Origin of the sequence: Streptomyces sp. NPDC060031 (assembly GCF_042736805.1) — a bacterium.
Taxonomy (GTDB): Bacteria; Actinomycetota; Actinomycetes; order Streptomycetales; family Streptomycetaceae; genus Streptomyces.
Genome location: NZ_JBHWVM010000034.1, coordinates 1 through 55,152 on the forward strand (window position 1 = coordinate 1; position 55,152 = coordinate 55,152).

Sequence of the window (55,152 nt, forward strand, 5' to 3'; positions counted from 1 at the left end):
CCCTGAACGCCTTCCAGATCGCCTTCGAGGGCCGGCTCACCCCAGCCAACAACTGAACCTCAAAACCAAGATCAGCCGTTAACTGGACACACCCGTCTCCGGTCGCTCTCCTGACGGCCCGTCTGGAAGGCCGGAACATCCTGCGCCGCTTTGCGCATAGCGTGTCCTGCCTGGCGACCGCAAGGCCGCTCCCCTCAGGGGGAGCGGCCATCAGCCCTTGCCCCGCCCTGTCTACGGGGCGGGGGTGAACTCGACGTCGGTTCCGCCGCAGCCAGCCGCGAGTTCCAAGAGCCGGTCGCGTTCCAGCTCGTCGACTGCCAGGCCCCAGCGGAGCTTGGTCGCAGTCCACTCCGCGCCGTACCGGCACAGCGCATCCGCCGACGGCGGCAACCACTCCGCCGGATCCTGATCCGCCTTGCTCCGGTTCGAACGCGCCGTCACCGCGACCAGGGAGGAGAGCTGGCCTTGGTCGTTGGCGTACGCTTCGCGCCTTTGTGCGGTCCACGAACTGGCACCGGAGTCCCAGGCCTCGGCGAGCGGGACCAGGTGGTCGATGTCCAGCGCCCCGGCCGGTGACACCTCCCGCTCGTCGTAATACGACCACCACACCCCGCCGGTCAGGGTGCAGCCCGGACCGACCTCCGGCGCCTGGACCGCCTCCGCGATCAGCACCTCGGCGCGGGTATTGCAGCCGTCCGACGGATTCGCTCCCGCGTTCCAGTGCTTGAAGCTGGTGCGTTGGTAGCCGGTTCGGTCCTCCACAGCCAGCGGGAGCGCGGTCACCGCGACCCCCATGGGGAGGACCTGCGGCACGGCGCGCTGCTCGGCGGCGTGCGCAGCGGTGGCGGGCAGGGACAGGGCAAGAGCGGCAGCGGTCGCGGCCCGCATCATGATCATCATGGGACGGTTGTACCGGCCCACACACCCTCAAGAACAGGCCTACGGCGCGGGGTTCACCCGGTCGTGGAAGTAGGTTCACCGGTGAAACGCCACTGCACCCGCAGGTGAATCCCGATGAGGGCCAATGCTCGGCATGACGACTTGAAGAGCACCGATCGAACGACAGCATTGGCGGAAGGTCGGGAGCTGGGACACGGTTCTCGATGGTGATCGACGAGTATGCGCCGCTTGCGGAACGCCCGTCTGCGCGTACCAGTACCGCTCCAAACACCGCCGCCGGCCTCAGCGGCCCGAGAACAGCGACCGCCGTGGCCGACCGGAAGCCTGCCCGTGCGATGGCACACGCCGCTGCGGTCCGGTTCAGCGGGGACGAGGAGCGGTACGAGGCGGCCGGAATCATGGTCGAGGTGATCTGCCACGCGTGCGAGGCCGCCGGATTGCCGCCGTTGGAGGGGCGCCAGAACTGCCAGGACCACCTTCGGGACTTCATGAACAGTGAGATCCCCCAGCCCTGACAGGCCAGCAGAGCGGCCGTGCTGACCGGCACCGCAGGACGACCCCCTGGGACTACCGGTGCGGCACCTGCCTGGTTCCGGTCGGCTCCTCAATGTCGGTCTCGGCTGCGGTGAGGATGAGTCGTCCCTCAACTCCTGCTTCGACGACGTTGACCAGCAGCGTGCTCTCTTCGTCAAAGCGCAGCGTGAAGTGCGGATCGAGCTGCATCAGGAAGTTGACGCTCTCCCTCTCCCCGTCGGCCAAGGGAGGTTCGAGAGCCGCCTCGCACGTCCAGTCGCCTCCGGCGGCACGGACCGCGACCCGCACACGAAGCCTGCCCAGACATGTTGATCGATTTGCCCACCACTCAAGCGTCGCGGTCCCCTCGTGGCTGTCCATGGTCCAAGTATCGCGGGCGAGTAGGCGGCGATGTGTGATCGATGCAGAGCCTGAAGGCACAAGACGGCGGACCCCGCTCGCCGTACACCGCGGGCTACGCGCTGTCGACGGCGGCCGCCGCCCAGGAGACGGCGCCGGCACCCAGGTACGGGCCGCCATCTCCTCGAGGAGCGCCTGTGCCGGTCGGTGACCATGTCGGCGAGCGTGAGGACGTCGCCGACGGGCCGGCTCAGCAGGGTGACGTGCTGGCCGCGGGTGCGGTGCTCCCACAGCGGCATCAGATGTCGGTGTTCCTCGTCGGTTTCCAAGCACAGCAGGTGCCTGAGCGCCAGGTCGTCGGCCACTCGGTCATGGAGCAGGTCCACCCAGTCGCCCAGCAGGGCCATCTCGACAGCCGCCCGCCACCGGGCAGAACGCTCCAGCCCCAGCCACGGCGTTTACGGAACCGACGCTCTCACTTGATCAGCATTGAGCATTTCACATGTTCATGTTGCTGTTTTGATGGCTCATTTTGCCGCGTCTGGGGGTCTCTCGTCGACGGCGGCTTCGGTGGTCTCGCGACCGATTAGTGTCTCGATTTCGGAGGCCCCTGCCCGGCCGTCAACCAATGACAGGGGCTCTCCTCTCACCGTCTCGAACAAGGGAGCGCTATGTCCGTTATCCGAGAGTCTGCCGAGCACCTTAAGGCCCTGAGCAGCGGTTTCGACCGTAGCATGCCCACTCTGAGGGTGGCCCAGTCCTCTGGGGCTGTCGACAAATGTGTCGACGTGCAGTTGATGCCGTTTCTGGCCGTTGTTTTCACGGGCGTGATTTTGATTTTCGCCCCTTCGCAGGCCTCCGTGGTACTGGTGATTCTTCCCGTGCTGCTGGGGTACGGACGGCGTTCTAGCTGGTCCGTGCAGCGTTCACGGTCCTGGACCGCACAGAGTCCGGCCGCGGGAGCTGCGGCCTGAGGCTGGCCGCCTCGCCCCGCTCGTGACGGGCTTCTGTGACGAGTGGGACGTTTCTTCCTCCCCGTGAGGCCCAAGGCCTTGGGGAACCACGGCAAAAAAGTGGGGTGGCGCGACCATCGGTTCGCCACCCCCATATGCCCCTTAAGGAATCTTATGTCGCACAAAGTGATGTCGAAGATCCTTTGCCCGAACTGCAAGAGCAGGTTCTTCCGCCCGAAGACGAGCGGCCGGCCTCCGAAGTACTGCGGGACCGAGTGCCGTACCGCCGCCTACCGTGCGCGGCAGAAGACGGTGCTCAGCTATTCGCAGAAGCATGACGAGGATGTCGCGAGGATCGCGAAGTCGGTCTCTGCGCGGGCGTCAGCGGCCCTGCAGCACAGTCAGCTTCCACTGCCGGCCCGTCCTTTGGAACTGCTCAAGGAGGCTCTGCGCCTCGAGCGTGACGTGGCCGACCTGAAGGCGGTCGCCGTCCGGCAGGCATTCGAGTACGGGGCCCCGTGGACGGACATCGGCCACGCGCTGTCGATGTCCGTCTCGGCCGCCCGGGCCAGGTACGGCGACGAGCAGGTCGCCAAGATCCTTCACTGGCGGGCCGAGCGCGGCTCGGGCCCCGGACACCGCCCCCCGCGGCCGCGCCCCGTCCGGCCCACCTCCGCACCCGACTCCGTAAAAGGGGAGAGCACCCTGCCCAGTCCCGCCCTGCCCGGGGACCCCGCCTACCAGCTCACCACGGCCCTCTCGCATCTGCACCGAGCCTCCGGACGCACCCAGCGGTGGCTGGCCGGCGAAGCCGGCATCTCTCCGTCCCTGCTCTCGCTGATCCTGGTCGGCAAGCGGCACCCGAAGTGGAGGGACGTCAAGGCGATCGCCGAACTGTGCGGCGCCGACCCCGCCGACCTTCGGCCCCTGTGGGAGAAGGCCCAGGGCATCCCCCCGGTCGCGCTGCCCGGCCCCGAAGACTTCCTCCAGGCCGCCGCCTGCCTCAAGTCCGCGCTGCGCGGCATGTGTATCGCGGCCGGCTCCCCTACCCCCGACGAAATCTGCTTCCAGCACCTGACGCTGAACCCGCGCCGGGTCGCGCGCGCTCTGGTGAGCGAGCGACCCGAGCGGGACCTGGCCGACTGGGCGTTCGTCGCCGCCCTGACAACGGCACTGCGCGGGCAGCCCGACGACGTGCGCCCCCTGTGGCAGCGGATGATGGTCGCCTCCGCTCTCATGTCCCCGCCCGACACCGAGCCCCACCCGGAAACGGCCGTCACGCAACCCACCCCCGATACGGCCGGCACGCAGGCGCCGCGCGAGCCAAAGGCTCCCGGCTCCGGCCACCGCCCCCACCGGCCGGACACCTTGTGGGCATCACGTGCCCGTCGCAGCAGCCAGGCCACCGATGCGGTCATGCGACGCCTGGAGATCCTCGAAGTCATCCGGAGCGCCGACATGCCCGTCAGCCTGGCCGCCCTGAGCCGCGTCAGCGGCCTACCGCCCCGCCATACCTCCGAGGTCCTCACCTGGCTTCGCGAGCACGTTTTCACCATCACCGGCAGGGACGGTGGGCACGCGCCCGGACCAGTCCTGATTGCTGCTGCCGAAGGCCGTGACGTGGTCCAGGAATTCCTCGAGCACCTCAGCCTCAAGACCCACGGCGCGATCTACATCGGCGGATACGTCGACGGCGACATCCGCGTCTCTCACGAGGCCGCCCAGCCCGGCATCCCGACCGTCAACCAGTACGTCGACTTCCGCGAGTCCGCCCACGCCAGCGCGCTCGGCAAAGCCAATCTCGCGCAGCTGGGCCGCGAAGCACGCCTTGACCACCTCTCCCGCTACCGGCCCAGGAAGCTGACCGGTCACACGATCACCGACCCCGACAGCCTCTTTCGCGCATTCGACCTCTCACCCCTCCAGTACGACTTCGAGGAGTACTCCGACCAGGATGTCTGCGCGGCCAGCCCGCTGATACTGCCCGGCCGCACCGCCTCCATCGCCGTCGCGGTCCCGGCCACCGACCGCCGACACCGCCTCCACCGAGCCGCCAACGCCATCAAGGACCACAACACCACCATGGCCCTGTCCCTCACCCTCGCCCTCACCACCACCCGCCCCACCAGCACAGCCCAGTAGCCCTGCACCCCCTCAGACTCGGCATGACCCAGCCGGCGTGCGGCAACGGGACCCCGCCGGAGCCTGCCATCGGCCAGCGGCCGGGGGCGGTGGAGCGGGAGCGGGCGGCGGCCGCCGAGACCCGCGGCGCGGCCGCCAGGGGTGCGTCCAGGGGGTAGTGAGGGCCTGGTGGGTGGTCAGGGCCATGTGGCGGGCGAGCTCCGGCGGGCCGGCCTGGACCCGGACAGCGTCCGCCTGGACGACCCTGTGCTGATCGATTGGCTTGGCGGCGGGCCGGCCGTCTGGAGCCCGGACACCAGCGAGGAGTGAGCGCAGCAGTGCGGGTCGGCGGCTCTCACCGCCGGGGTCGGCTGCTGCGAGGTCGGGGTCCTGGCGTGCGGCAGCTGCGGCAGTCGGCTGGCCGCCTCAGCGCTGACGGGCTGCACTACAGGCGCCGGTAGTGGTCGAGGAGATCCTTGGCCTGGTCTCCGGTGATGCCCAGGGCCATGCCGATTTCTTCCGGCTCCATCGACCTTTGCGCGGCATAGGCCGCGTCGTGGCCGATACTCCGCGCGAGGATCTCCAGCCGGCTCGCGGCCTTCAACGCCGCGGCGGGCGATTCGCCCGCGAGGCGGTCGAGCGACTCGCTCACCTTCGTCAGCAGGTCCTCGACCTCGCGAGGGAACGCGATGGTCGACTCGTCGACGGTCTCGATGTGCCGGTCCCAGTCATCGCGGCAGTTCTCCGCGTCCAGGTACGTACGCTCGTCCTCGTGCAGGGGCGTTTCGCCGATCCGCTGCCAGTCCAGCGGGTACTCGGTGCCGGTCCACCCGCACGTACACACCGCGCGCAGCAGATGGGCTCGCGGTCCGTAGAACGGCCGCCCGCTGTATGCGGCCCAGAACTCGCTCGTGTGCCCGCTGATGAAGTTCCCGTCGAAGTGGACTGAATCCGGCCAGGAAGTCCACCCTGCCTTTGAGGCCCGAGGCCTGCTCCAGGATCGGCACCAGCAGTTCCTCGGTGGTGCCGGGATAGCTCGCGGACTCCAGGACCACTGTCGCACCGCGGCGAAGGTGCCCGCCCAGCGTCCGAGCGCAGGCCTCGATGTAGGTCAGGTCGGGCACTCCATCCCGCAGCGGAGTCGGCACGGTGATCACGGCGATGTCGAAGCCGGCCAGCGCGGCAGCGTCGGCGGTCGCGGAGTAGGCCCCGGAGTCCAGCACCGCGCGGAGCCGCGAGGGGGCCACGTCCTCCACGTAGGACTGGCCGGCAGCGAGCTGCTGGACGCGGTGCGGGTCCACGTCGTAGCCGACGACACGGTGACCTACCTCTGCGGCGCGTACGGCCAGTGGAAGCCCTACGTAGCCCTGACCAGCGACAACTACCTGCATGTCAGCTCCTGCTCGATTGCGGTGCTTGAATGGACCGTCGTTCCTGGTCTGGCAAGGAGAATCGCTGTGCCTTTGGTGTCTGTCGTGATGCCCGTGTACAACTCGGCAGCCACCCTCAGCGCAGCCGTCCGATCGGTGCTCACGCAGACCCACAGCGACCTGGAGCTGCTGGTCACCGACGACCAGTCCTCCGATGGCTCCATGGACCTGCTCCGCGAGTTCGCTGAGCAGGACGAGCGCGTCCTGCCGGAGTCGGCACCCGAGCGGGGCGGTGCGGGCCGGGCCCGCAACCTCGCGATGGAGCGGGCCCGCGGGGACTACATCGCCTTTCTCGACAGCGACGACATGTGGCTGCCGGAGAAGACCGAGAAGCAGCTCGCCTTCGCTGCGGAGGCCACTGCGCCTTTGACGTTCACCTCGTACTTCAAGATGGACGCCGACTACGACGGCGAGAGCACCGACTGGGTCCCGAACGGGCGGGTGGTCCGTGCGCGGGAGCACGTGGACTACCGCGCGATGTTGGTCCAAGACCACATCGGTGCTCTTACCGCCATGTACGACCGCAATGTCCTGGGCACGAGGCTGATGCCGGAGATGCGCAAGCGCCAGGACTACGCCCTCTGGCTGTCGATCATGCGGGACGGTGCTGACGCCCGGGGCCTGGCTGAGCCGCTTGCGGTGTACAGGGCCCACCAGGCGGGATCGCTGTCCTCCAACAAGCTGTCGCTCGTGCAATACAACTGGGCCCTGTACCGCGAGCACGAGCACCTGTCGGCCCCGCGGGCGACGCGGGCGCTGGCCGGCGCGGTGTGGCAGTCGCTGCGCAACTCGCGCATCTGATCCGTGCACGGGCCCAGGGAGCCCGATGCGCAACCGTTTCCCGGTGGCACCCGAACCGAGCCCCGCCCTGTGGCCGTGCCGCATGCTCGGGGGCTGAACCCGGGGGCGGGACCGGTGGGTCACCGGTGCCGTCGGCCGGCTACGCGGCCGCGCCGTCGCCGGCCCTCGCGCGCAGGAACAGCTGGAGGAGCAGCCGTCTATCGGCGACCGGGGCGGTCTCCTAACCGCTGTGGAGCGCCTCCCGTCCGTGCAGGAACCGGCGCTGGTTCACGATGAGGTAGTCCCCGTGCGGGAGCATGAAGGAGACCTGACCCCGGACGAGTTCCTCGGCGAGTTCCCTGGCGGCATCGGCGTGCGCCTGACCGAGGACAACACGCAGGGTGAGCCGGTGGGCGCCCGGTTCCCAAAGCGCAGACACCGCCTACGATCGCCAACACGGCATCGGCACCCGTCACCCGCTCGCCCACGTCCCGCTGTACGGCGGGCCGACATACGCAGCCGCGGCCCAGGCGTGCGCCGCTACCTCGCCCGCCGCGGATCCGTCGGTCGAAGGCGAGCGCACCGGGTAGGCGGTTGGTCTATGCGGCGCTCACAGCGACGAGCTCGCGGACTCCGCTGACGTGGGGATGCTTGGCAAAGAGGTCGTCCACGATCTGCCGGATCGCGGGACGGTCGCGGACCTCTCCGGGCGCAAGCCGGGCCGCGGCAAGGAGTTCGCCGACCGTCTGCTCGGGCTTCGATCGCTGCCACCATGCGCGGGCGAGGTCGGTGTGCATGCGACCCTTGCGCTCGATGGTCGGAAACTGGTCAGCGCGCAGATTCCGGCCAGCTTCGAGCGCGGTTCCGGCGTCACCGAGGGCCCAGTGGACGCCGACGGCGTACAGGTCGACAGCTCGCGGGGTGATGGGGAAGAGACGTCCGGCCGGGGCGACGTCAGGCAGGTCGCGGGCCGCGCGGGCTGCTTCCCTAATCATGACCAGTGCTTGGTCGCGGTCCCCTGCGACGGCGGCCGTGTAGGCAGTGCTACACAGCATCTGAGCGAAGGCGGAGGCCTGCGCGTCAGCGGTGAGGCCAGTGGCTTCCATACGGGCGACAGCGGCTTCGATGTGCCCCTGCGCTGCGGCTTCCAGGCCCTGGTGGCGGAGCACGGCGGCAAGCTCGCGGGTGGCGGCGGCCGCGGCGAGCGGGGAGCCGGATACCTCTGCATACAGGGTGGCCCTGTCCGCGGTCAGCCGTGAATGCTTGTACTGCCCCAGCTTGTTCAGGAGCTGGGAGGCGATGGTGTACGCCGACGACAAGCGCGCATAGTCGAGATCCCGGCGGGTCTCGGATGCGGCCTGGTGGGTGTCGGCGAGCAGGCCCGGCAGCATGCGAAGGAGTCCGGAGTGGGCGGCTGCGTCGAACTGGCCCCTTGCGGCCGCCAGGCGGGCATCCAGCGTGCGGGCAGGGGCGCCGCTGGACTCTGGTGTCGAGGCGAGCGCGGATTCCAGCCGGGTCATCAGGCTGATCGGGACAGCGAGCGCCGCTGCGGTGATGAGGGGACGGCGGCGCATGGGATCCTCCTCGACCGGTGTCCTGTCGCTGAGAACTGTAGTTGTTCGTGGGGAACTTAGGCCTAAGGACGCGTTGAGGAGTGGCAAAGGGACACCTACCTCGGCCGCAGCCTGCTTGAGCAGCGGCAGGTCGAGGAACCGGCCTTGCTCCAGGCGCGAGACGGTGGACTGTGAGCAGGCCAGCCGGATGCCAAGGTCGCTCTGGCGCCATCCACGGGCCTGCCGGCCCACTCGGATGAGTGAACCTGAGCGCCGGCCCTCGGCGAACTCAAGGACGCGGCGGGAGCTCCAGAGCGGGTCAGTGCTCACGGCGCCCTCCGATAAGCGTTGGGTCTGCCGCCCCCACTTTAGAGGCTGTGATCACTCGCGCACAGTGCGTATGCAGAATCTGCATACGTGATGCATGACGTGGGCAACGTGGTCCGCGGAGCGCGCCTTTGTGGTGTCGTGGTCCCCGGCACCAGATTGCGGGCAGCCACTGGACGACCGCCTCGGTGCCGGGTCCAGCACCATCACTCGACTGTGAGGGGAGCTCACCATGCCGAAGGACAAGGGCGGAAGCAGCGGAGGCGGCAGCCACGCGAAGCCGGACGCCCCTCTCTCGGGCGGGACGCCGCCGCCGGGGAACTCGGACGGCAAGGCGCCCAACCCGGGCTCCGGCTCTGGCAAGCGTAGGAAGTAGCACGAGGACATGCATCTCGATGATCGTCGGCTCGCGCTGACGGACGCCATGGACGCCCAGGGCGTGTGGCCGGCGGACTCCGAGTGGGTCCGCCAGGCCATCCTGGAGAGCGTCCCCCGGCATCAGTTCGCCCCGGATCGGCTGTGGACGTGGGACGGTCACGCATACGTGCCCGTGGACCGCAGCCGCGATCCGGAGGGCTGGGCCGACCTCGTCTACGCGGGCCCCGACGACTCCGCCATCACTCAGATCCTGGACGGCCTGCCCAGCTCCAGCCTGTCTTGCGTCGCCGTCGTCGCGGACATGCTCGACTCCCTGATCCTGGAACCCGGCCACCGGGTGCTGGAGGTCGGAACCGGGGCCGGCTGGAACGCCGCCCTTCTCGCTGCGCGCGCCGGCGCCGGGATGGTCACCAGCCTCGAGGTCGACGGCGGCCTGGCCGCAGCCGCCCGCTCCCGCCTCACAGCGGCCGGGCGCGACGTCGCCGTGCACGCAGGCGACGGCAACGCCGGCTGGCCCGCGGCTGCACCGTTCGACCGGCTGATCGCCACCTACGCCGTTGACCAGATCCCGTGGGCCTGGATCGAGCAGACCAGACCCGGCGGCCGCCTCGTCATCCCATGGGGCCGACTCGGCCACGTCGCGCTCACGGTCGCCGACGACGGAAAGTCCGCGATGGGCTGGGTCCAGGGGCTGGGCATGTTCATGCCCAGCCGCGGCGTCGACCAGGGACGCGAGCACCATGCCATCCGCGGCGACTGCCCGCCCGACCGCGCAGTCCACGTCAAACGAGACCTGCGGCCACTCGCCGACGCGCACCTGGTCTTTGCACTCAGGGTGTCCCACCCGGACATCCGGATCACCACTGCGGACATGGAGGAGGAGTTCACCGTCTGGCTGCATGACGGCGTCAGCTCCTGGGCCACCGCCACCACCGACCGGACCGGCACCACGACGGTGCATGAGGCCGGCCCCCGCCTGCTCCTGGAAGAAGTCGAAGCAGGGCAGCGCCACTGGGAGGAAGTCGGCTCCCCGGAGCTGTGGGACTTCGGAGTGACCGTCACACCTGACAGTCAGCTCATCTGGAGCGGGGACGCCGAGGCTGGTCCGTACATGTCCTGACCATGGCCCCATGTCAGTGCCGTAGGCCAAGATGGTGAAACGTCGCTGGGGTGATCCTCCCCGATTCGCGCGAGGAGGAACACCCCAGTTGACTGGCTTCAGACGGTCCGGATGAACGCGATCCACGCGCTCACCGGAATCAGCAGCCAGGGCTGGCCGGAAACGTCGTTCTGCTTGGAGTCGCGGACGTGCACCGCCCCGGCGACGGCGACCTCAACACAGTTGTTCCCAGCGCCGCGAGAGTAGGACGACTTGACTGCGTGTGCGACGCACAGGGTTGACGCGGTGAGGGCCGTCCCCCTTGGAGCTGCCCGAGTCTGGGAGTCGGGCAGCCCCAAGGGGCCTCCCCTGCGAACGGTAGTCTTGGCCCGTCCGACGGTCCGGGCTCAAGGCATCCGGGCCGCCGGACGGACGTCAGGGTCAGGCGACGCCGGCAGCGATGAGCCTGGTCAGGAAGACGGAGGCCCGGTCGTGGTCGTGTCCGAGGGTGAACGCGTGGTGGGGAAGCAGGCCGAGGAGGCCGCTCACTTGGCCGCGGGCGTCGGTGCTGCCGCTGGCGGTGACGCCGTGGGCGAGGCCGAAGATGTCGGGATAGCGGTCCTCGGTGGCGCCCTGCATGAAGTCGGCGTCGCCCAGAGACGGTGAAGTGTCGTGGAGGGTGGGCTCGGCACCGGCGGCGATCTGCGGGAACAGCAGGTCAGTGGCCAGCCCCTCCGTCGCCAGGGTCAGCCCGAACCAGGACTCGAACTGGTCAGGGAACACCTGTGCCTTGAGCTCCCGCCCGCGATCCCAGAGCGGCGTGAGGTCCCCCTTGCACAGGGCGGCGGTGACCCGTCGGTCCTGAGTGGGGTGAAGCCTCTCGCCTGCAGCAAGGCGCTCAGCGGCTTTCTCGTACAGGCCGAGGCTGCTGAGGAGCCCGAGGCCGACTGCGGCGGCGGACGGCCAGGGCAGGATCGTCACGTTCCCGAACGCATCCGCGCGGGCGAAGACCCTGTCGTTGGCCAGCAGGCGGGCGCCGCACCGGGTGGCGAGGGTCAGGGCGGTGGTGGTCTTGCCCGAGCCCTTGTCGCCGAATGCCAGCAGGGTGCGGTCGTCCATCATGACGGCGGAGGCGTGCAGTACGGTCCAGCCGTCGCGTAGGAGCTGCCCGCGTACGGCGTCGCGGGCGATGCGGGCGGTGGCCAGGGACACCTGGAGCGGGTTGGGCCCGACGACCTTGATGCGGCCGGTGGCTGGCTCGCTGAGGTAACCCAGCTGCTCCCCGGGGGAGACAGCAGTAATGGTGCCGTCGTCAGCTTTGGCCACCAGGGTGGGGGCTTTGGCGTAGGTGGCGCTGGTGTGGGGCCGACTGTGGACGTGCTCTTCCATCTGCGCGTAGGCGTCGAGGCCGACGTTGGCGAGGACGACGGTCCCCGCGCACACGGTGGAGGGGTCGATGGTGGTGGCGCTCCACCAGGGGCCGAAGTAGCGGAGCACCCAGTTGGTGACCGCTCGGTCGGCGGAGATGACGGTGACCGCTGCCGGGCCGGCAGTGATGCGGGTGGCGGTAATGCTCACCTGGGGTGGGCCTCTCTATTGGATGGTGGCAAGTTCCTGGTACGCGGAGGCGAGCTTGTTCCCGGATGCGGCAAGCCGGTCCGTCTCGGTGGGGTTCAGGGAGGGCAGGACCGGCCAGGCGAGTCCGTGTCTGAACTTCATGGGGACGCCCAGCCAGTGGCTCTGCCATGCGGTGCACAGTTCGGTGATGCCGTCGTTGTGACCCAGGGCCAGGCGCAAGGTGGTGAGGACAGCTCCGGCGGGGCCGGACCGGGTGCGCCCGACGCCGCTGCTGATGCTGCCGGGCCTGTCGGCCAGCGTCTTGCGGATTTCCCGTACGGGGATGTCGATAGCCTCGCCGTTGACGGTGGTGGTAGACGCGCAGATGACGGCGCTGTCTCCGTGTTCGCCGATGACGTGGCCGCGGATCTGATCGGCGGGCACGCCGATCAGCGCGGACAGGGCGAGCCGGTAACGGGCCGTGTCCAGGTTGGACCCGATTCCGTAGACGCGGGAGCAGCCTGAAGTCTCGGCGAAGAGGCGGGTCATCAGGTCGACCGGGTTGGTGACGATGAGCACGATGCCGGGGTAGCCGCGAAGGCGGCGGCCGAGGTCTCGGATGGCGCGGGCGTTGGCTTCGGCGCCTCCCATGCGAATGTCTTGACGATTGTCGTTGGTGAAGCGCTCCCGGATCGCGATGACGAGGGCGTCCGCGGTGATGGTCTCTTCGGGCCGGCAGGCGAGTGGAACGGTGCGGGCTCCGGTGGAGGTCCGCATGTCTGCCAGGTCGTCGGCCAAGGCCTGCGCCTGGGGAAGCGTGCGGGAGGCGAGCAGCAGCCGGTCGGCGATGCCCGAGGCGATCAGCGTATTGGACACGGTCTGGCCGATGGCTCCGGCACCGATGATCCCGATCGTGGTGATCATCACGTCACCGCCTTGGCGGCGGCCAGAGCGTTGTGCCAGACCTTACGGGCGGGCAGTCGGCTTTCAAGCTGGTCAGCCAGGGTGTCGACCATGGCGGTGACGGCCGTCGCACGGGCGATCAGGGCGTGGCCGGTCTGAGGCAGGGGAAGGCCGTGCGGCGCGGCCAGGTAGGTCGTAACGATGCTGGTGGTGTCCATCAGCCACCACGTCAGCAACTGCCGCAGGATCACGGGCTGCTGCACTCGGGCGGTCCTGGCGAGGTGGTGGTCGACGTGGCGGGCCAGCCCGTCGATGATCTGCCCAGCCCCTGCGGGGCGGGTGGCGGCACAGAGCAGCATGGTCCGGCTGATCAGCTTGGCGCGGTCGCTCTCGGGGCTGGCGATCAGAAGGCCGGGGTCGATGAACACGGGGCGTTCGGCGGGCCCAGCGGGGATGATCACGTGTTCGGGTTTGAGGTCGCCGAAGCAGACGGCTCGGCGGTGAGTCGGGGCTGCCAGGCCGGCGGCGAGCAGCCGGTGCCGGATGCGGTGGAGCGCGGGTGCGAGCTCGCGTTCGTGGCTGGCGGCGAGCTCGTCGATGTAGGCGCGGGAAGCGGAGCGACCGAACTTGCGGGCGAACGTGGCGGTGATGCTGCGGTCTGTGTCGATGACGCCAGGGTCCGTGACGTGGGGAGCACGACCGTGCAGGGGACGGAGCTCCTTGAAAGTCAGGTCAAGGAGGTCCGTCGTGCGGGCCGGGTTCGCGAGCAGGGCCTGTGACAGCGGCGTTCCGGTGACCGGGGTGGTGAACAGGACGCCGTCGTGCAGTCCTGCGAAGCGCCCGGGGCGGGGGCTCGCGAGGCGGGACAGGTAGGAGAGCTGGGCAGCTTCACGTCGTATCAGCGAGTCCGGGCGCCGCACGTACAGCTCTTGCGCGGCCTGCACCTGGGGCCAACTGCTGGCGGCGCCTCGCAACAGGGACACCAGCGACATCCCGAGGAACGAATACTTGGCATACACGTGCTGGCCATCGACCCGCATGCGTCGCACGTAGCTGGTGGGGCTGGGAACCTGCACGCCCAAGTCGATGTGCGTGTCCGGCCACAGGGCGGCGGCGGCTGCCCTGATGCGTTGATCAGCGTGATCGAATACCTGCTCTGGTGCGGGGGCCGCAGCTGTAGCCAGGGGTGCAGGTAATTCGGCGGTGTTCATCAGCGCCTCCAGGGCGATCGATCCTCGGGCCGTGTGGGATGTGGTGGGTGGGGGTGGTGGCTGGGCTACCGCGCGGCTGAAGCAGGAGCGTCCACGAGTTCGTCCTGGCCGGCGGACTGGTGCAGTTCGACGATCTGACTCCGGGGCCCGGCGAGTCCCAGCTGGTAGGCGCGGGTCACCATGTGGGCGTGACCCTTGCCGCCGAGCGCGGCCATCAGGTGGCGCAGGTTGGAGCGCACCCGTTCGATGTGCTGATGGAGCTTTTTCGACATCTGGGTGGTGGAGAGTCCGGCGATCAGCAGGGGCAGAAGTTCCCTCTGTTCGTCGGTCACTTCGACGACGCTGCCGTCGTGGGCCGGAATCTCCAGGGCGCTGGCGTCGTACGCGGCGGCCACCATCGCGGGCGCCATGGCCGGGCAGCCGAGCTTGTTCCTGGCCGCGTCCCGGTAGCTCTTCGCCGTCAGCTTGCTGATACCGAGTGTCTGGGCGGCCATCGCCAGGCTGGCTCCGCCGGCCAGCTCCTGGATGATCTGGCGCTCGCGTCGGGACAGGCGAACGGCGTTCACGGCTTCATCAGCTCTCGGGTCTGGGGCGGACGGGAGTACGCGGAGATGGCGGCCTCGGCGTATCCGTAGAACCGGCCGTACTGCACGTGGTCACCCCGGTGGGGCGGCGTGTCCCCCCACTCGACGGCATGGCCGGAGTGGGGAGACGAGGACCAGCTCAGGCGCAGGTTCGGGAAGCCGTACCGTCCGGTAAGGAGGTTGACGACGCTCATTGCGATGATCGGTTCCGCGGCGAGGAAGTAGCCGCCGAGGCGTGGCCCGCCGACGGCGATGGCGAGCAGCGGAGCGCGGAAGACGCGGATGGCCACACTGTGCTCGAGCACGGACGGGTCCGCGAGCCGGGTCCGGATGTACTCGAAGTCGTAGGCCTGGGATGCCGGGAGCACCGCAATGTTCAGCGAGGAGTGTGTGTGGCTGGCGGCGCCCCTCATTCCGCCGCCGAGGTGACGGGCCGGCGCGGTGCGATGGTCTGGCCGTCCGGCAGCAGTTCGCCGGTGTCCTCGAAGAGCAGGACACCATTGCACAGCAGACTCCAGCCCTGGGTGGGGTGATGGGCCAGGCTCCGTGCCTCGCCTCGGTTCGCGTCGTTGGCCGGTGGGCACGGCGGCTTGTGATCACACATCGGGTCCTCGTCGGGTCATGGGGGCTGCGGGTAGTGCTACATCGAGGTGTGCAAGGCCAGGTGGGTACGAGGGCCTTCGTCAAGGTGGGCGCATGTGGCCCAGCCGACGGTGTAGCTGGCGATGTTCTCGGGGCCGATTCGACCGACGCGCTGGTCGTCGAATTCGTCGCCCAGTACTTGGAGGTAGAGGCATCCACCGGGCCGGAGCCATCGGGTGCGAACCTGGTGGATCCATCGCTGGGGGTCGCGGAGGTAGAGGGTCGTCTGGCGGGCGACGACGAGGTCAATGCCGTCGACGGGCAGGTGCGGCGGGGGGCCGGTTTCGACGTCGTGTCGCATATACAACAGCCCTGGTGCTTCTCCGCGGACTCGCGCAAGCTGGAGGTTTGCGTGCGCGAGGTCCAAGCCGGTCACGTGGTAGCCGTGTGCGTGGTGGAGCTGGTGTGCGAAGCGGCCGGTACCACATCCGACCTCAACCGCCGTGCGTCCGGCTGTGCGGATCAGGACGTGGTCGTTGACGAACTGCTGCTCTGCGGGGGTGATGGGCCCGTGCTGGGCGATGAAGCGCTCGTCCCAGCCGCCGGCATGCGTGGGTGCCCAGGGAGTGGTCAGTCCCAGGTTTCGGAGCAGTGCGTTGAGGTCGGTCGTAGGCATGACTCTCCGGAAGTTCGCCAGGGGGACGCGGAATGTCAGGGGGAGGGCGCAGGCACGGGGGCGAAACGGTCGAGCAGGCCGATGCCGGCCAGCGCCATTCGGCGTAGGTGCGCCCGGATACCCAAGTCGCCCGGCACTTCCGCGTCGAGCAGGCGGCGGGCGGTTGCGACGAGGGGGGCGATTTCGTCCAATCTGGACTCGTACTCAGGGACCACTGCGAGGAGCTGCCTGAGGTGGCCGCGCATCCGCAGGCTGAGGTCCTGTATCTCGTCCTCGTCCGGCACGTAGTCCTGGCCGAGGACGACTTCGAGGTCCTCGAAGATCAACTCCAGAACCGACGGCCGGATCGGTTGTAACGCCTCAAGGACGCGCATGCGGGTTGTCTCACTGGCGTCGAAAGCCACGTCCCAGGTCATGTCGAACCCTCCGCCTGTTGGGCGTCCCATCCGACGACGCACCAAACGCAAGCGCCCTTCTCCGTGACTCCCCAAGCGTCTGCCATCGCGTCCACGAGGAAGAGGCCACGACCGTTCTCATCGAGATGGTCGGCCGCCTGAACCCGGGGAACGCCCGAACCGCCGCCCCGAACCTCCAAGCAGACGTACTCCTCGGTCAGGAAGAGCCGAACACGCACCGCCTCGCCGGCCCCGTGCACGACGGCGTTGCTGACCAGCTCGGACAGCAGAAGCGCGGTGTCGTCCGCGAGGTCGCGCAGGCCCCAGACGCCCATGCAGGCCATCACGATGCGCCGCGCCTGCCTCGGGCGCTGCCTGTCCTTCTCCGGCAGCCCGGTTCGCTGGAAGTTGACCTCCGAGCAGTCAAGGACCGGCAGCGGGTGCGGTACTCCCACGAGTCTTAGGTCGGCATCAGGTAGTGCGGCGATCGACATGGCGCAGTCCTCCGTACGGACGGGGAGCGGGCGGACGCAGCAGCGAGCAGACAGTGCTCTCTCGCAGGGCAGGCCAGTTGACCCACAGTGACGGGTGATCACGAACTGACTCACAGTCACGGTTGCCGCTCATGGAAGGATGCACCCGTTGTGCTGATGCCTGCAACCATTGCGACTGAACTCCCAATGGCTGTACTGATGTTCTGTCGACTTCACACCCCAGATCCGGGCACACTTACCCGGAGCGAGGCCGTCACACCCCGAGGAGAGGGAAGCCCCACCCGAATTTCGCCCCGCCCACCCGTAGAAAGGTCAAACTTCCCGTGCCCACACCTCCGCTTGTGCAGACCGTCCGCAGACGACGTCTCGGGAGCGCGCTCCGGGAATTCCGAGTCCAGGCCGGCATGAAGACCGATGCGGCGGCCGCCGCCACGGGCTGGGACGGCGGCAAGATCAACCGGATCGAGAACGCCAAGGCCCACCTCCCGATCAAGGACGTCGCCCCGCTACTCAAGGCCTACGGGATCACCGACGAGCCCGTGATCACGGCAATGGAGGAGCTGGCACGGGACGCCAACAAGGTCGGCTGGTGGGCCAGCTACGGCGACCTCCCCGAAACGGCATACCGCGACTTCATCGGCTTGGAGGAGGACGCCGAGTCCACCCGCGTCTACACACCAGGCCTACTCCCCGGTCTCCTGCAAGTGCCGCAGTACGCCCGCGAGATCATCACCGCTACGGCGATCACGCGCACTGCAGGCGAGGTCAACGCCTTGGTTGAGATGAGGAAGAAGCGGCAGGCGATCCTCACCGATACAACCCGCCCCAGCGGTCCGCTTGAGTTGTGGGCCGTGATCCACGAGTCGACCTTGCACTACAAGTCGGCAACTCACCCCGTCCTCATGCGGGAACAGCTGCGTCACCTGATCGACATGACGAACCTGCCGAACGTGCACATCCAGGTGATGCCGATACTCGCCAACCCGCACCCTGGGATGGTGGGGCCTTTCCACGTCGTCCGTTTCCCGCAGCCCTGGCCCACGGTGATCAACCTCGAGAACCTGCGCGGTGGGAACTTCACCGAGAAGACCGACGACGTGAAGGTCTACGAAGCGGCCTTCGGGCTCATTCAGGCCGCCGCCCTTCCCGTGGACGACTCACGGGAGAAGATCAGATCCATCATGGAGGAGACCTCGTCATGACCAGCCAGAAGACGCTCCACGCTATCGAGCTGACCGAAGCGGCATGGTTCAAGTCGTCCTTCAGTGACGGCGGCGAGCAGTGCGTTGAGGTGGCCGATCTCAGCCGGACGGTTCACGCCGGGATCGCTGTACGAGACTCGAAGAACCCGGACGGCCCGGCTCTGCTTCTGGGGCCGACCGCCTTCTCAGCGTTCATCCAGAGCACGAGGATTGTCCGCGCGCACGCCTGACCCTCAGAAGCGCCTTGGCCCGCCTCCCCCAGTTAGCCGGGGGACGCGGGCCTCACTCGTACACCCGTACCCGGACGGCCAGCGTCGCACCCACACCTCGTGGGTTCACGCGCCGCCGTCCCGGGCTCACCAGCAATATGACAGTGATGGACTTCCGGCCCCCCGTCACCGCCCGTGATGCTGATCGACCACCTGCGAGGCAGCGTCTTTCTGGAAGACCCGGAAGATATAGAGGCGTTCACGATGACCTTCGCCGCTGTAGCGGATGCCGCTCTGGACGTCGATGCCTCGCGCAAAATAATCAAGAACTACCTGAAAGGGAAGACCCCGTGGCTGCTCAGGCCAGCCCCAGCGCGGCCAACTCAGGTGAAGTGGCGTGGCGCAAGTCGTCCCATTCCGGGGGCGGAAAGTCCTGCTGCGTCGAGGTCGCCGACCTGTCGGCTACCAAGTACAGCAAGATCGGCGTCCGTGACTCGAAGCGTCCGGCTGGTCCAGCTCTTGTCCGGGCGGCCAGCGCCTACGACACGTTCGTCCTCCTCGCCATCGCCCAGGCGATGTGAGCGTGGACCGCTCCTTCCTCCCCAGCCATGACGGGGACGGGCGGTCCCCGCTGAGATACATCCGCTGCCGCGATGCTGGCCTCTTTCGCTAGCGCTTCCCGCTCCTCCGGCATCGCGTGGTAACGGCAGCTCAGTCTTCCCACCTCCATCGTGAGCTGGCACGGTGTTCCCTGGCCTGTCGGGCGGCCACAGCAGGGCCGGCGATCAGGGTGAGTTTGGCCAGCCTGGCGCCCAGTTTCACGTATGCCTGACAAGCCCGATCGTCAAGGCAGGCTGTCCTCTGTCGCCGTGCTCCGCCGCGTCGTCGGGAATCACACAGTGATGGCCTCGCAGACCGACCACCTGATTGATCAAGCAAAACCGAACGTTGACCTTCTGCGTCGGCAGCGTCGCGGTGACTCACCGATGTCCCGGTGAGTGGCGGCCCTATAGGGCTGTGACCTGCGGTGGGGAGGTCGTGGCAAGTCACCGGTGAGTTGCCGTTTCAACCGTGGCCCATCTGTGATCCCGAGGGCATTGGCGTGGGGAGCGAACCGGTGAGGACGCCGCCGTTTCGTGGGGCAAAGCAAGTCTCGTCCCACGGAAGGCGTCACCATGAGTCCCACTCCCCCACGCCGTGACCGCACGGCCCGACCTACACCCGCCTCGGCGGTTGCATCTCTTCGCCGCTCCCGTCCCGAGACTGTCCCGGTTGGCCGGCTGGTCTCCCGCGGACCCCGGTTCGCACGGGTCGGGATTTGGACCGTGCTCGCGGCCGGTCCCCTGGCCCTGGCCGTCTCTCTGACCGCTCCGGCGGCGACGGTGGCCAAAGCCGCACCCGCCACGCATGCCTCGGAGTCGGTCCGCCCTCCGGCCGATCCGGGCGGTGCGGCGGAGATGTTCGTGGAGTTGTGGTTGCGGGCCGACGCGGCCGCTCCCGACAGCGGCGTCGCGGCGGCTGTGCGGGCGCTGGCCCCTGAGGCGGAGCTCCCGAAGCGGCCTCGCTCCGAGGCTGGCGCCCCGGTGTCGACGGCCCGGGCGGTCACCGTGCGGACGTCGTGGGGGCCCGGCGGCGGGTGGACGACAGTGGTCGCGGTACTTGGCGGCGGCCGCGACCAGGCGGTGCCCACGGCGTCGGGAAACCCTGTGGTGGTCCCCTTGGTGCGGTACTTCGCAGTGTCCGGGGCCGGTGGGAAGGACGGCGACCCGGTCACGGTCAGTGGATCGCCGGCTGAGATCGCTGCGCCGGACGCGGGTGCGGTCCCCGACTCGGAGTTCACCCACCCGGTTGCCTCCTCGGGAGCGTTGGCGACCTCGCTGCGTGAGTTCGTCCGCGCCTACCTGGGTGGGCAGGGCGCGGGTCTGGAGCGGTACCTGTCTCCAGGGCTGCAAGTCTCGGCGCCCAAGCTCGCTCCGTACACCCGCGTGGACATTGAGGACGTCGCCGCGGACGTCGAGGTCGCCGCCGGTGGGGCGGTGCCGGCGGACGGGGTGAAGGCGCGGGCGCGGGTACGGGTGAGTGGGGAGGACCGGGCCGGGGTGCGGTGGCCGCTGGCCTACCGGCTGGAGGTGACCGCCCGGGCTGGGCGGTGGGAGGTCAGCACTCTGGAGGCCGGAGTCACCGCCCCGTCCGCGGGCTCGGCGTCCCCGGCCCCTGCGGCTGTCGTGGGCGGTGCCCGGTGATCCCGACGGACACGGTGATGCTGGCGGGCAAGCTCGACGTGCTGGGTAACTCCCTGCTCGGGACGCTGTCCGGCTGGGGTGACAAGGGGCTGAAGGTCGCGTTGACGGTGGTGGTGCTCGCCGCCGTCGTCCGCAATTTCTCCCTGAAGGCCGGAATCGGCGCGCTGCTCGCGATGATCGTCGCGTTGAGTCTCTACAACTCCCGCGAGTCGATCGCCGGCATGTTCTCCGACGAGATCAACAACCCCGCCCACGGCGCCGGGTCCATCACCCTCGTGGTCCCGCCGGACACTGCGGCGAGGGGACAGGTCCTGTGAGCGCGACGGCGCGGCCGCGCGTGGCGCGCGTCTATACCAGCGCGCGGCGGCACCCGTGGGTTCTGGGCAAGCTCGGCGATTGGACGATCTGGTTCGGGCCTTACACGCCGGCGCAGCTGGTCGTCCTGGGCGGTGGGGCGTTCGCGCTCATCAAGACGTACGCCTTGTGGTCGTGGGCGGGTCCGGTGCCGGTCCTGCTGTGGGTGGGCGGGGTGTGGGCCGTGCGCGGTGCGCAGATCGCCGGGCAGAACCCGTTCACCGCGTTGCTCGGCGTGCTGACGCTGTTGCTGCGGCATCCCGCCGGGCGGATCAGTGGCCGCGTTGCCCGCGACCGTCGGCCCAGCTACCTGCGGGGCCGCTTCATTGTCGAGGCCGCACCCGAGGTGGCGCCTGGTCTGCGGGCCGTCGTGGTCGAGACCGTCTCGGCCCGGCACCGCGCACCCGTCGGATCCGGTTTGTCTCGGCTGGTTGCCGATGCGGCCGGGGCCGAGGGGAGGGCAGCTTGATGCGGACTCCGTTGCGGCATGTCGCCGGTCATCTGCTGTGGTCGACATCGTCCCGGGTGTGGGCGGTATGGCGGGTGACACCTCTGCCTGGGGGCTACCTGCCCGCCGAGGTTCACCAGGAGCTGCTGGGTCGCATCGCCTCGCTTGTGCGGTCGATGCCCGGCCTGGACCCGCGCCTGTTCGTGCTCGCTTCGCGCACCGACCCCGGAGAGGTCGCCGAGCGGATGACAGCGGGGGTGGGCTGGCAGCACCTGCCCGCCTGGGCCGAGACCTGCGCGGCGACCGTCGATCTGCTGACCGGTCAGGAGATGCACGAGCGAACTCTGTGGCTCGCCGTTCCCCTCCCGGGCAAGGCCGGCGCCGCGGCAGCCTCCCTCGCCAACCTGTACGCGGAGCTGTCAGCGGCGCTGGACCTTGTGCCGGTGCCGGTTGCGGAGGCTGAGGTCCAGGCCGCCGTCGCGGAAGCCAGCCGGATTGAGACCTCACTCGGTGGCGGGCTGGGACTTCGGCCGGCGTCGCCGGCCGAGATCGTGTGGATGGTGCAGCACGCCGTCTACCGAGGTCTCGACCAGGAGCCGCTGCTCTCGGACGCTGAGCACAGCCCCTTGTACGGCAGCCGCGTTCGCGCGGGACGGCTGCACTCCCCCTCGTACGCCGATTTGGGGCAGATCCGGCTGGCCGAGGGCGGCCAGGAAACCCTCAAGGGGGCCAAGACCGCCGGGAGGCCGTGGTGGCGGTCGCCGGGGACGGCCTCGCCGGTGGGCCGCCGGTGGCTGCAGGTCGAGTCCGAGGCCGGGACCGGCTACCAGGCCCACCTGGTCCTGGCCGAGCTCCCGCCGGCGGTATCGGTCCAGCACGCCGACGTCCTGGCTCAGCTGGAGGGGTTGCCGTTCCCGGTGGACGTGGCCGTGGACCTGCAAGTGGTGCCCGCGAAGAAGGCACGCGCCCAGGTTCAGCGCAAGAAGCGCGAACTGCTCGATCAGGCCGGGCAGTACGGGGCGCAGCCCACCGGGATGCCGCACTCGCTGCCGGATGCTGCCGGGGACCTGGCCGAGCAGGACGCGCGAATGGCCCGGACCTCGGTGGAGGTCGAGGTCCAGTCGGTGACCGTGCTCAGTGTGTGGGGCCCGGACGCGGCCACGTGTGATGCGCGGGCCCGGGAGCTGTCGGCGGCCCTGTCGGGTGGCGATTACCGGGTGGAGCGGCCCTACGGCATGCAGGAAGAGCTGTTCGCCCTCGGTGTGCCGGGGGCGGTACGGGCGCCGAAGCTGGGGCAGTTCACGCAGCACCAGCTGTCGGAGGACTGGGCGGCCTGTGGTGCGTTCACGCTGTCGCGGGTGGGGGATCCGGCCGGGATGATGGTCGGCCACGACCTGGACTGCGGCACGATCCGCCCCGTCCTGTTGAATCCGGCCGACGCCCCGCAGGTCAACGCGTCCGCGTCCAGCGCCGTCGTTGGAGACCTGGGCAGTGGCAAAAGTGTCCTGGAGAAGCTCGTCACCGGCGCGGTGGTGGACCGGCGCGGGCGGGCGATCGTCATCGACCGGACCCCTATTCGGGAATGGGCCAGCTTTGGGCAGTCCGCGATGGGCGAGCACTGCCAGGTCATCGACGCCGCCCAGGCCCGGATCTCCATCGACCCGCTACGGGTGTTCGGCGGGCCGGTCGGCGCCCACTACGCGCTGTCCTACCTGACCCTGCAACTGGGTGTCGGGGCGATGAGTACCGGGGGCGCCGTGCTCCACCACGCCGTCGAAGAAGTCTCCCGCGGACCGGAGCCGTCCATGGGCAACGTCTTGGACGTCTTGGCTTCCCTCGTCGAGCACTGCAGCGGTACCGCGCGCGCGGACGCGGCCGCGACCATGGCCGATCTGCTGCGCATCGTGCGCGGAAACCCCCTCGCCGCGATGGTGTTCGACCCACGGTTGCCACCGGTCACGCTGGACGGGGACCTGGGCGCCGATCTGGTGGTCGTCACCACCACCGGGCTGACCCTCCCGCCACGAGAGGCGTTCGCCGACGTCGAGGTGCTGCGCCAGCAGCCCTTGGAGGCGCTGATCGGGCGGGCGGTGCTGTATCTGATCGCGGCGATCGCCCGCCAGGCCGCATTCACCGAGCCGGAGCGGTTCTGCCTGGTTGCTGTGGACGAGTGCTACTGGCTGACCTCATCAGCGGAGGGATCCGGGCTGGTCCACGAGATCCTCCACGACGGCCGCAAGCACGGTGCCGGCGCCTTCCTGGGCGCCCACGACGTCGAGGAACTCGGCCCGGACGCCGCGCTGATCGCCTATCGGTTCCTTGCCCGCACCACCGACAGCAGTCGCGCCGCCAAGGCCTTGCGTTTTCTCGGCCTGGATGGCGAGGACGAGGACCTGCTCCGGCTGGTCACCACCGGTCTCTCGCCGGTCGGACAGGCCGGACGGGAAGGCGAGATGCTGCTGCGCGATCCGCGTATGCAGGTCGGCCGGATCAAAGTCGTCGTCCCCCCGGTGCCGCGCCTGAAGGAATCCATCTTCACCACACCCGGCCGCACCACGCGGCCCACGATCGCCGGGGGGAACCGATGACTCGCACGAACGGTGTCCGGCTGCTGCTCGTCGCGGCCATCGCCCTGCTCCTGCTCACCTGCACCGTCGCCGCCTGGGCCCTGCCCCACACCCGCCCTTCCGCCCCGGCCATTGGGACTTCCACCTTCACAGCAGCCGCGGGTGAGCGCTGCGAGCTGATCATCGGGCCCGCTCACGACTCCTGTGCGTCGGCGCTCGCACAGGCCGTCGATACGCCGCGCTCGACGGAGCGGTCCGCGGTCTGGCCCGGCGTACTGAACCACCGCACCAGCCTGCTGCTGTTCTCCACCCTGGCCATCGCAGCCGCCATCGGGCTTGTGTCTACCGCCGGGCAGCGACTGTGATCGCCCGACCTCGCGTCGACCGCGGGACGCTACGCGCGGCTGGGTTCGTCGCGCTGCTCACAGTGGTGTTCCTGGTGGCGAATACGGCGGTGGCCGCCGCAGCGGATGGAAACGCTGCCGCTGGTGGAGGGCTGCTGGGAGTCTTGGACGTCCCCACCCGGGAGGGGGTGCCACTCAGCGGCTACCGGTTGGAGGCCTCAGTCGCCTCGCCCTCTGTGGGGCAGCGTGTCGAGGACGTCGTCAGCGGCGGTCTGTCGTTCGACGTCATCGGGGAAGTGCAGCGGCTGCTGCTCGACGGCCTGTTCACCCTGGTGCGACTGCTGGTCGGTCTGTGCTGCTGGCTGCTCCGCTTCGTTTTCGACTTCCCCCTGATCACCCTGCTCACCGATCCCGCGCAGACAATCGCCGACGCCTACCAGCGGCACGTCGTCGGCGCGCTCGGTCTCGAGGGCCTGCTACTGGGATGGGCTTTCGTCTTCGGACTGATCCTTTTCGTCCGTGGCAGAGTCGGCAAAGGCCTCGGGGAAATCGTGATGACCCTGGTCATCGCCGCGCTGGCCACCAGCGCCTTCATCCGCCCCGACTACCTGCTGGGCAAGGACGGGCCGCTCCAGCAGACCCACCAGGCCGCCATCGAGGTCGCCTCCATCACCACGTCCTCCTACTTCGACGCCCCGGGCCGCGGCGGTCGCCCCTGCGACACCGCGGTAGGCCCGGCCCATGACGCCTGCGTAAGCGAGCAGGCCGACGCCAAGACGGTCACCACCCCGATCCAGAACGCGCTGACCGACGCGCTGATCGTCAAGCCCTACATGCTCATCCAGTACGGGCGGATCCTGGACCCGAAGAACCCCGGCGACGCCGCCGCATACCAAGCGCATCTCAAGTGGGTCAAAAGCAACGCGCCTGCCCCTGCGGCGAGCCCGGCACAGGGCACAGGGGACGCTTGTGCGCTGCTCGACGACCACTCCAAAAAGTACTGCGAAGATCACTTTGCCGAGCCGTCGAAGGACTACTGTGCGCCGCTCGACCCGCAGAGCGAGGAGCGTTGCCGCGCGGCAGGGGCGGGCAAGGCAGGATTCCCCAGGCTGATCAAGGACCTGGAAGGCGCCGGCCCCGTGGGCAAAGCAGCGGCCGCATACGCTCAGGAGCCGACGTGGGATCGGGTGTGGTCGGTGCTGGCGCTGCTGGTCGCCGTCCTCGTGGTGGCTCTCATGATCGTGTCGATGACGGTGGTGATGCTCGGCGCCCAGGGCGCGGACGCGGCCACCGCTGCCGCCGGGCCCATCGCATGGGTGTGGGCGATGCTGCCCGGCCCATCGCGGATGTTGCTGTGGCGGTGGCTGGGCGTGTTCGTCGTCTCCGCCCTGGTGGCGTTCGTGGCCGCGATGGCCCTGCCGCTGTTCGGGATCGCCGTGGACGCGCTGCTCGCCGACGCCGGCCCCGACCAGATGGTGGAGCGCCTTCTGCTGGTGGACGCCCTCGCTCTGGCGTTCTTGATCATGCACCGGCGGGTCCTGGCCGCCACAGCCTCGTTCGGGCAGCGCCTGGCCAGCCGCATGCGGTTCTCAAAGATCGGCGGCAGCCACCTGCCCGGCGACAGCTCCGAGTTCGGCGCCGCTCTCGCCCTGCACGGCCCGGCCTCAGGACTCGGCACGGGTGGGCTGGGTGGTGGCTTCTCCGCCGCACACTGGGCGTTCGGCGCGCGGCTGCGCTCCCTGGGCAGTGTGGCGGCCTTGAGTGACGGATCGGGAATGGCGATGTCTCCCGGACGGCTGCTCGGCGACGCGCTGGCGGAGGGACGGCGCAGCATCGCACCGCTGGCCGTGGCACTGCGTGGAGCACACGCCGCACTCGTCGGCCCGAACCCTGCCGCCCGGCATCCCGCTGCAGCCGCCCTCCACCACGCGGCCACGGCCCGCGGGCCGGCAGGCCAGACACAGCGCCAAGGCGAGATGGTGGTGGACCAAGAGAGCGGCGAGATCCTCCACGACCCCGCCGCCGACCGGCCGCTGCTGGGATCGCGCCTCCACGCGCGGGCCTCGCGGCTGCGCGGCTACCGTGTCGCGTCCCGCACCGCCCGACTCGCCTACGGGGCGACCCTGGGCCTTCCCCGCAACGTGGGCCGCGCACGTGGTGCGGCCTCGGAGTTCACCGACGACGCCCGCACGCAACTGCGGGTGGCCGCGCACCAGGTCCGCGAGGACGGCGGCCGCTGGGCGGACGGCGGACGGACCGTCCGCGATCGGGTCGACCACGCCGGTCAAACCCTCGCCACCGCCTGGCAGGTCCATGACCCCGCAGGCGCAGTCCGTGACACCGCCATCGCGGCAGCCATCCGCACCGCCCCGCTGGACGGCAGCCGTCGGCTCCGGACCCGGACCACCGCCAGTTCCCCGGCCGCACCCCCGCGGGAAAGCCCGCCGGCCGCCGTACGGGAGGAGACGCCCTCCCGTATGCGCCGCACCCCGCGGGGCGCGGAGGCGGCCGCGGCAGCAGACCGGCCGGGTGCGGGTGTCGAGGCCCGGGAGGCAGCGAACCGGGACAACCTCCTGCAGGTCCTCCACGCCCGCCGCATCGCCGAGCGCCGCGCCGCCGAGCGCCGTGCGCGTGAGGACGGCAGCCAGTGAAACGCTGGAAGAAGCTGGGGTGCCTTGGCGTAATGCTGTTCGTGGCGGCCGCGGCCTGCACCGGACCCGTGCTGCTGACTGCCGCGGCCCTGACCCGGGCCGGTGCCGGCGCCGGGGCGATCAGCGCGGTGGCGGCCGGGATCCCGGAACGGATGTTCGCCGCCTACCGCGCCGGCGCCTCCCAGATGCGCGGCTGCGCGGGGATGCGCTGGCAGATCCTCGCCGGCATCGCGCGGGTGGAGTCCGACCACGCCTCCGGCCATCTGGTCGGCGTGAGCGGGGACATCGACCCGATCATCGTGGGCCCCCGTCTGGACGGCTCCCGCCCCGGCGGCAACACCAGCGCCATCCGGGACACCGACGGCGGCCAGTGGGACAACGACACGGAATACGAACGGGCCGTCGGCCCCTTCCAGTTCCTGCCAGCCACCTTCCGCACCTACGGCAGGGACGGAAACGCAGACGGGACCATCAGCCCGCACAACGCCGATGACGCCGCCGCCTCCGCTGCCGCCTACCTGTGCGCAGGCGGCCGCGACCTACGCGACCGCGAACAGCTGCGCGCCGCCCTGCACACCTACAACCAGTCCTGGGCCTACGTGCACGACGTGCTGTCCGGGATCGACCGTTACGACGCCCTCGGCCAGGCCCCCGCCCTCCCATCGGGGAACGCCGCCGCGGTCATCCAAGCCGCCCTCGCCCAGCAGGGACTCCCCTACTCCTGGGGCGGCGGGGGCCCCAGCGGGCCCACCACCGGGATCTGCTGCTCCCCGCGCGGCCAAGACGGCCGCACCATCACGGGCTTCGACTGCTCGGGCCTGACCCAATACGCCTACGCGAAGGCCGGGATCAACCTGCCGCGTACGGCGGCCGCCCAAGCAGGTGCGGGACGCCGCATTCCGGCGTCCGCCGGCTTCGGCGCGCTGCAGCCCGGCGACCTCGTCTTCTACGGTTACAGCCCCACCGCTGACTCGACCATCCATCACGTCGGGATCTACCTCGGCGACGGAAAGATGATCAACGCGCCCCGACCGGGCACGCAGGTCCGCGTGGACCCCCTCACCGCCATGCCCGACTACGCGGGAGGGGCCAGGCTGCTGTGACGCCCTCCCCCTCCGGCGGGGGACGGCTGCTTGCCGCCGCCCTCCTCCTCACCATCACCGGTTCATGCCTGCTGTACGCGGGACACTGCGACACAACCCCCGCGGCAGGCCCGGCCAGCCACCAGGATCAGGCATCACGCTCCTTGCGCGCCGAGGTCACCCCGGGGCCGCAGGCGGCATCCCCACCCAGTAGTCAGGCCGGGCCGGTTCCGTCACCCTCCGAGTCGGAGATCTTGCGGCAGCCCTCACCAGACAGCACCTCCACGCCGTCGGTAAGCGGTGGCATCAGCCCCGCACCCGCGTTGTCCGAACTCCCGCCGCCGGGTTCGGGACCAGCCGCTGATCCGCTTATCCAGCAGGCACTGGACCAGGCCAGCGCCCCGGATCTACCGGCCGCCGCCGAGCTACACGTTCTCGCCCTTGGCCGGACGGCCTGGCTGGCCGAGACGGCCGGCTACACGCAGGTGCGGATCCAGGCCGCGACCGCGCGCCGCGACACCCCACCCACGTCCGGCGCCAATTCGGGCGACGGCCAGCGCGAGCCGGTCCGGGCGGTGGTGCGGCTGGTGTGGGCCGGAGGCGATCCGGCCTGGACGTTCCTCGACGGCCGCACCGCGACCGTCCGCTTCATCCAGAACGGAGAAGGATCATGGAACCGCACCATGTGATGCTGGCCGGGGCGCTCCAAACGGGCGCCGACATCTTCGCCGCCGTCAGGGCCGTAGCCGACTGGGCGGTGGTGAACTCCTGGTGGCTGGTACTGGTCGCAGCCGCTGCCCTGACCGGATGGGAGGCCCTGCAAAAGCGCCTGTCAGCAGAAGCCTTGTCGCGGCGTACATATCTGGAGCTGGTGCCCAGCGCCGGGTTCGACCCGAGTCCGGAGCAGATCTGGCGTCAGGGGATGCAGCTGATCCGCGCAGCCGGCTCCGGGCCGTGGTGGACTCCGCGGCGTGCCCGTGCACTGAGGCTGCGGCTGCGCGCCGACGGCACCCGCCCCCTCACCTACCGGATCGAAGCCCCCGCGTCCGCGCACGCGCTGCTGACCCAGAACCCGTACGGGGCCCGTGTCCAGGCGAAGCCGGTCCCTCCGGTCGCCGACAAGCGTCGCGAACACACGGTGCGTGCCGTACTGACCCTGCATGGCAAGCCCGGATCCCGGCTGCGGGACGTCCCCTTGGACCCGGATCCGCTCCAGCCGCTGATCGATGCCGTCGCCGACCTGAGCGACAGCCTCGGTGATCTCGCCGAGGTCTGCCTCGACCTCTCCCCCGCCTCCCGCTGGCACCTTGCCGTACACCGCTTCCACACCATTCAGCAGGCCCGCAACCAAGCACGCCGCGAAGCGCAGCGCGAAGCACGCTGGATGAGCCAGGACTCCACCGACAGCCTGCACGTCTCCCTGGGCCGCCTTCTGGACCCGGCCCAGTGGCGCGGGACCCGCCGCGGCCAGATGCTGATGTCACCCCAGCCCCGTCGCCTCGAGCGGGACGTTGTCCTCGGCAAGCTCGCACACACGCCCGGACTGGTGCGTGTCCAGATCCTGCTGCGCTGCGCCTCCGACACCGCCGACCGCGCAGAGCAGCGGCTCGCGCGGATCAGGGCAGCCATGGACGTTTACGCAGGCGCCTCCCGCCTCGCCTCCCAGGGCTGGTCACTCGGCCCGGCACGGATCGGCCCCGACCGGTGGCCGTGGCGGGACCGGTTCGATAAGCGATGGTCCAGTGGACTGGTGCGGCCTGCGCAGGGCGGGTGGGCCCACATTGAGGAACTCGCCGGACTCCTCAAACCGCCCACCCGCATGGCACAGGTCCCGCTCATGGAGAGCGACATGCCGACCTTCGAGCGGGGCAAGGACTTGGTCCCGCAGGGCTGGTACCGGGGCTCGGACGGGCGAGAGCGGCTGCTGGCCACCCACGAGGACGACACCCTGTTCGAGGTCCAGTCCGGCAAGGCCGGCTGGGGCAAGACGATGCGCGCCGAAGTCCAGGCCGTCGCCAGCGCCCACAACGGGCGCGGCCTCGCGTTCGTCGACCCGCACGGCGACTCCTTCGCGGACGTCGACCGCTACCTCGCCCACGAAGCGATCATGGAGCGGATCGCCCTGTTCGACCTCACCGTGCGCGAGAGCAGCGACTTGTTGGGCTGCTGGAACCTTCTCGACATGACATGCGGCCAGCCGCCGCACGAGGTCACCGGCGCTGTCGTGGAAGCGTTCGCGACCGCCCTGGGGTGGGACGACGTCAGCGCGCCGCGCGCGCTCACCATCCTGACCAAAGCCGCCGAAGCGTTGGTGACCGTCAACGCGGCCGCCGTCGCCGCCGGCTTGCCCGAGCAACAGGCGACCCTGTTCCAGATCCGCTCACTGCTGACCGACCCCGAATTCCGGCACCTGGTCGTGACCGCCCTGAACGAGGAAGGCCGCCGATGGTGGACGGCCAGTTTCCCCGACCTCCCCAAGGACGCACTGCCCATCGTGCTCAACCCCCTGGAACGGCTCGGAGCCAACCCGGTCATCCGGGCGTTCCTGGGCTGCCCCGTCAGCGGGTACGACATCCGCCGCGCCATGGACGAGGGCCAGGTCTTGTGGATCTGCCCGCCGGGTACCGGCCCCACCGACCGGCTGCTCATCTCACTGATCGTCCGGGACTTCCTGCGCGCCGGCCTGTCCCGCCGCGACCTCCCCGAGAACAAGCGGCGCCCCTTCCGCTTCTACCTCGACGAGCTGATCTCCCTCGACGCCGGGGCTTCCACCGTCCTGGCCGAGATCACTGAGCAGCTGCGCAAGTTCGGATGCCGCCTGCACGGCATGACCCAGCTCCTGAACCGCCTCACCCCCACCACCCGCGCCGCACTGTTGCAAAACGCCTCCTGTCTGTCCACGACGGCCGGATCCGTCGAGGCCATCACGCAGATCACCAACCAGTGGCCCGACACCGTCACTCCCCAGGACGTGGCCGGCCTGGACCGGTGGTGGCACTACGCGTCGTTCACCGTCGCCGGCAAGCGCATCGGCCCCCTGCGCGTACGCGGCCCCGAACTCGCAGAAGTCTTCGGATTCCTCGCCCGACCCACCAAAACCGATGCGCTGCGCCGCGCCGCCCGTGCCAACGCCGGCGCCCTCCCGCTGGCAGAACGCACCACGATTGCGCTCGCCCAAGAACAGAACGTCCGCGCCTTCCTCACCAAGAAGCGCAGCAATTCCACCACCCCCGCCGACACGAAGGACCAGTACCGATGACCGCCGCGCCCCTGCTCCAGCCCGCCACCGGCGACACCCACGCACGCCGCGCCCTGGCCCTGATCTCCCAGTACCGTCTGCTCACCACCACTCAGCTCCACCAGATGCTCACCCCCCACACCCCACCCCGCAAGATCCACAACGTGCTCGCGCCACTGCGCGCGGACGGCCTGGTCACGCACACCGTCCTCGGAGGAAGGCGCGGGCTGCAAGCCCACTTCCTCACCCCCGCCGGGGCCCAAGCCGTCAGCGACTGGCCTGAGCTACGCGGCCGCACCCCCACCACCATCCCCAGCCCTACCGCCGCCTCCCTGCGCGCCGCCCACACCCTCACCGGCGTCCGCGCCCACCTCACCTTCCTGACCGACGCCCGCAACCACGGGGACGAATACGAGCCCCTGGACTGGGTCCCCGAGGTCACCCACCGCCTCCCCGACACAGGCGGCGAGGACCGCCTCATCGCGGACGCCGTCTTCCACTACACGGCCAACCACCCGCGCCTGCAGTACCGGGCCTTCGTGGAAATCGATCGAACGACCATGAGCAGTGAACGCCTGGCCCGCAAGCTCATCACCTACGCCCGCTTCCACAGCTACACCCCCCAACCAGCAGGCCGGCGCGGGACCATCGCAGACCAAAGCGCCATGCTCGCCTGGCAACGCTTCTACCCCCGCTTCCCCCGGATCCTGTTCATCCTCACCGGCGCTCCCCGCCCCACCCTCACCAAGCGCATCGAAGACCTGAGGCGGATGACCGCCGACCACGACCTCGTCACCCGCCTCGCCACCCACGTGCCCCTCGGCGCCGCCATCCTCGAAGACCTCGAAGTCCACGGACCACACGCGGACGTCTGGACACCCCTGACCGGAAGCCCCGAACCCCGCGGATGGACCCAGCTGTGAGCAACCATCCTGACCGGCACCAAAGCCCATCCGCCCCAGAAGCCGTCGACTGGCAGGAATGCCAGCACGACAACGACGGCTTGATGGCGCAGCTCTCTGACCGCGAGGCTCTCATCGGGAACGGCCTGATATTCCTACGAGGAAAACGAGTTCACGTGGGGCCACCAGGACCGGACGGAACCGAGGCTGGACGAATCGCGGCCGCGGACCGGGACCGACAGCCCGGCCATGGGACGAGTCCGCCGCGCAGGTCCCGCTCGTAAGCAAACCACCGTTTACCCAAGGGTACGGAGCATTGTGGCGTACGCGCAGCGTCGGCCCTCAGACTGCCGCCACCTTCAAGCCGGGGACCGGTGAGTGAGGTCGCTGCCCGATCGTTACCTGCTGGGCCCATACCGGTGAGCGAAGCGGCGAGGCGGAGCTGCAAGGATTACAGCAGCAAAGAATCGGCCAGAAGTGAGAATTTCGGCCATCGACACACCCTGGCGGATCACCGCCGATCTCGCTCGCCAGCTGGTAGGAAAAGCCGCCCTCACAGCGGTTTCGACACACGACTATCCGGTATTTCATACGATGTTCGATCACCTGAGCACCAAGAACCCCATAGGAACTGGGTCGTTGACGTCGTAAGGTGCGCTGTACGACTGTCAGGCAACTCCGTTGCACCAGCGATTTGGCGGCTCGGGCAAGCAACCCGCCCCACCCGACGAAGTGACCACTGGGGGTTTCTCTCCGTGACAACCGCACGACAGCAACACAAGCGATTCACCCAGCACCGCCGGGCCCTCGCAGCCGCCGCGATCGTCGCGGCCCTCACCGCCGGCTGCACGACGGACTCCGACGACGGCAAGGCATCGCCGGAGGCCACGGCGTCGGTCCCGGTGTCCACGTCGGCCTCGTCACGCGCGGCGCCGACGGACCCGAAGGAAGCGTCCAAGGCCGAGGCCAAGGCCGCCTTCGACCGTTACTGGAGCACCCTCACCGCCCTCTACGCCAGACCCGACGCCCCGGCCGCCGACCTGAACAAGGTGGCAACGGGAGATGCGCTCGTGCAGGCGGAACAGGAGCTCACCAGCCTCCGCAGCGCTGGCCAGGTCGTCAACGGACAAGTGCAGCACTCGAGTACCGCCGTCGTACTCAAGGAAGGCACGAAGCTGGAGACCGCAGTTATCACGGACTGTGTCGATGTGTCGCAGTGGAAGCCAATCGACAAGGCCACTGGTAAGGAAGTCCAGCTCTCGAAAACCCGGCTCCTGCGATACGTGAGCACCGTAACTGCCGAGAAGTGGCCCACCGGCTGGATCGTCTTAGAGGAAAAGGTGGAGCGTCGGGCATGCTGAGACGGCCCGTCAGTATCGTAGCGAGTTCTGTCCTGCTGACCGCTGGAGCCTCAGCAGCGGTTGCCGACGGCCCCGTCGGCGCCGGAGACTGTGGCCGGGTGCATTTCTGTGTCGAAGTCGATGTTCCCGGCAGCGAGCCGCCGCCAGGGTCGCATGGCGGCGGATCTTCGCATGGTTTAGACCAAAAACCGGTAGCGGCTAGGGACTGCTCCATTCGCCTGCTTGAGCCTCAGCCGCCTGTGGATAGCGCGCTGTGGGAGGGGCATTCGCCCGGCGATGGTGCTGTCTATGTGAATCCGTGTGGTGATTCCGGCGGGGGCGCGGCTACGGATGGGGTCCTCGGACGGGCCTTTTGGTCTTTGGGTACCCCCGATCCAGCAGTGAGTCCGGCCGTTCTGGCGCAGCGCGCCATTGATTCGATGCGTCTGTTGCCCCCGGCGATCGGCATTGTGCCCAAGCCTGGGGGCGTGGGGGTTGTTGGGATGCCTGTCTACATGTGGACGGCGACGGGTCCTGAGACGTACGGGCCGAACATCGCGTCGGCATCAGCAGGCGGGATCACGGTCAATGCGACAGCCAGGGTGTCGAAGATCGTGTGGGAGATGGGCGATGGAACGACCGTCACCTGCGTCAGCCCAGGTACCCCCTACCGTGCCGAGTTCGGGAGGGCTCCGTCACCCGACTGCGGCCATCAGTACCGCGTGCCGTCCAGCACGACCGCGTCCGGGAAGTACCACGTCACCGCGACGTCAACGTGGTCCATCACTTGGGCCGGCGGTGGACAGAGCGGTCAGCTCGCCGCGACTCGCGCCGGAGCTGTCGACCTCGCCGTCGGCGAGGTCCAGGTCGTCGGCCAGTAGCCCCCGTTCCCCTTCGTTTTCTCTGGAGGCATAGCTCGTGAGCACGACCACCACCCACGTACCTGCACCTGGCAGGCCTGAGGGCAGTCCGGCTTCCGCTCCCCGTGTCTTGCGTCAGCGCCGCCGCCGGCCCGGGCTGATTGCCTTGTCCGTGGCCTTGATCGCGGCGGGAGGGCTGTTCGGTGCGGTGCTGTTCACCGCGTCCGGCGAGCGGTCGGCGGTGCTGGTGGTAGCCCGTGATGTGCCAGTTGGGGCGGCGATCACCGATGCCGATATCGCGCCCGCGTCGCTGGCGCTGGATCCGGCGGTGAAGGCGGTCCCTGTCGCGAAGAAAAGCGGGCTGGTAGGCCAGCGGGCTGCCGTCGCGTTGAAGGCAGGGTCGCTGCTGTCTCCTGGACAGGTCACCAATGCGTCCCTGGTGAAGACCGGTGATCAGTTGGTGGGTGTGGCGTTGAAGCCTTCGCAGATGCCGGCGTCTCGCTTGGCGCCCGGGCAGCGGGTGTTGATCGTGTGGACGCCGGATCAAGCAGTGGCGGCCACAGCGGGTGGTAAGCCTGGGGATCCGGTCAGCGCGCCCAAAACGCTGCCTGCAACCGTTGTGGCCGTGGGGGTGCCGGCTCCGGCGACGGGCGTGCTGGTGGTGGACGTGGCGGTGCCCTCGAGCGAGGGCCCAATGTTGGCCGCGCGGGTGGCGATGGGTGGGGTGGCTCTGATCATCGCTCCGCAGGAGGCGGGCTGATGTCGGTCATCGCGTTGGCGGGTGGTCTTGGCGCTCCGGGGGTGACGACGGTGGCGATGGCGCTTTTGATGACGTGGCCGCTGGCGGAGGGTCATCGGGTGGTGCTGGCCGAGGCTGATCCGGATGGAGGGGCGATCCTGCCCGGCGCTCTCCAGGGGACGCTGGACAACTCACATGGGCTGCGCAATCTGGCTGTCGCGGCACGTCAGGGGCAGTTGGCGGAGGCGTTTTGGCGTCAGTTGGTGGACATCACCGATGCCGAGTCGCGTGACCGGTTGGTCCTGCCCGGTCTCTACGATCCCGCCCATACCTCGGCGATGGAACCTGCGTGGGCGCCGCTGGCTGCGCTGTTCGCGGGGATCGAGGCTCACGGGCATGACGTCCTGGTGGACCTCGGCCGGCGCGGCGCCTTCGGTGCGTCTGCGGTCTTGGCCCAGCGGGCCGACGTGGTGCTGCTCGTCGCACGCAACACTTTGCGTGGACTGCAGAGCACTCAGGTGCGGGTGAACGCGCTGCGGGAGCAGCTTGGTGCGGGCGCCGAGATCGGGCTCCTGTTGGTGCACGAGGGCCCGTTCTCCAAGGAGGAGGTCCGCAAGCACCTTGGCGTGCCCGTCACGGCCGTCATCCCGTGGCGGCCGAAGGACGCGAAGGTGTTGTCGGACGGGGCGGAGCAGCCGAGGAGGTTCGAATCCGGTGAGTTGATGCGTTCGGCGCGGTCGGCTGCGGTGCGGGTGCAGGAGCTGGTGGCGATCCGCCGCTCTCGCCTCGCCCCACCGTCGGCTGGTGCGGCGTCAGGATGGGCGGTAAGCGGTGCGCGCTAACCCCGTACACAGCAGCCCCCAGGTCACCGGTTCCCTGCAAGCGCGTCTGACCGCACCCCGCGCCACGGTTTCCGTGCCACCGACAGGTATGCCGCCGCGTGATCCCCGGGTCTCCGAGCCGGGTACACGTGGTCCGGCAGTGCTGCCTGTGGCACCGATCCCGGTTGGGTCGGTGGTGGACTACGCGGCGGTGCGGCTGATCAAGAAGGAGGTCGGCGAGGAGCTCACCGACCTCTTGCGGGCCAAGTCGGGCCTGTCCGGGGCAGCTCAAGAACAGCAGGGGCGGCACCTGATCAACAGGCAGGTGGCTCTTTGGTCGGATGCCGAGGCTGTCAGGCGTGGTGCCGCGACGAGCGCGGCCGAGGACGCGGCCATCGCCCAGGCCGTGTTCGATCTGCAATTCCGGGCCGGCCGCTTACAGGCTCATCTGGACAACGTGCTGGTGGAGAACATCTTCATCAATGGGTACGTGGACGTGTGGTTGGACTTCACCGACGGCCGCCGCGTGAAGGTACCTCAGGTCGCCGACTCCGATGAGGAGCTGCGTGAGCTTCTTCGTGATCTGGCGCGCCGGACGACGGGGCAGAGTGAGCGCAGTCTCTCGACTGCGGATCCTTTCCTGGCGCTGCGGTTGTCGGACGGCTCGCGGCTCCAGGCCGTCATCGACGTCACCCCGGGCACCTACGTCACGATTCGCCGTCACAGCATGCGCCATGCGGACCTGCCCGAGCTCGTCAGCCGCGGCATGCTCGACTCCACCCTCGAGCAGTTCCTGCGCGCCTGCGTGCGGGCGGAGAAGAACATCATGGTCGTCGGCGGGCAGGCGGCGGGCAAGACAACATTGCTGCGGGCGCTATTGCGGGAGGTTGACCCAGACGAGCGGTTCGCGACCTTGGAGACCGAGTACGAGCTGTTCGCCCACGAGAACGGATATCACCGGCAGGTGGTGCCGATGGAGGCGCGCGAGTCCAATGGGGAGTTCGTGGCCGGGTCGGCGGCCGGTGAGATCACGCTCATGGACCTCATGTACCGGGCGCTGCGCATGACGCTGACGCGGATTGTGGTCGGTGAGGTCCGCGGCCCGGAGATCGTCGCGATGCTTCAGGCCATGACCAACGGCGCCGGCGGCAATCTGTGCACGCTGCATGCCATCCACCCGTCGGTGGTGTTCGATCGGATCGCTGAGCTGTATCTCCTCGCCCAGGCCAACATGTCCGAATCCCTTGCCTACCGTCAGTCGGCCAACGGTCTGGACTTCATCGTGTTCGTCGCTTCCATCGACGAGACGAAGATCGGCGGGCACCGCCACCGCTTCCTGTCCCATGTCCTGGAGGTGACGGGCGTCGGGGAGGGGGGTCGGCCGGAGACGAACCAGATTTTCGGGCCGCGCCCCGAGTGGGCAGAGCCGCGCGGCGTGCCTCTCATGGTGCCGCGCTGCATCAACGACCTGCGCCGCGTCGGCTTCGACGCGAACCTTCTCGCCGCACCCGGCGGGGCATGGGGCGCGGCGCTGCCGCTGCTGGTCCAGGAGTCAAGCCTGTGAACATGCTGCTGATGTGGGTTCTGGTCGGGCTCGCCGTTGCCGGCGGCTTGGTCGGGCTGGTCTGCGGGATGGTGGGTACGCCCGCCCCGAAAGGTCCGGGGCTCATCGCACGGTTGCGGGCCGGGCGTGCGTTGGCCGGGCGGGACGCAGTCATGGCCCGCCGCACGCGTCTGGTAAGTGGCGGCGTTCTTGGGGTGCTGCTGTGGCTGGTCTCGGGGGTGTTCGTCGCCGGGGTCCTGCTGTTTCTGGCCGTGGTCGGGGTGCCGTGGCTGCTGTCTCCGACGAAGTCGGCCACTACCCGGATCGCGAAGCTCGAGTCCCTCGGTGACTGGACGCAGCGCATCGCCAACAGCCTACGGATCGGGTCCGGATTGAACGAGGCGTTGCAGGTGTCTCGCAAGGGCTGCCCTGAGGACATCACGGCGGAGGTCGGCGACTTGGTCGACCGCTTGGCGGTCGGCTGGCGACCTACGGACGCGTTGCGCCTGTTCGGGGACGCGCTGAACGATGTCACCGCGGACAAGGTGGTGGGTGCGTTGATCTTATCTGCGCAGGACGGCGGCCCGGGTCTCGCCCAGGCGTTGGAGGATCTGGCGGAATCGGTGCACGAAGAAGTCGCCCGACGGCGTGCCATCGAGGCCGACCGGGCCAAGCCGCGTACGACGATGCGGTGGATGACCATCATCACCTTGGGTGTCATCGGCTGCGGATTTCTCATCCCCTCTTATACCGCCCCCTACGGCACCCTCTTGGGCCAGCTCGTCCTGGCCATCCTGTCGGCCGGGTTCGTCGGAGTCCTGGCACTGATGCGGCAGATTGCCGATATCAAGCCCATCCCCCGCTTCCTGGTCACCGACCCGCGGAGCGCCGTCTCCCCGGCTCCCACGGTGGAAGACGAGCCCGAGGCGAACCCTGTGGGGGTGACGGCATGACGGCTGTGGCCGCGATTCTGGCCGGTGCCGCGATCGGCACCGGAGTGGCCCTGCTGCTCCGCGAAGTTCTGATGCCCGATCCCGCACTCGGGCCGGCGCTGCGTCGTCTCAATCAGCCCGCCCTGGCGCCCACACCCGACCTCCCGGGGGTGGCCGACCGTGACGAGCGGTGGGGGCAGTGGCTGCTCGAGAAGCTGTCGGACGTGCCAGGGGTTCGCATCCCGTACAAGGACCTCGCGCTCACCGGCACCACCCCGGCCAAGTTCCTGCTGACGAAGGCCGCGTTGGCCGCGGGCGGACTGCTACTTCCGCCGCTGTCCACGATCCCGCTCCTGATCCTGGGACTGCCGCTCTACCTGCCCGCCATCGTCGGTCTCCTGGCCGCGACCCTGCTCTGGTTCACCCCCGACCTGGCGCTACGGGACAAGGCCAAGCGAGCCCGCGCCGAGTTCGCGCACGCCATGGCCGCCTACCTCGACCTGGTCGCGCTGCGCCGGGCCGGTGGCGTGGCCGCCGAGCAGGCCATGGAGCAGGCCGCGCAGGTCGGCGAGGGGTGGGCGTTCCAGCGGATCCAAGCAGCGCTATCCCGCTCCCGCGTCGACAAGGTCCCGCACTGGGAATCACTGGCACGACTCACTGCCGAGCTCGACCTGCCGGTGCTGGACGACCTCGCCGCGATCATGCGGCAGTCCGCCGACGACGGCGCCGCCGTCTACACCACGCTGCGCTCGCGCGCCAAGAATCTGCGCACCGAGCTCCTCTCCGCTCAGGCAGCCAGCGCCAACGCGAACTCCGAGAAGATGACGGCCCCCGGCGCCCTGATGGCGGTGCTGGTGATGCTGCTGATCAGTTTTCCCGCCGTCATCCGCATGCTCAACACCTGACCAATCCCCCGATGTCCGAAGGAGTTTCGATGACCAAGCTCGCGATCCGGCTGTCCCTCGCCCTCAAGTCCCGCTGGGAGGAGGTCAGGGAGCACAGCTCGAAGGACCGGGGGGACATCTCGATCACGACCGTCATCATCTGGGTGGCCGCCGTCGCCGGAGCCCTCCTGATCGCCGGGACGATCGCCGTCGTGGTCGGCAAGTACAACCTCAAGCTCTCCGGGACCTGAGCCGCGCCGAAAACGACAGCACTCGACGAAGAGAGGGGGGCGAAGTGGCGCCCGCGACAGCCAAGTCCGGGAGCGCCCCGGACCCCATTGGAGAGGTAGACGCGAGCGCCGTACGCGGGGACATCCGGGGCTGGGGTCAGCGAGGGGAGGCATCCATCCAGATGGCGATCGTGTTCCCCTTCGTCATCTTGGTGACCGTCGCCGTGGTGCAGGCCTCGATGTGGTTCTTCGCCCGCAACCTCGCACTCACCGCAGCCCGCGAGGGTGTGGCCGCAGCGCGCGTCTACCAAGCCCCGGAGGGCGCCGGCGCAGCACGGGCCCGCGAGACCCTCGGGCGTCTGGCCGGGGACAGTCTCGCCGGCAGCACCGTGAGCACCTCCGGTAGCACCGCCACCGAAGTCCGGGTGACCGTCACCGGCACCGCGCCCTCCCTCATCCCCGGCCTTTCGGGGCTGAGCGTGTCGCAATCCGCGAGCGCCCCACGCGAAAGGTGGACCACGCCGTGACGCACCACCAGGCGCGATGGCAGCGGGGCGCGGATCGGGGCAGTGAGTCGATCGCCGCCGCGATCGTCATCCCTTTGCTGCTCATGCTGCTGTGCACGGCGATCGCCGGCGGGCGCATCGTCACCTCCGGCGCGAAGATCGACGCCGCCGCCCAGGACGCCGCCCGCGCCGCCTCCATCTCCCGTACCCAATCCGGGGCGCAGGCGGAGGCCAGCGCCGCGGCCGCCCGGTCCCTGGACGACCAGGGCATCCGCTGCGCATCCAGCAGCACGAGCGTGGACACGGCCGGACTCACTGTGCCCCTGGGCGAGGTCGGCACCGTCACCGTGACGATCTCGTGCACCGTGCCGTTGTCAGATCTCCTTCTTCCAGGGGTTCCGGGATCCAAGACGCTGACCAGTCAGTTCACGTCCATCGTTGATGCCTACCGCTCGAGGGAGGGATGACCAATGCAGGCACAGACTTCCCGACCGGGGCCGGGGCCGGGGCCGGGGTGGCGCGCTGATGGGGGCGGGATTGCCGTCTACACGGCGATCGTCACTATCGCGCTCCTGGGCATCATCGGCCTGGCCATCGACGGCGGCGGCAAGCTGCGCGCCACCGAACGCGCCGATGCCCTGGCCATGGAGGCCGCCCGCGCAGCCGGCCAGGCCATCGACCCCGCCGCAGCCGTCAACGGAGAAGCGGTCCGCGTCGACCCGGCCGCCGCGCAGGCAGCCGCACAGGCCTACCTGGCCCGCGCCGGCAGCCAAGGCAGCACCGCCCTGTCCGCCGATGGGACGCAGCTGTCGATCACCGTCCACGACACCTACTCGCCCCTGTTCCTGCCGGTCTTGGGAATCGGTTCGATGGAGGTCACCGGCCACGGCAGCGCCCGACTCCTGCACGGCGTCACCCGACCCGAACAGCTCACCCACCACCCCTGAGAAGGACCCGTTCCATGGTGAAGCCATCGCCCGCCCGCTCCCGTACGCCGCGTCCGGTGCGCGGTAGTGCCCAGACCGCGGCCGCGATGGTCCGGGCCCTGATCAGCCTGACTGTGCTGGCCGCGCTTCTGGCCGGCCTGCCCAGCCTGCTGTGGTGGGCCACAGCGATCGTCGGCCCGCCCGGCATGGACGCCCTGTCGAATCTGTTGTCAACCAGCGATTCGGGGCAGGTGTTCCTCCTGCTGCTGGCCGTCGCCGGATGGGCGGGCTGGGCCTGCTTTGCGTGCGCGGTGCTGCTGGAGATCCCCGCCCAACTCCGCGGCCGCGCCGCTCCCCAGATCCGGGGCCTGGTCGGACAGCGTGCAGCATCCGCGCTCGTCAGCGCAGTCCTGCTCGCCCTGCCTACAGGAACAGCCCTCGCCGCCCCGGCCAGCGCCACCCCCACGGCCACAGCGCCGGTGAGCGTGAGCGCGTCCGCCATCCCCGACACCCCGGCCGGGAGTACCGCCGGCACTGGCGCCGCATCAGCCGGTGAGCGGGCCAGGACAGGATCGGTGACGTACACGGTGCGCGATGTCCGGCCGGCTGAGAGCCTGTGGTCGATCGCCGAGCAGACCCTGGGTGACGGCGAACGCTGGACCGACATCGCCGCCCTCAACGAGGGCCGCACCATGCACGACGGCAACACCTTCCACGCCGAGCGGCCCATCCAGCCCGGATGGACCCTCACCCTCCCCACCGACGCCGTCACCGCGCCATCTGCAAGGCCCCAGGCCCACGACGGCCCCACCCCCGCAACCGCGAACGGGCACAGCGAGTACCGAGTACGGCAGGGTGACAGCCTCTCCCTGATCGCGGACGAGCAGCTCGGGGACGCGGACCGGTTTCAGGAGATCTTCAACCTCAACCAGGGCGAGCCGCTGCCCGATGGCAGCTCATTCACCGATCCCGATCTCATCTACCCCGGGCAGCAGCTCACCCTTGCCCAAGCCGGCGGGACCGCGCAGGCACTCGAACCTGCCCCGGCCGCCCCCGCCCCAGCACAGTCCCAGCCCGGGGAGGCGACCGTGACCCCGGACCCGGCTCCCCCCGCCGTCACGCCGCCGCTCCCCACGCCGTCCACGGCCCCAGCCCACACTGCCGCTCCGACCAAGCCGGCGTCAGCGGCCCCGCTCCCGCAGCAGGCCACGCCCGCACCCGTACCAAGCCCGGCCAACGCCGCCACGACGGCCGCCCCGCGGGCCGGCGCCACCGCGAGCAGCGTCGACTGGGCGATGGTCGCCGGGATCGGGACGCTGCTCGCTGCCTCCCTCGCCGGGAGCCTCGGGGTGCGACGGATCCTGCAGCAGCGCCAGCGCCGCGCGGGCCAGACCATCGCCCAGGACAGCGACCCCACCGCCCTCGAACAGCTCCTCGGTGCCGCCGAAGCGGCGGACGTCGAGCTCCTGGACCAGATCCTGCGGACCCTGGCCCACCGCGCCGACGGAGACGGTCGCACCCTTCCCGCGCTGCGCGGCGTCCACCTCGCGGCTGGCAGTGTCACGTTGCTGCTGGACGAACCCGCCGAGTCGATCGCCCCGTTCATCGCTGGCCCCGACGCCGTCACCTGGGCCCTGGACCGTCAGGCGGTCCTGGCGGCTGCGGAAGACCTGCAGGACGTCGAGGCTCCGTATCCCGGGCTGGTCACCCTGGGTGGCACTGCCGAGGGCCTGCTCCTGGCCGACCTCATGACCTGCCGTGTCCTGCTCCTGGACGGCACCCGCGACGAGGTCCTCGAAGTTGCCCGTGCTCTGGCGCTGGAGCTGGGGACCTGCAAGTGGACCGACTACAGCGAGATCCTGACTGCCGGGCTCGGCACCCGCCTGGCCGGGCTGCTGCCACAGGGCCGGGTCCGTACGATGCCCCACCTGCCCGCCGTCGCGGCCGACCTCGGCGCACTGCTCCTCGAAGCCCACCAGAGCGGCGAACAGGTCCTGCCCTGGCTGTTGATCGCAGCAGGGGAGTACGACGAGGAGCACGTCACCCAGCTCGCCGACGCCCTCACCGCCGGCAGGAGCCTGCAGACCGCCATCGTCCTGCCGGCCACCCCCGCAACCCGACGCGCGTTCCCGCACGCCGAGATCCTCGATGCGACCCGCGACCAGGACGCCCGCCTCGACCCGCTCGGGCTGCCGGTGACACTCCAGCGCGTCCCCGACAAGCAGTACCGGCAGTACGTCCACGCCCTGGAGGTTTCCACCCAGGACCCTGCACCGGCCACCGGGGCATGGGGGTTCACCGAGAGCCACCAGCAGCCAGCCGCCACCGGGCAGCCGCTGGCCGTCCGCGTCACCAGCCAAGACGCCCAAGACCCCGGCAACCCCTTCCCCGCGCTCCTCGCCGGCCTCACCACCGAACCCACCACTCCCCCAGCCCCCTCTGTGGCCGACACCTCTCCTGAGGAACCCGTGGCGTCCGGCGAGGAACCGCAGAGGTCCCACCAGGGCAGCCAGGCTGCTGTGCCGCGACAAGCCGCGGCCCCAGCGGACAGCGAGACGCCCGGGTCCGGGGTCTGTGTCGAGATCCTTGGACCGTTGCGAATCAGCGGCGTGCATTCCGCGCACGCCCCCCGCACCACCGCCATCGCAGCCCTCATCCACCTGCGCCCCGGGCGCACGGTCGATTACCTGTGCCAGGCGATGGACCCGGTCAACCCGTGGAGTCCGCGCACCCTGCAGTCCCGCCTGTCGGAGCTGCGCTCGGTCCTCGGGACCACTGAGGACGGGCATCCGTTGCTCCCCCGGCCCAAGAGCGGTACCGGGTATGCGTTCCATCCGTCGGTCACCTCCGACTGGGCCCAGTTCAAGGCTCTCGCCGCCCGAGGGCTGGCCGCAGGACCGCGTGCCGGGACCGCGGACTTGGAGGCCGCAATGGCACTCGTGCGCGGCAAGCCGTTCGCGGGGCGGACGCTGCCCTGGGCCGACCCGATCATCCAGGAGGTCCTGTCCCGGATTACCGACACCGCCCACACTCTGGCCCGTTGGCACGCCGACGGCGAATCCCCCGACCTCGACGCCGCCCGGCAGGTCATCTCGCAGGGCCTGGACGTGGAGGAGACCTCCGAGGTCCTCTACCGCGACCTCCTCCACATCGAATGGACCACCGGCAACCAGACCTCGGTCCGCAAGACCGTCTCGCGGCTCCAGCAGATGACACGGACGTACGACATCAGCCTCGACGACGCGACGAAGGAGACCATCAACCGGGTCCTGTCACAGGACCCTTCGCTGATCGCCCAGCGCATCACAGGCTGACGGCCAGACACAAAATCGAACGCGGCCTGGCCTGCCTGCAGGCCACGCCGCGTTCCAGGCAACCCCCGTCAGGCGAGAGCGGCAGTGGCATGGCGGGCGGCACCCAGCAGCTCCGCACGCGCCTGCGACTCACCCACCGGCCGCCGTGAAGCCCACTCCGCGCGGATGTCCGCCACCGCCGCACACACCGCGGTGACTTCCCCCGCCAGAGCTTCCTCCAGATCGGCGAGTTGCGGACCGGTCACGACCACGGGTCCGTAGAAGCCGTACGGAAGTTCCATCTGGCGCCAGTGCGAAGCCAGCACCCACGCAGTCAGGTTCACCGGCAGGCCGTCGGGGCCACCGCTCCCGTGGACGTGAAAGTGAGCGCGCCGATGGTAAATCCCGGTGTCCGCCGGTCCGCCGACTGCGGCTCCCATCCGCCGCCGCTCCTCACCGTCCGGGGGCCACGGCAAGACCACCACCGCACCGTCCGGATCGATCCGGAGCGCGCCTCGGACATCGCTCACCGCGGGTCGGGGACGGTGGTCAGGTGTCGCCGCCTGCGGTGCCGGCCTTCAAGTCCGGCGTCCCGCATCAGCCTGGCGAGGCGGCGCCGTCCGCATCTTTCGCCCTCGCGTCGCAGGACGGCGTGGACGCGCGGGGCCCCGTAAGTGACACGGGAGTGCTCGTGGGCTTCGGTGATCTTCTCGGTCAGCTCCAGGTCGCGGACCGCACGGGGGCCAGGAGTGCCGCCCGGGCGGGCATGGAAGGCGGTGCGGGAGACCTCGAGCAGTTCACACGCGCGCTTGACGTTGTGGCTGCTCTGCTTCTCCGCCTCGATGAACGGGTGCACCGTCACCGGGTCTCCTTCGCGAAGAAAGCCGTCGCACGCTTGAGGATGTCGACGTCCTCCCGCAAGCGGCCGTTCTCCCGCCGCAGCGCGGCCAGCTCCTCACGCTCGCTGCTGGTCAGCCCGTCACGCTCGCCCGCGTCGACCTCGGCCTGCTTGACCCACTCCCGCACCGCGGCCTCGGTCAGATCGAAGTCCTTGGCTATCTGACCGACCGAGCAGTCACCGCGCCGGCACAGCTCGACGACCTCGGCCTTGAACTCCGACGTGAACGAACGGCGAGGGCGAGGCTTCTTCTTCCCCATGCTCTCCATGACGGACATCCTCCCGGGGACGAACCCCTGATCTCGGATGTCCGTCAAAGCGGATCAAGCCCAATCGGTCACCGGCACATGCTGCCCCGCGGGGAGCGACGCCATCGTAATAAGGGAAGATCAATGTCGTCTACTTCTCGCTGAGATGACGGGCTCGTTTGCGGCTCTGGTCGCTTGTGAGGTATTTGCGTAGTCGTGATCCCTGGGGGCACCACATCTCGCGAGGGCACCGCTCGCAGGTAGCGGCATGGCGTTCGTAACTGTTCGCGGCGGCTTCGGGGCCGCGGTTGTAATGCTGCCGCGCAGCACGCGGTTGCGCGGAAGACTCGGCGACACCGGGCGGCGGGTCCTCTTCTGGCGGGGCGGGAGTATCCACCTGAGGTGGGTCAACTGCATCAGCCATCTCGTGGTCAAGAGCTTGGTTGGACCTGGTAGGGGCGTCACGTGACGCCGTCTGATCCGTCACGTGACGCCCTGTGGGTCTGTCATGTGACGCCGTCTGGAACTTGTTCGCCGCCTCACAGAGGGTGTCATGTGACGCCGTCTGTACACGGCCAGGGGTCTCGTCAGAAGGGGTCACGTGGCGCTCTGTGGCCTGGGCCCGCTTATGTCGGAGCCGGCGGTCGTGTTCCGAACTGTCGAGCACGGCCAGGGCGCGTTCCCAGTCGAGGCCGGTGCCGGTCTCGGCGTCGGCGCCGAGCGGGAGTGTGCATGCGTACGTGGCGGGCTTGGGGTGGCGGCCGCCGCGCGCGTTCGACGTCTTCTTGATCAGGTGCATGGCTTCCGCGGCGAGGAGTACTTTCTGGACGGTTTCCTTGCTGCACCGGCCGATAGCCATGAGGGTGTCGGTGCCCAGGAAGGCGTTGGTGCCGTCTGAGTCCGCTGCCTGACCCACGGCCTGAAGGATCGCGAAGAACGACGCACCCAGGGTCTTCCACTGGGGCTGACCCTTGGCGGCTTTTGGGACGTGCTTGGCGGATCGGACCAAGAACCAGCGCCAGGAGTGGGCGGGTGCCCAACCGTGCTTGATCTCTCCGGTCGAATCATCGCCGTATCCGTAGATCATGGCGACGAGAATACCTGCAAGGTTTCCCTGTGAGCAACATTCTAGGCTTTTTTGGAAACAATTCGCGCGTTCTTCGAGCGGTCGGGGCTGTCGTTTGAGGGAAACCTCCTCGATAGGATGTGCGCCATGGACAAGGCGACCAAGCAGCAGGCCCAGGAGGCGGTGACCGAGCTAGAGCTCAGGTTCATCGAGGCCGTCGAGCACGGAAGGCTCCGAGCGGGGCTCACTTACGAGCAGCTCGGCAGCTTCCTCGGCATGTCCAAGAGTCAGATCAGCAAGCGCCAAGATGCATTGATCAAATACACCGTGCGTGAGATGTACTACGTCGGCCAACTACTCGGCGTGGACCCCTTGGTCATGGCCGCCGGCCTCGGCGAGTGGCTCAGCCACATCCAACCCGAAGAAGTCCGCCAGCGCCTGCAAAACCTCACCACCCCTGACGCCCCGCAATAGAGAGACGAGCTCCTTCCCAGCCTGCGGATGCGGGAGTCGGCCGTCGGACTCCGAGCTGCACAGCACGGCCAGGACGGGTTCGCAGTCGGGCGGGTGCCGAGTTCTGCGTCGGCGCCGAGCGGGAGTGCGGATGCGCACGTCGCACGGGCGTCCGCCGCGTGCGTTCGCTGTCTCTTGATCAGGTGCATGGCTTTGGCGGCGATGAGCTTCGGTGCTGTTCCTGGTCATCAGGCAGGGGTCCGGGGCGGACGTCACCGGTGTAGATTTTCTACATCCCATGCCCTGTCCGCCCGCACGGCCGTACCCTCGCTTTGACGCTGTGTCGGAAGCCACGCCTCTGGGGGGCTCATGGGGACAGCACTGTTAGGACTCATCGGTCCGATAGTGGGTGGAGTCGCCGTCGTACTCACTACCTACTGGACGACTCGGCCCAAGGCACTCGCGGAAGCGCGGAAGTTCGAGGCCGAAGCAGATCGGACCCGGGCAGAGACCACCAAGATTCTTGCTGAGATAGATGTGCGCCGGCCGTCCGTCGCCCCCCAGGACACCACACCGAAAGGGTGGAGCGTCTCGGGATCGGTGCCCGAGGACTACGAGGTCGGCTTGGACTTGGAAGTGTTCTCTGTCGGCAGGGCCAGCGCTTACATCCGCTCCCGCCACGAGAACCCCGCTGGCTACGCCGGGCTGGTGCAGACGGTCAAGGCGGATGACTATCGAGGCACGCGGCTCCAGGTGACGGCGATGGTGAAGGCTCGGGACGTAGTCGGCTGGGCCGGCGTCTGGATGAGAGTGGACGACGCTCACGATCACACTCTCGCTTTCGACAACATGCAGAATCCGGAACGCCGCATCGCCGGAAGCGTAGGTTGGCGCAGATACAGTATTGCGCTGGACATTCCTGAGAACGCTGCCTACATCAGCTTCGGGGCAGTCATGGAGCGCACGGGGCAGATCTGGCTGGATGACGTGCGAGTCAACGTCGTTGATGACTCCGTTCCAGTAACAGACATCACCTCACGCTTCCCCCGCCATCCCGTCAATCTGGACTTCGAGAACGGCACCTACTGACCCCGGTCCAAAACGACGATGCCTCCGTCTGACGAAGCGTCAGGAGGAGAGTGGGTACGGGCGGCACGCACAGCTCCCTTCGGCCTGCCCTGAAGCCCCTTGCACGGCTCCGACCCCGCCGCGCAGTCCCGTGGCGGGCTCCTACCGTGAGTCGCCGGCGGCCGAAGGGCTGGAGTTGCGGCTGGACGGTGGCGAGATCCGGGTGCACCGCCACCAGGCGAATCGATTGCTGGCGGCTTCGTCCCGTGGAGGATGCGGCGGAACTGCCCAAAAGTCACACCGTCATCGTCGGTGCACAGGGCTGGGCGTTCCGGCCAGATGGCGGGCGAGTGCGTCGCATTCGCGGGCTTCGTCGCGCAGTCGCTGCATGTCGGGCGCGGGCCGGGTCCTGTTGGCGCGCGGGGGCTGCGGGAGCGGAGGAGTGTACACGCCGGGGTGGACTCCGGCGGACGGGTGGATTTTCACCACCAGGATTATTTCGGCATGACCCTGCCATGTCTATCGCATGACTATCTGAATTACAGCGGCGGCGTCGATCGCTTTCTGACCGTTTCTGACTGCATCACGGCGAAGCACGGTTGATTGGTGTTGATTTTACTGCGTTCGGGAGCGGCAGGTGAAATTGCAGCGGGCCGTGTCGGCAGGGGCCGACGGGGTTTCTCATCACCAACTGCTAGATGATTTGCACGATTGGCGGATGGGATGGATGAGGGGGGTCTGCGCCCGTTAGCGTCGTTGTGCGAGTAGGCCCCGGCCCGGTGGCCACCAGTTACGCCGGGGCCCCTCACTGCTCAGTCAGCGACACAGAAAGTGGGTATCTGCAATGTCCGACCGTTTCCTGCCCGCGGCCCTGTTGGGGGCCGCGTCGGGGTTTGACGCTAACAGCAGCGTCACTCCGAGTGAAGGCGGCCAGGTGCGTAGTGCCTGGGCCGTCACGCTCGAGGTGCGTGCTGTGGTGGCGCTCACGGTGGCTCCGTTCGTGTTCCTGTCGGGCGCGTGGGGGGCGCCGATGGGGGTGGCGATGGTGCTGACGCTGCTGTCTGCTGCGTCGCGCTCTCGCGTCAGCTACCAGCGGGCCAGCTCTTCTTAGGGGGTTTCTGCCCTGTCCGGCTGCTGCGCGCGGGAGACCGCGCCGGCCGCCGGGCGGGGCCCGTCCCCGGCCCGACATGCGGAGGGCATTGGTCCGCTTGTTCGGCGGGGCGGGTGTGTACATCCCGCAGAGAAACTGACCGCACGACAGGAAGGGTGGCCGCGACGTGGTCACGAGCGAGAGCGAGTTTGGAAAGTGCCGCCGGTGCGGCTCGCACATTCCCCATGTTCCGGGGCGGGTCGGGCGCAAGCCCGAGTACTGCGGCACGGAATGCCGCGGCCGGGCCCAGCGCGAGCGGGACGGGCAGGTGGATCTGACGCGGCCGCGGGCGGGTCTGCCTCTGGGCCGCTACATCGCGGAAGATCTGCAGCTGATGGCGACGGGGCTGCTGAACGCGGAGTACGAGGACCGCGAAGAGCTGCCCGCGCTGCTGCAGCGGGCCCGTGAACTGGCGCGGGAGATCGACTACTACGTGGCTGCGGCGGCCCGCGATGCGAAGGCGGCCGGCCAGAACTGGGCCGCGGTGGCCAAGGCGGCACAGGTCAGCATTCCCACAGCCCGTTCGCGCTGGGGCGAGCAGGAAGTCCAGCGGCAGATGGAGCGGCGGGCCAGGGAGCACACGGCAGCCACCCATCTGGGCAAGGCGCCTCCCAAGGGCGCCTTGTCCGAGGAGGGTCCCCCGGGCAGGCAGGGTGAGGCAGGGCCGTTGCGTGACGGTCCGGGCCGGGCGCAGTCCCTGCTGGCCGATGCGCTGTCTCATCTGCACTCGCGCAGCGGCATGGCCATCAAGGACATCGCGCAGCGGACGGGGTGGTCTCCCTCGTACCTGTCGCGGGTCCTGTCCGGTGAACGCTCGCCCGGGTGGGATGTGGTCGCGGCCCTGGCCGCGGTTTTCGAGCACCCTGTGGACGACCTCGCTGTGCTGTGGGATCTTTCGCAGGGCCGTATCCCGCCCAGCCGGGCCTCGTTCGACATCGCCAAGGCCCGTCTGCACGCAGCGCTGCGGGGCTTGTACCTGGCCGCAGGCAGTCCGACCGTGGAGCGGATCTCCCAGCACAGCGGTGTGGATGGGCAGGACATCGTCGATCTGCTTCAGGAGCGGCTGGTGCCGACGTGGGAGATGACGGGAGCGTTCGTGAAGGCGGTGGGAGCGCTTCCCGCGGATGTGCGCCCGCTGTGGGAGGCGGTGCACTACGGATTCTTGAACCAGTGGGATCCCTCGGTGGGAGAGCGTCCTGATGAGCCGGTCCTGCCCCGCCCCTCGGGCGGCCAGGGGTGAGCTCTGTCCCGGGCGGCCGTCCGGAGGTGTTCCGCCGGCGGCCGCCGTCACTTCGTCCGCCCTCGAGCTCCTCTGGCCTGCCTTCCATGACGCATGCTGACGGTTTTGAAATGCCCTCGATGGAGTACACGGCCTTTTGTGAGCTGCACCGTGAGGCTTACGTGCGATACATCCTGACACGGGTGGGCGACGCCGACCTCAGCGAGAGGATCGTGGCGACCGCGTTCGCCACGCTGGCGGCGATCTGGCCCTCGGTCATCAGTAGTTCCCGCCCCGAGGCCGTGGCCTGGGCGGTGCTGGGCGGGCTGGTCGACTCCACCCTGCACGGCGTGCACTCCTCCGCTCCCCTTGAAGAGGACGAGGTCTACCGGCAGCTGCCTGTCGCGCAGGCCGACGTGGTGGTCCTGCGCTGCCGGATGGCGCTGAGTGCCGGCCAGACGGCGCATCTGATGGGGCTGGAGGAGCCCACGGTGGCGGTGCGGTTGCGCAGTGCCGGGCGCAGTCTGCCGCCCCGGCTCGCCGGGGTGGTCGAGCGCTGTATCGGTCAGGGGGCGTGAAGATCGGCCCGGTGTGGTGGGGGTCCGCGCCGGGCGTACTGGCGGCGCGGGGCGTACTGGCGGCGCGGGGCGTACTGGCGGCGCGGAGCGTACTGGCGGCGCGGAGCGTACTGGCGGCGCGGGGCGTACTGGCGGCGCGGGGCGTGCGGCTATATCACGTGCGCCCCGGGCGGTGCAGGGGTGTGGGCGTCCTGGTCCGCGACGTGTGTGCGGGGTGGGATGCTGCGCACGACGGTTGCCGATGGCGGTGAGGGGCTCATGGACCGCAATTACCTGCTCACGGGTTCCGTCGACTTCGACCGGCCCAGCATGGCCCGGATGCACGACTTCTTGCTCGGCGGGCGCGATCACTATCCCGTCGACCGCACGGCGTGCGCGCAGGCGATGGCGCGGGCGCCGGTTCGGGCTTTGGCCCACGCCCAGCGTGATTTCCTGGGACGGGCGGTCACGCACCTGGCGGGCCGGCTGGGGGTACGCCAGTTCCTGGATGTGGGGTGCGGGTTCCCCAGCCCTCGGCCCGCCCACCAGATCGCCGCAAAGGCCGCTGAGGGCGGGCGGATCGCGTATGCCTATGTGGACTGCGATCCGCTGGTCGTCGCGCACGGCCAAGCGCTGCTGGAGGGCGACGGACACACCACGGTCGTCCAAGGCGACCTGCGTGATCCCTCCGTCCTGATACGTGAGGAACGCCTCGCCTCCGTCATCGACTTCCAGCGTCCGGTCGCGGCCCTGTACGTGTCGGTGCTGCACTGCATCCCTGACACGGATTCCCCCGCCGAGGCCGTACGGGAGCTTTTGTCACACCTGGCATCGGGGAGTTTCCTGGCCATCAGCCACCTGGTCTGTGACGACCAGGTGGCCGGCGAGGAGCTGAGCGGATACCTGCAGCAGACGGCGGGCTGGGGCAGGGTGCGCACCCGCGCGGAGGTCGATGCTCTCTTCGAGGGGCTTGAAGTCCTCTCCCCCGGCCTGGGGGACGTCACGGCCTGGCTCCCGGCCACTGCGCGTGCTTCGCGGCGCCTGGAGCGGGGTTGGTGCGAGTACGGGGGTCTCGCCCGCCTCCTATAGGTCGGGGGGCTGGGGCGGCCGGGGGGGAGGCGGTGTCAGAGCGCGGATTTCAGCATGGCCAGGGACTCCTCGACGGAGGCGGAGTGGACCACCAGCTGGGCCATCTGGGCGGAGAAGAAGTCTGTCTCGTCCAGGTCACCGATGTACTCCGAGCGGCTGCCGCGCTCGATGTAGGCGAGATCGGGCAGCTGGTACTGGTCGAACCTGAGCAGTGTCATCGGCGAGCCCAGGGCGAGGCATCGGTTGGTGAACGGCATCACGCGGATGGTGATGTTGGGCATGGCGGCCATGTCGATCAGGTGCTCCACCTGGCGGCGCATCACCTCCGGTCCGCCGAAGTGGTTGTGGAGCACGGCCTCGTGCAAGATCGCCAGAAGCCGGGGCCGCGCGGGCGAACACAGCAGTTCCTGGCGTTCCATCCGCAGCCGAACGCGCGCCTCGACCTCGACCTCTCCCTCCAGGAGGTACTTCACCTCGGTCACGGCACGGGCGTACTCCTCGGTCTGCAGGAGCCCGGGCACCAGCTGGTATTCGTAGGTGCGGGTCCATGTCGCGGCTTCCTGCAGCCCGATGAACCGGTCGAACCAGGACGGGACGATTCGCCTGAAGGGCGCCCACCAGCCGGGCTCGTTCGCCAGCTTGGTGAGCTGCACCAACTGCTCGGCCTCTGCCATGCCGACGTTGTAGTGCTCCACGAGCTGCACCGTGTCCTCGACCCGCACCCGATGCAGGCCCCGCTCCAACCGGCTCAGCTTCGAGACGGAGATCGCAGGCTGCCGGCTGTCCTTCTGCATCAGCCTCGCCCCCTGGCGGATCTCCCTCAGCCGGTGCCCCACCACCAGATTCAACGCCGTGGGACTACGGCGGCCCGGAAAGGCGAGGTACTCCTGAACCGACGGAACACGGACAGGGACCTGAACCGGGACTGGGGCGGGGTCGTCGTGGGGCAAGGCAGGCTCCTGCAGGGGACGATGCGGCTACTCGCCGCGAGTCTCCCACCCCCGGAACCTGCCTCGAGCCCACAATCGGATTTATCCCGATCAGCCGATCAAATGATCGAAATCGCCATCCTTGACGCCCTGAAGGAACGCCACGATCTCCCCGCGCGAGTAGTAGAGAACGGGGCCGTGCCGGTCGCGCGAGTTACGCACCGCCGCACCCCCGCCCGACAACCCAGCGACCTCCACACAATTCCCGTCCGCGGCACTACGGCCGCTCTTCACCCACACCACACCCTCGATCGAACCCTCCACAACCGGGCCGCCCATACGATCCACTCCACTGCCCCTAACTCGCCACCGCTTCGCTTCCACCCACGACACGCCGAACCACCCTGAATTGCATAGATGTTCGGATTCTTCTTCTTTCGTGTCGCCGCCACCCGATGCAATTGCATGAGACGGCGGGCGGCGAGGATACTAGCGAGCATCAAGCCACCAGGAATCGCGCTCCTGGATGCCTTGCGGGGGGACGTTCGATGCGGCAACGAGCAACAACTACCGACTGCCACGAGGAAACCGGTACGGCCACGCCACCCGCGGCCGAAACCGCTCCACTCGAAATGAGGATGAGCCACCCCGGCACCCGCACCGACTGGGGCCTGGAACTCGGCATCAGCGCCGCCGGCTTCACCGCCCGCGCCATCACCAACGAACCCGACATCCTCAGCAGGATCCGCCGTTTCACCCGCAAAGTCATGAACGAATGGGACCTGCCCCAACATGCCGACACAGTCATCGCCGTCGTCGACGAACTCGCCGCCAACGCCGTCGTCCACAGCCTCACCACCGGCAGCACCACCGCCTGGCTCGCACTCCTCCGCAAAGACGAAGCCGTCATATGCGCCGTCGCCGACCCCAGCCCCCAACCCCCCGCCCTCCCCCCTCCCCTGACACACGCAACCCTCATGAAGTCACACGGACGCGGCATGACCATCATCGACGGACTCAGCTCCGCCTGGGGCTACTCCGACCCCACCCCCCACGGCAAAACCGTCTGGGCCAAAATCCCCGCACCCCCCACCCCACAATGACCACCCGCCTCCAGGGGTAGGAACAGATCGGCGGTCTTCCAACGCAGCACAAACGCCCAGGCCCATTGCGAACCACTCCGAAAGAGCGGGGTACGACATCGTGGGAAGCGGATGTCCAGGACGAGCTTCTCGTCGCCGATGCTCTTGAGGTAGTCGTCCAGCTCCAGTGGCTCCGACGCGCCGCCATCCAACGCCTCACTGTCGACAACGACTGCCTGCGTACCGCGCTCCACGATGCCCGCGCTGTCACCCCGCTGCCCCGCCGCCCCCGATGACCGACTCCGTCGCCACCAATCAGGTGCGCCAGCGAGCTGCCACCCAGCGAGTGCCGGATCAGTCCCACCAGAAATCCCAGCGATGGGCGCCAGCGATCCGCTCGGCATACGCGGCCAGTGTGTACGGTCTGCTGCCCTGCCAGATGTTGTCAGGGCAGAACGCAAAGTGCTCGGCTGCAACCAGCAGAGCCTCATGCTCGCTCACCGGTGGCGCGGCGACGCTGAGGTGCAGCGTGGAAAAGCCAACCGCGACGACACGGGCTCCGAAGCGGTGTTCCCAATCCCGGACGACCGCAGAGAACTTCGCGGTGTCGTTTTCGTAGTTGCAGGGGCCAGCCCAGCCCACAGCTGTCAGCGCTTCGGCACCGGACGGAGCGGCAACCAGTCCCAGACGTGTCCGCGGGCAGTCGGTGAGGAACGCCTCCGCGAACGCTGATGCCAGTTGCTCAGGGTTCGTTACCGTCCCCCGGCTGGCCGCAAGGCCGGGCCATGCCTCTCCGAAGGGGGCCGTAACAGGCGTTGCCGGCCACCCCGCGGTTGACCAACGCGCGCAGGAATATCTCAGGCGTGTCCAACTTGAACTTCGCAAATGTCGCAGCGTAGATCATCGATCCCACAAGCTGCCGCACATGCCCGGAGGCGTCACCTGCCGTTCCACCAAACGGATCCCGCCGGAGGTGTGGAGTGAACAGAAAGCCCCGTTCGACACCTTCGGCGGTCTGGATGACCGACCGCTGCACCAAGTTCTGCGATACGGCGAAGTCAACCCACTTGCGTTCGGTGGACTTTACGTGCGCGTCAGGCAGTCCCGGGTTGAGCGCCACCTCCTGGAGCAACGCGCCCACGTCCGTGGTGGCCCGCGCGTCAGCTGCCTTCAGAGCCGCCTTCGCCAGCGCTTCATCCCCCTGAGTCCAGACGTTCGGGTTGTAGAGAACCGATCGGCCGTCCTCGGAGTCGACACGCCGAA

62 protein-coding genes and 2 pseudogenes (1 of these 64 only partly in view) are annotated in these 55,152 nt (G+C 69.1%); 40 read left to right on the forward strand and 24 right to left on the reverse strand.

Features of this window, described 5'->3' with window-relative positions:
* Nucleotides 1-231: 231 nt before the first annotated feature.
* On the reverse strand, nt 232-900 hold the full coding sequence (locus tag ACFWB8_RS17295) for an HNH endonuclease family protein (protein WP_385226880.1): 669 nt from the start codon (nt 898-900) through the stop codon (nt 232-234).
* Between the two features lie 335 nt (nt 901-1,235).
* Between ACFWB8_RS17295 and ACFWB8_RS17300 the strand changes: the two genes are divergently transcribed.
* Nucleotides 1,236-1,415 (forward strand): hypothetical protein, encoded by a 180-nt coding sequence (locus ACFWB8_RS17300; RefSeq protein ID WP_385226883.1) that lies wholly within the window; start codon nt 1,236-1,238, stop codon nt 1,413-1,415.
* A 52-nt stretch (nt 1,416-1,467) separates the two neighbouring features.
* Here ACFWB8_RS17300 and ACFWB8_RS17305 read toward each other — a convergent pair whose 3' ends face one another.
* On the reverse strand, nt 1,468-1,794 hold the full coding sequence (locus ACFWB8_RS17305) for a hypothetical protein (RefSeq protein WP_385226886.1): 327 nt from the start codon (nt 1,792-1,794) through the stop codon (nt 1,468-1,470).
* A 41-nt stretch (nt 1,795-1,835) separates the two neighbouring features.
* Between ACFWB8_RS17305 and ACFWB8_RS17310 the strand changes: the two genes are divergently transcribed.
* The 3 genes from ACFWB8_RS17310 to ACFWB8_RS17320 all read left to right on the forward strand — a co-directional run bounded on the left by ACFWB8_RS17310 (nt 1,836) and on the right by ACFWB8_RS17320 (nt 5,026).
* Nucleotides 1,836-2,363 carry a hypothetical protein gene (locus ACFWB8_RS17310; protein WP_385226889.1) on the forward strand — a complete coding sequence of 176 codons (528 nt, stop codon included), beginning with the start codon at nt 1,836-1,838 and terminating at the stop codon, nt 2,361-2,363.
* A 537-nt stretch (nt 2,364-2,900) separates the two neighbouring features.
* The gene (locus ACFWB8_RS17315) at nt 2,901-4,868 is read left to right on the forward strand and encodes a helix-turn-helix domain-containing protein (protein ID WP_385226892.1); all 1,968 of its coding nucleotides are present in this window, start codon (nt 2,901-2,903) and stop codon (nt 4,866-4,868) included.
* 23 nt (nt 4,869-4,891) lie between these two features.
* The gene (locus ACFWB8_RS17320) at nt 4,892-5,026 is read left to right on the forward strand and encodes a hypothetical protein (protein WP_385226895.1); all 135 of its coding nucleotides are present in this window, start codon (nt 4,892-4,894) and stop codon (nt 5,024-5,026) included.
* 266 nt (nt 5,027-5,292) lie between these two features.
* Here the strand turns inward: ACFWB8_RS17320 and ACFWB8_RS17325 are convergent, their stop codons facing one another.
* Together ACFWB8_RS17325 and ACFWB8_RS17330 are read right to left on the reverse strand one after the other, a co-directional pair.
* Complete coding sequence (locus tag ACFWB8_RS17325; protein ID WP_385227118.1) at nt 5,293-5,691, reverse strand: hypothetical protein; 399 nt, start codon at nt 5,689-5,691, stop codon at nt 5,293-5,295.
* 91 nt (nt 5,692-5,782) lie between these two features.
* A pseudogene (locus tag ACFWB8_RS17330) lies at nt 5,783-6,238 on the reverse strand (NAD(P)-binding domain-containing protein); the annotation flags it as partial.
* 66 nt (nt 6,239-6,304) lie between these two features.
* On the opposite strand from ACFWB8_RS17330, the gene ACFWB8_RS17335 reads away from it, so the two are divergent.
* The gene (locus tag ACFWB8_RS17335; RefSeq protein ID WP_385226898.1) at nt 6,305-7,078 is read left to right on the forward strand and encodes a glycosyltransferase family 2 protein; all 774 of its coding nucleotides are present in this window, start codon (nt 6,305-6,307) and stop codon (nt 7,076-7,078) included.
* A gap of 220 nt (nt 7,079-7,298) precedes the next feature.
* Here the strand turns inward: ACFWB8_RS17335 and ACFWB8_RS17340 are convergent, their stop codons facing one another.
* Together ACFWB8_RS17340 and ACFWB8_RS17345 are read right to left on the reverse strand one after the other, a co-directional pair.
* Complete coding sequence (locus tag ACFWB8_RS17340) at nt 7,299-7,496, reverse strand: hypothetical protein (protein ID WP_385226901.1); 198 nt, start codon at nt 7,494-7,496, stop codon at nt 7,299-7,301.
* 160 nt (nt 7,497-7,656) lie between these two features.
* The gene (locus tag ACFWB8_RS17345; RefSeq protein WP_385226904.1) at nt 7,657-8,940 is read right to left on the reverse strand and encodes a multiprotein-bridging factor 1 family protein; all 1,284 of its coding nucleotides are present in this window, start codon (nt 8,938-8,940) and stop codon (nt 7,657-7,659) included.
* A gap of 382 nt (nt 8,941-9,322) precedes the next feature.
* Between ACFWB8_RS17345 and ACFWB8_RS17350 the strand changes: the two genes are divergently transcribed.
* Complete coding sequence (locus ACFWB8_RS17350; protein WP_385226907.1) at nt 9,323-10,435, forward strand: methyltransferase domain-containing protein; 1,113 nt, start codon at nt 9,323-9,325, stop codon at nt 10,433-10,435.
* Between the two features lie 98 nt (nt 10,436-10,533).
* Here the strand turns inward: ACFWB8_RS17350 and ACFWB8_RS17355 are convergent, their stop codons facing one another.
* The 10 genes from ACFWB8_RS17355 to ACFWB8_RS17400 all read right to left on the reverse strand — a co-directional run bounded on the left by ACFWB8_RS17355 (nt 10,534) and on the right by ACFWB8_RS17400 (nt 16,816).
* On the reverse strand, nt 10,534-10,773 hold the full coding sequence (locus tag ACFWB8_RS17355; RefSeq protein WP_385226911.1) for a DUF397 domain-containing protein: 240 nt from the start codon (nt 10,771-10,773) through the stop codon (nt 10,534-10,536).
* An 82-nt stretch (nt 10,774-10,855) separates the two neighbouring features.
* The gene (locus tag ACFWB8_RS17360) at nt 10,856-11,992 is read right to left on the reverse strand and encodes a hypothetical protein (RefSeq protein ID WP_385226915.1); all 1,137 of its coding nucleotides are present in this window, start codon (nt 11,990-11,992) and stop codon (nt 10,856-10,858) included.
* Between the two features lie 15 nt (nt 11,993-12,007).
* On the reverse strand, nt 12,008-12,895 hold the full coding sequence (locus ACFWB8_RS17365) for an NAD(P)-binding domain-containing protein (protein ID WP_385226918.1): 888 nt from the start codon (nt 12,893-12,895) through the stop codon (nt 12,008-12,010).
* On the reverse strand, nt 12,895-14,085 hold the full coding sequence (locus ACFWB8_RS17370) for a hypothetical protein (RefSeq protein ID WP_385226921.1): 1,191 nt from the start codon (nt 14,083-14,085) through the stop codon (nt 12,895-12,897). Before ACFWB8_RS17370 ends, ACFWB8_RS17365 begins: the two co-directional genes overlap by 1 nt.
* A gap of 65 nt (nt 14,086-14,150) precedes the next feature.
* Entirely contained in the window at nt 14,151-14,651 is a 501-nt protein-coding gene (locus ACFWB8_RS17375; RefSeq protein ID WP_385226924.1) for a LuxR C-terminal-related transcriptional regulator, read from the reverse strand.
* Entirely contained in the window at nt 14,648-15,037 is a 390-nt protein-coding gene (locus tag ACFWB8_RS17380; protein WP_385226927.1) for a DUF6302 family protein, read from the reverse strand. Before ACFWB8_RS17380 ends, ACFWB8_RS17375 begins: the two co-directional genes overlap by 4 nt.
* A 41-nt stretch (nt 15,038-15,078) precedes the next feature.
* A complete protein-coding gene (locus tag ACFWB8_RS17385; RefSeq protein WP_385226929.1) occupies nt 15,079-15,273 on the reverse strand; it encodes a DUF5999 family protein in 195 nt (64 codons plus the stop codon).
* Between the two features lie 36 nt (nt 15,274-15,309).
* A complete protein-coding gene (locus tag ACFWB8_RS17390) occupies nt 15,310-15,927 on the reverse strand; it encodes a class I SAM-dependent methyltransferase (protein ID WP_385226932.1) in 618 nt (205 codons plus the stop codon).
* A gap of 35 nt (nt 15,928-15,962) precedes the next feature.
* Entirely contained in the window at nt 15,963-16,343 is a 381-nt protein-coding gene (locus ACFWB8_RS17395) for a DUF6415 family natural product biosynthesis protein (RefSeq protein WP_385226935.1), read from the reverse strand.
* Complete coding sequence (locus tag ACFWB8_RS17400) at nt 16,340-16,816, reverse strand: ATP-binding protein (protein ID WP_385226938.1); 477 nt, start codon at nt 16,814-16,816, stop codon at nt 16,340-16,342. The genes ACFWB8_RS17395 and ACFWB8_RS17400 overlap by 4 nt, the downstream gene beginning before the upstream one ends.
* Before the next feature lie 341 nt (nt 16,817-17,157).
* Here ACFWB8_RS17400 and ACFWB8_RS17405 point away from each other — a divergent pair, with 341 nt between their 5' ends.
* The 26 genes and pseudogenes from ACFWB8_RS17405 (at nt 17,158) to ACFWB8_RS17530 (ending at nt 44,151) form a co-directional block, all read left to right on the forward strand.
* Nucleotides 17,158-18,018, forward strand: a complete 861-nt coding sequence (locus tag ACFWB8_RS17405; protein ID WP_385226941.1) for a helix-turn-helix domain-containing protein — start codon at nt 17,158-17,160, stop codon at nt 18,016-18,018.
* Complete coding sequence (locus tag ACFWB8_RS17410) at nt 18,015-18,248, forward strand: DUF397 domain-containing protein (protein WP_385226944.1); 234 nt, start codon at nt 18,015-18,017, stop codon at nt 18,246-18,248. The genes ACFWB8_RS17405 and ACFWB8_RS17410 overlap by 4 nt, the downstream gene beginning before the upstream one ends.
* A 177-nt stretch (nt 18,249-18,425) precedes the next feature.
* Nucleotides 18,426-18,542 (forward strand): annotated as a pseudogene (locus ACFWB8_RS17415) (Scr1 family TA system antitoxin-like transcriptional regulator); the annotation flags it as partial.
* 35 nt (nt 18,543-18,577) lie between these two features.
* Nucleotides 18,578-18,808 carry a DUF397 domain-containing protein gene (locus ACFWB8_RS17420; protein WP_385226947.1) on the forward strand — a complete coding sequence of 77 codons (231 nt, stop codon included), beginning with the start codon at nt 18,578-18,580 and terminating at the stop codon, nt 18,806-18,808.
* 744 nt (nt 18,809-19,552) lie between these two features.
* Nucleotides 19,553-20,470: a conjugal transfer protein gene (locus ACFWB8_RS17425; protein ID WP_385226950.1), complete on the forward strand. Its 918-nt coding sequence runs from the start codon at nt 19,553-19,555 to the stop codon at nt 20,468-20,470.
* Nucleotides 20,467-20,787: a hypothetical protein gene (locus ACFWB8_RS17430; protein ID WP_385226953.1), complete on the forward strand. Its 321-nt coding sequence runs from the start codon at nt 20,467-20,469 to the stop codon at nt 20,785-20,787. The genes ACFWB8_RS17425 and ACFWB8_RS17430 overlap by 4 nt, the downstream gene beginning before the upstream one ends.
* On the forward strand, nt 20,784-21,293 hold the full coding sequence (locus ACFWB8_RS17435; protein WP_385226956.1) for a hypothetical protein: 510 nt from the start codon (nt 20,784-20,786) through the stop codon (nt 21,291-21,293). Before ACFWB8_RS17430 ends, ACFWB8_RS17435 begins: the two co-directional genes overlap by 4 nt.
* On the forward strand, nt 21,293-23,860 hold the full coding sequence (locus ACFWB8_RS17440) for an ATP-binding protein (RefSeq protein ID WP_385226959.1): 2,568 nt from the start codon (nt 21,293-21,295) through the stop codon (nt 23,858-23,860). The genes ACFWB8_RS17435 and ACFWB8_RS17440 overlap by 1 nt, the downstream gene beginning before the upstream one ends.
* Nucleotides 23,857-24,204, forward strand: coding sequence for a hypothetical protein (locus ACFWB8_RS17445; RefSeq protein WP_385226962.1), 348 nt, complete (start codon nt 23,857-23,859; stop codon nt 24,202-24,204). The genes ACFWB8_RS17440 and ACFWB8_RS17445 overlap by 4 nt, the downstream gene beginning before the upstream one ends.
* Before the next feature lie 215 nt (nt 24,205-24,419).
* Nucleotides 24,420-26,834, forward strand: coding sequence for a hypothetical protein (locus tag ACFWB8_RS17450; protein WP_385226965.1), 2,415 nt, complete (start codon nt 24,420-24,422; stop codon nt 26,832-26,834).
* Nucleotides 26,831-27,937, forward strand: a complete 1,107-nt coding sequence (locus tag ACFWB8_RS17455) for an NlpC/P60 family protein (protein WP_385226968.1) — start codon at nt 26,831-26,833, stop codon at nt 27,935-27,937. Before ACFWB8_RS17450 ends, ACFWB8_RS17455 begins: the two co-directional genes overlap by 4 nt.
* Nucleotides 27,938-28,239: 302 nt before the next feature.
* The gene (locus tag ACFWB8_RS17460; RefSeq protein ID WP_385226971.1) at nt 28,240-28,605 is read left to right on the forward strand and encodes a hypothetical protein; all 366 of its coding nucleotides are present in this window, start codon (nt 28,240-28,242) and stop codon (nt 28,603-28,605) included.
* A complete protein-coding gene (locus ACFWB8_RS17465; RefSeq protein WP_385226974.1) occupies nt 28,587-31,175 on the forward strand; it encodes an ATP/GTP-binding protein in 2,589 nt (862 codons plus the stop codon). Before ACFWB8_RS17460 ends, ACFWB8_RS17465 begins: the two co-directional genes overlap by 19 nt.
* Nucleotides 31,172-32,077 (forward strand): replication-relaxation family protein, encoded by a 906-nt coding sequence (locus ACFWB8_RS17470; RefSeq protein ID WP_385226977.1) that lies wholly within the window; start codon nt 31,172-31,174, stop codon nt 32,075-32,077. Before ACFWB8_RS17465 ends, ACFWB8_RS17470 begins: the two co-directional genes overlap by 4 nt.
* Before the next feature lie 734 nt (nt 32,078-32,811).
* Nucleotides 32,812-33,417 (forward strand): hypothetical protein, encoded by a 606-nt coding sequence (locus ACFWB8_RS17475; RefSeq protein WP_385226980.1) that lies wholly within the window; start codon nt 32,812-32,814, stop codon nt 33,415-33,417.
* Nucleotides 33,418-34,118: 701 nt separating this feature from the next.
* Nucleotides 34,119-34,277 (forward strand): hypothetical protein, encoded by a 159-nt coding sequence (locus ACFWB8_RS17480; protein WP_385226983.1) that lies wholly within the window; start codon nt 34,119-34,121, stop codon nt 34,275-34,277.
* A gap of 151 nt (nt 34,278-34,428) precedes the next feature.
* Nucleotides 34,429-35,016, forward strand: coding sequence for an SAF domain-containing protein (locus ACFWB8_RS17485; RefSeq protein ID WP_385226986.1), 588 nt, complete (start codon nt 34,429-34,431; stop codon nt 35,014-35,016).
* Nucleotides 35,016-35,837 carry a hypothetical protein gene (locus ACFWB8_RS17490; RefSeq protein WP_385226989.1) on the forward strand — a complete coding sequence of 274 codons (822 nt, stop codon included), beginning with the start codon at nt 35,016-35,018 and terminating at the stop codon, nt 35,835-35,837. The genes ACFWB8_RS17485 and ACFWB8_RS17490 overlap by 1 nt, the downstream gene beginning before the upstream one ends.
* Nucleotides 35,838-35,925: 88 nt before the next feature.
* Nucleotides 35,926-37,380 (forward strand): CpaF family protein, encoded by a 1,455-nt coding sequence (locus tag ACFWB8_RS17495; RefSeq protein WP_385226992.1) that lies wholly within the window; start codon nt 35,926-35,928, stop codon nt 37,378-37,380.
* A 2-nt stretch (nt 37,381-37,382) separates the two neighbouring features.
* Nucleotides 37,383-38,312: a type II secretion system F family protein gene (locus ACFWB8_RS17500; protein ID WP_385227103.1), complete on the forward strand. Its 930-nt coding sequence runs from the start codon at nt 37,383-37,385 to the stop codon at nt 38,310-38,312.
* Nucleotides 38,309-39,196 (forward strand): type II secretion system F family protein, encoded by an 888-nt coding sequence (locus ACFWB8_RS17505; RefSeq protein WP_385226995.1) that lies wholly within the window; start codon nt 38,309-38,311, stop codon nt 39,194-39,196. The genes ACFWB8_RS17500 and ACFWB8_RS17505 overlap by 4 nt, the downstream gene beginning before the upstream one ends.
* A gap of 29 nt (nt 39,197-39,225) precedes the next feature.
* On the forward strand, nt 39,226-39,426 hold the full coding sequence (locus tag ACFWB8_RS17510; protein WP_385226998.1) for a hypothetical protein: 201 nt from the start codon (nt 39,226-39,228) through the stop codon (nt 39,424-39,426).
* 122 nt (nt 39,427-39,548) lie between these two features.
* Nucleotides 39,549-39,932, forward strand: coding sequence for a TadE/TadG family type IV pilus assembly protein (locus ACFWB8_RS17515; protein ID WP_385227106.1), 384 nt, complete (start codon nt 39,549-39,551; stop codon nt 39,930-39,932).
* A complete protein-coding gene (locus ACFWB8_RS17520; protein ID WP_385227001.1) occupies nt 39,929-40,378 on the forward strand; it encodes a TadE/TadG family type IV pilus assembly protein in 450 nt (149 codons plus the stop codon). The genes ACFWB8_RS17515 and ACFWB8_RS17520 overlap by 4 nt, the downstream gene beginning before the upstream one ends.
* 3 nt (nt 40,379-40,381) lie before the next feature.
* On the forward strand, nt 40,382-40,858 hold the full coding sequence (locus ACFWB8_RS17525) for a pilus assembly protein TadG-related protein (RefSeq protein WP_385227004.1): 477 nt from the start codon (nt 40,382-40,384) through the stop codon (nt 40,856-40,858).
* A 14-nt stretch (nt 40,859-40,872) separates the two neighbouring features.
* Nucleotides 40,873-44,151 carry a LysM peptidoglycan-binding domain-containing protein gene (locus ACFWB8_RS17530; RefSeq protein WP_385227007.1) on the forward strand — a complete coding sequence of 1,093 codons (3,279 nt, stop codon included), beginning with the start codon at nt 40,873-40,875 and terminating at the stop codon, nt 44,149-44,151.
* Between the two features lie 68 nt (nt 44,152-44,219).
* On the opposite strand, the gene ACFWB8_RS17535 is transcribed toward ACFWB8_RS17530, so the two are convergent.
* From ACFWB8_RS17535 to ACFWB8_RS17550, 4 genes are all read right to left on the reverse strand, one after another.
* Complete coding sequence (locus ACFWB8_RS17535; RefSeq protein ID WP_385227010.1) at nt 44,220-44,474, reverse strand: hypothetical protein; 255 nt, start codon at nt 44,472-44,474, stop codon at nt 44,220-44,222.
* A 182-nt stretch (nt 44,475-44,656) separates the two neighbouring features.
* Entirely contained in the window at nt 44,657-44,992 is a 336-nt protein-coding gene (locus ACFWB8_RS17540) for an IS3 family transposase (protein WP_385227014.1), read from the reverse strand.
* Complete coding sequence (locus ACFWB8_RS17545; RefSeq protein ID WP_385227017.1) at nt 44,989-45,297, reverse strand: transposase; 309 nt, start codon at nt 45,295-45,297, stop codon at nt 44,989-44,991. The genes ACFWB8_RS17540 and ACFWB8_RS17545 overlap by 4 nt, the downstream gene beginning before the upstream one ends.
* A gap of 130 nt (nt 45,298-45,427) precedes the next feature.
* A complete protein-coding gene (locus ACFWB8_RS17550; protein WP_385227020.1) occupies nt 45,428-46,363 on the reverse strand; it encodes a hypothetical protein in 936 nt (311 codons plus the stop codon).
* Between the two features lie 126 nt (nt 46,364-46,489).
* Between ACFWB8_RS17550 and ACFWB8_RS17555 the strand changes: the two genes are divergently transcribed.
* From ACFWB8_RS17555 to ACFWB8_RS17585, 7 genes are all read left to right on the forward strand, one after another.
* The gene (locus ACFWB8_RS17555; protein ID WP_385227023.1) at nt 46,490-46,816 is read left to right on the forward strand and encodes a hypothetical protein; all 327 of its coding nucleotides are present in this window, start codon (nt 46,490-46,492) and stop codon (nt 46,814-46,816) included.
* Nucleotides 46,817-47,395: 579 nt separating this feature from the next.
* A complete protein-coding gene (locus ACFWB8_RS17560; protein WP_385227026.1) occupies nt 47,396-47,884 on the forward strand; it encodes a hypothetical protein in 489 nt (162 codons plus the stop codon).
* Between the two features lie 435 nt (nt 47,885-48,319).
* Nucleotides 48,320-48,466, forward strand: a complete 147-nt coding sequence (locus ACFWB8_RS17565; RefSeq protein WP_385227029.1) for a hypothetical protein — start codon at nt 48,320-48,322, stop codon at nt 48,464-48,466.
* 241 nt (nt 48,467-48,707) lie between these two features.
* Entirely contained in the window at nt 48,708-48,974 is a 267-nt protein-coding gene (locus ACFWB8_RS17570) for a hypothetical protein (protein ID WP_385227032.1), read from the forward strand.
* A gap of 166 nt (nt 48,975-49,140) precedes the next feature.
* Entirely contained in the window at nt 49,141-50,253 is a 1,113-nt protein-coding gene (locus ACFWB8_RS17575; protein WP_385227035.1) for a helix-turn-helix domain-containing protein, read from the forward strand.
* A gap of 86 nt (nt 50,254-50,339) precedes the next feature.
* Nucleotides 50,340-50,810, forward strand: a complete 471-nt coding sequence (locus tag ACFWB8_RS17580) for a hypothetical protein (RefSeq protein ID WP_385227039.1) — start codon at nt 50,340-50,342, stop codon at nt 50,808-50,810.
* Between the two features lie 258 nt (nt 50,811-51,068).
* A complete protein-coding gene (locus ACFWB8_RS17585; protein ID WP_385227042.1) occupies nt 51,069-51,878 on the forward strand; it encodes an SAM-dependent methyltransferase in 810 nt (269 codons plus the stop codon).
* Nucleotides 51,879-51,913: 35 nt separating this feature from the next.
* On the opposite strand, the gene ACFWB8_RS17590 is transcribed toward ACFWB8_RS17585, so the two are convergent.
* Nucleotides 51,914-52,717 (reverse strand): helix-turn-helix domain-containing protein, encoded by an 804-nt coding sequence (locus tag ACFWB8_RS17590; protein WP_385227109.1) that lies wholly within the window; start codon nt 52,715-52,717, stop codon nt 51,914-51,916.
* Between the two features lie 201 nt (nt 52,718-52,918).
* Nucleotides 52,919-53,146 (reverse strand): DUF397 domain-containing protein, encoded by a 228-nt coding sequence (locus ACFWB8_RS17595; RefSeq protein ID WP_385227045.1) that lies wholly within the window; start codon nt 53,144-53,146, stop codon nt 52,919-52,921.
* 299 nt (nt 53,147-53,445) lie between these two features.
* Between ACFWB8_RS17595 and ACFWB8_RS17600 the strand changes: the two genes are divergently transcribed.
* Nucleotides 53,446-53,910 (forward strand): ATP-binding protein, encoded by a 465-nt coding sequence (locus ACFWB8_RS17600; RefSeq protein ID WP_385227048.1) that lies wholly within the window; start codon nt 53,446-53,448, stop codon nt 53,908-53,910.
* A 333-nt stretch (nt 53,911-54,243) separates the two neighbouring features.
* Here the strand turns inward: ACFWB8_RS17600 and ACFWB8_RS17605 are convergent, their stop codons facing one another.
* Both ACFWB8_RS17605 and ACFWB8_RS17610 read right to left on the reverse strand, forming a co-directional pair.
* On the reverse strand, nt 54,244-54,750 hold the full coding sequence (locus ACFWB8_RS17605) for a DUF4253 domain-containing protein (protein WP_385227112.1): 507 nt from the start codon (nt 54,748-54,750) through the stop codon (nt 54,244-54,246).
* Nucleotides 54,632-55,152: the 3' portion of a hypothetical protein gene (locus ACFWB8_RS17610; RefSeq protein WP_385227051.1), read on the reverse strand. The gene runs 301 nt beyond the window's last position; only the last 521 of its 822 coding nucleotides appear in the window; its start codon lies beyond the right edge, outside the window; the stop codon is at nt 54,632-54,634. The genes ACFWB8_RS17605 and ACFWB8_RS17610 overlap by 119 nt, the downstream gene beginning before the upstream one ends.

What these genes read in the sequence shown, in the direction of transcription:
- ACFWB8_RS17365 (WP_385226918.1), bottom strand. Translation starts at nt 12,895, where the DNA reads ATGATCACCACGATCGGGATCATCGGTGCCGGAGCCATCGGCCAGACC.
- ACFWB8_RS17300 (WP_385226883.1), top strand. Translation starts at nt 1,236, where the DNA reads ATGGCACACGCCGCTGCGGTCCGGTTCAGCGGGGACGAGGAGCGGTAC.
- ACFWB8_RS17525 (WP_385227004.1), top strand. Translation starts at nt 40,382, where the DNA reads ATGCAGGCACAGACTTCCCGACCGGGGCCGGGGCCGGGGCCGGGGTGG.
- ACFWB8_RS17500 (WP_385227103.1), top strand. Translation starts at nt 37,383, where the DNA reads ATGCTGCTGATGTGGGTTCTGGTCGGGCTCGCCGTTGCCGGCGGCTTG.
- ACFWB8_RS17465 (WP_385226974.1), top strand. Translation starts at nt 28,587, where the DNA reads ATGGAACCGCACCATGTGATGCTGGCCGGGGCGCTCCAAACGGGCGCC.
- ACFWB8_RS17570 (WP_385227032.1), top strand. Translation starts at nt 48,708, where the DNA reads ATGTCCGACCGTTTCCTGCCCGCGGCCCTGTTGGGGGCCGCGTCGGGG.
- ACFWB8_RS17400 (WP_385226938.1), bottom strand. Translation starts at nt 16,816, where the DNA reads ATGTCGATCGCCGCACTACCTGATGCCGACCTAAGACTCGTGGGAGTA.
- ACFWB8_RS17350 (WP_385226907.1), top strand. Translation starts at nt 9,323, where the DNA reads ATGCATCTCGATGATCGTCGGCTCGCGCTGACGGACGCCATGGACGCC.
- ACFWB8_RS17390 (WP_385226932.1), bottom strand. Translation starts at nt 15,927, where the DNA reads ATGCCTACGACCGACCTCAACGCACTGCTCCGAAACCTGGGACTGACC.
- ACFWB8_RS17315 (WP_385226892.1), top strand. Translation starts at nt 2,901, where the DNA reads ATGTCGCACAAAGTGATGTCGAAGATCCTTTGCCCGAACTGCAAGAGC.
- ACFWB8_RS17295 (WP_385226880.1), bottom strand. Translation starts at nt 900, where the DNA reads ATGATGATCATGATGCGGGCCGCGACCGCTGCCGCTCTTGCCCTGTCC.
- ACFWB8_RS17530 (WP_385227007.1), top strand. Translation starts at nt 40,873, where the DNA reads ATGGTGAAGCCATCGCCCGCCCGCTCCCGTACGCCGCGTCCGGTGCGC.
- ACFWB8_RS17600 (WP_385227048.1), top strand. Translation starts at nt 53,446, where the DNA reads ATGAGCCACCCCGGCACCCGCACCGACTGGGGCCTGGAACTCGGCATC.
- ACFWB8_RS17490 (WP_385226989.1), top strand. Translation starts at nt 35,016, where the DNA reads ATGTCGGTCATCGCGTTGGCGGGTGGTCTTGGCGCTCCGGGGGTGACG.
- ACFWB8_RS17305 (WP_385226886.1), bottom strand. Translation starts at nt 1,794, where the DNA reads ATGGACAGCCACGAGGGGACCGCGACGCTTGAGTGGTGGGCAAATCGA.
- ACFWB8_RS17445 (WP_385226962.1), top strand. Translation starts at nt 23,857, where the DNA reads ATGACTCGCACGAACGGTGTCCGGCTGCTGCTCGTCGCGGCCATCGCC.
- ACFWB8_RS17550 (WP_385227020.1), bottom strand. Translation starts at nt 46,363, where the DNA reads ATGATCTACGGATACGGCGATGATTCGACCGGAGAGATCAAGCACGGT.
- ACFWB8_RS17410 (WP_385226944.1), top strand. Translation starts at nt 18,015, where the DNA reads ATGACCAGCCAGAAGACGCTCCACGCTATCGAGCTGACCGAAGCGGCA.
- ACFWB8_RS17585 (WP_385227042.1), top strand. Translation starts at nt 51,069, where the DNA reads ATGGACCGCAATTACCTGCTCACGGGTTCCGTCGACTTCGACCGGCCC.
- ACFWB8_RS17595 (WP_385227045.1), bottom strand. Translation starts at nt 53,146, where the DNA reads ATGGGCGGCCCGGTTGTGGAGGGTTCGATCGAGGGTGTGGTGTGGGTG.
- ACFWB8_RS17385 (WP_385226929.1), bottom strand. Translation starts at nt 15,273, where the DNA reads ATGTGTGATCACAAGCCGCCGTGCCCACCGGCCAACGACGCGAACCGA.
- ACFWB8_RS17505 (WP_385226995.1), top strand. Translation starts at nt 38,309, where the DNA reads ATGACGGCTGTGGCCGCGATTCTGGCCGGTGCCGCGATCGGCACCGGA.
- ACFWB8_RS17510 (WP_385226998.1), top strand. Translation starts at nt 39,226, where the DNA reads ATGACCAAGCTCGCGATCCGGCTGTCCCTCGCCCTCAAGTCCCGCTGG.
- ACFWB8_RS17320 (WP_385226895.1), top strand. Translation starts at nt 4,892, where the DNA reads ATGACCCAGCCGGCGTGCGGCAACGGGACCCCGCCGGAGCCTGCCATC.
- ACFWB8_RS17580 (WP_385227039.1), top strand. Translation starts at nt 50,340, where the DNA reads ATGACGCATGCTGACGGTTTTGAAATGCCCTCGATGGAGTACACGGCC.
- ACFWB8_RS17545 (WP_385227017.1), bottom strand. Translation starts at nt 45,297, where the DNA reads ATGGAGAGCATGGGGAAGAAGAAGCCTCGCCCTCGCCGTTCGTTCACG.
- ACFWB8_RS17310 (WP_385226889.1), top strand. Translation starts at nt 1,836, where the DNA reads ATGCAGAGCCTGAAGGCACAAGACGGCGGACCCCGCTCGCCGTACACC.
- ACFWB8_RS17495 (WP_385226992.1), top strand. Translation starts at nt 35,926, where the DNA reads ATGCCGCCGCGTGATCCCCGGGTCTCCGAGCCGGGTACACGTGGTCCG.
- ACFWB8_RS17470 (WP_385226977.1), top strand. Translation starts at nt 31,172, where the DNA reads ATGACCGCCGCGCCCCTGCTCCAGCCCGCCACCGGCGACACCCACGCA.
- ACFWB8_RS17395 (WP_385226935.1), bottom strand. Translation starts at nt 16,343, where the DNA reads ATGACCTGGGACGTGGCTTTCGACGCCAGTGAGACAACCCGCATGCGC.
- ACFWB8_RS17370 (WP_385226921.1), bottom strand. Translation starts at nt 14,085, where the DNA reads ATGAACACCGCCGAATTACCTGCACCCCTGGCTACAGCTGCGGCCCCC.
- ACFWB8_RS17555 (WP_385227023.1), top strand. Translation starts at nt 46,490, where the DNA reads ATGGACAAGGCGACCAAGCAGCAGGCCCAGGAGGCGGTGACCGAGCTA.
- ACFWB8_RS17440 (WP_385226959.1), top strand. Translation starts at nt 21,293, where the DNA reads ATGCGGACTCCGTTGCGGCATGTCGCCGGTCATCTGCTGTGGTCGACA.